Annotated in this window: 53 protein-coding genes, 1 pseudogene and 1 riboswitch; of the genes and pseudogenes, 27 read left to right on the top strand and 27 right to left on the bottom strand. The window is 74.7% G+C overall.

Features of this window, described 5'->3' with window-relative positions; genetic code table 11:
• Positions 1-219: pseudogene (locus ACWDD9_RS25680) on the bottom strand (N-acetylglucosamine-6-phosphate deacetylase); the annotation flags it as partial.
• The gene (locus ACWDD9_RS25685; RefSeq protein ID WP_449812774.1) at positions 216-1,163 is read right to left on the bottom strand and encodes an ROK family protein; all 948 of its coding nucleotides are present in this window, start codon (positions 1,161-1,163) and stop codon (positions 216-218) included. The pseudogene ACWDD9_RS25680 and the gene ACWDD9_RS25685, both read right to left, overlap by 4 nt.
• Positions 1,164-1,500: 337 nt before the next feature.
• Here ACWDD9_RS25685 and ACWDD9_RS25690 point away from each other — a divergent pair, with 337 nt between their 5' ends.
• A complete protein-coding gene (locus tag ACWDD9_RS25690; RefSeq protein WP_387977172.1) occupies positions 1,501-2,781 on the top strand; it encodes an extracellular solute-binding protein in 1,281 nt (426 codons plus the stop codon).
• Between the two features lie 46 nt (positions 2,782-2,827).
• Here the strand turns inward: ACWDD9_RS25690 and ACWDD9_RS25695 are convergent, their stop codons facing one another.
• Positions 2,828-3,178, bottom strand: a complete 351-nt coding sequence (locus tag ACWDD9_RS25695) for a cupin domain-containing protein (protein ID WP_049655188.1) — start codon at positions 3,176-3,178, stop codon at positions 2,828-2,830.
• A gap of 102 nt (positions 3,179-3,280) precedes the next feature.
• On the opposite strand from ACWDD9_RS25695, the gene ACWDD9_RS25700 reads away from it, so the two are divergent.
• Both ACWDD9_RS25700 and otsB read left to right on the top strand, forming a co-directional pair.
• Entirely contained in the window at positions 3,281-3,508 is a 228-nt protein-coding gene (locus tag ACWDD9_RS25700) for a DUF3263 domain-containing protein (RefSeq protein ID WP_449812775.1), read from the top strand.
• A gap of 329 nt (positions 3,509-3,837) precedes the next feature.
• Positions 3,838-4,662 carry a trehalose-phosphatase gene (otsB, locus tag ACWDD9_RS25705; protein WP_449812845.1) on the top strand — a complete coding sequence of 275 codons (825 nt, stop codon included), beginning with the start codon at positions 3,838-3,840 and terminating at the stop codon, positions 4,660-4,662.
• Here the strand turns inward: otsB and ACWDD9_RS25710 are convergent.
• Together ACWDD9_RS25710 and ACWDD9_RS25715 are read right to left on the bottom strand one after the other, a co-directional pair.
• Positions 4,649-6,115 carry an alpha,alpha-trehalose-phosphate synthase (UDP-forming) gene (locus ACWDD9_RS25710; protein ID WP_449812776.1) on the bottom strand — a complete coding sequence of 489 codons (1,467 nt, stop codon included), beginning with the start codon at positions 6,113-6,115 and terminating at the stop codon, positions 4,649-4,651. The genes otsB and ACWDD9_RS25710 overlap by 14 nt on opposite strands.
• A 116-nt stretch (positions 6,116-6,231) precedes the next feature.
• A complete protein-coding gene (locus ACWDD9_RS25715) occupies positions 6,232-7,269 on the bottom strand; it encodes a glucosyl-3-phosphoglycerate synthase (RefSeq protein WP_449812777.1) in 1,038 nt (345 codons plus the stop codon).
• 111 nt (positions 7,270-7,380) lie between these two features.
• Positions 7,381-7,517, top strand: a riboswitch (SAM riboswitch).
• A gap of 16 nt (positions 7,518-7,533) precedes the next feature.
• On the opposite strand from ACWDD9_RS25715, the gene thrC reads away from it, so the two are divergent.
• From thrC to ACWDD9_RS25745, 6 genes are all read left to right on the top strand, one after another.
• Positions 7,534-8,814 (top strand): threonine synthase, encoded by a 1,281-nt coding sequence (gene thrC, locus ACWDD9_RS25720; RefSeq protein ID WP_074005446.1) that lies wholly within the window; start codon positions 7,534-7,536, stop codon positions 8,812-8,814.
• Between the two features lie 35 nt (positions 8,815-8,849).
• Positions 8,850-9,128: a MoaD/ThiS family protein gene (locus tag ACWDD9_RS25725; RefSeq protein ID WP_049652344.1), complete on the top strand. Its 279-nt coding sequence runs from the start codon at positions 8,850-8,852 to the stop codon at positions 9,126-9,128.
• 538 nt (positions 9,129-9,666) lie between these two features.
• A complete protein-coding gene (locus ACWDD9_RS25730) occupies positions 9,667-9,870 on the top strand; it encodes a cold-shock protein (protein WP_030289665.1) in 204 nt (67 codons plus the stop codon).
• Positions 9,871-10,206: 336 nt separating this feature from the next.
• On the top strand, positions 10,207-11,829 hold the full coding sequence (groL, locus tag ACWDD9_RS25735) for a chaperonin GroEL (RefSeq protein WP_049652341.1): 1,623 nt from the start codon (positions 10,207-10,209) through the stop codon (positions 11,827-11,829).
• Between the two features lie 160 nt (positions 11,830-11,989).
• A complete protein-coding gene (locus ACWDD9_RS25740; RefSeq protein WP_049652339.1) occupies positions 11,990-12,346 on the top strand; it encodes a hypothetical protein in 357 nt (118 codons plus the stop codon).
• Between the two features lie 63 nt (positions 12,347-12,409).
• Complete coding sequence (locus tag ACWDD9_RS25745; RefSeq protein ID WP_449812778.1) at positions 12,410-12,583, top strand: hypothetical protein; 174 nt, start codon at positions 12,410-12,412, stop codon at positions 12,581-12,583.
• Positions 12,584-12,589: 6 nt separating this feature from the next.
• Here the strand turns inward: ACWDD9_RS25745 and ACWDD9_RS25750 are convergent, their stop codons facing one another.
• On the bottom strand, positions 12,590-13,300 hold the full coding sequence (locus ACWDD9_RS25750; RefSeq protein ID WP_449812779.1) for an HD domain-containing protein: 711 nt from the start codon (positions 13,298-13,300) through the stop codon (positions 12,590-12,592).
• 78 nt (positions 13,301-13,378) lie between these two features.
• Here ACWDD9_RS25750 and ACWDD9_RS25755 point away from each other — a divergent pair, with 78 nt between their 5' ends.
• From ACWDD9_RS25755 to ACWDD9_RS25765, 3 genes are all read left to right on the top strand, one after another.
• Positions 13,379-13,762, top strand: coding sequence for a PadR family transcriptional regulator (locus tag ACWDD9_RS25755; protein WP_449812780.1), 384 nt, complete (start codon positions 13,379-13,381; stop codon positions 13,760-13,762).
• Positions 13,759-14,733, top strand: a complete 975-nt coding sequence (locus ACWDD9_RS25760; RefSeq protein ID WP_449812781.1) for a hypothetical protein — start codon at positions 13,759-13,761, stop codon at positions 14,731-14,733. The genes ACWDD9_RS25755 and ACWDD9_RS25760 overlap by 4 nt, the downstream gene beginning before the upstream one ends.
• Before the next feature lie 87 nt (positions 14,734-14,820).
• Positions 14,821-15,507, top strand: coding sequence for a copper homeostasis protein CutC (locus ACWDD9_RS25765; RefSeq protein ID WP_049652332.1), 687 nt, complete (start codon positions 14,821-14,823; stop codon positions 15,505-15,507).
• A gap of 65 nt (positions 15,508-15,572) precedes the next feature.
• On the opposite strand, the gene ACWDD9_RS25770 is transcribed toward ACWDD9_RS25765, so the two are convergent.
• A complete protein-coding gene (locus ACWDD9_RS25770) occupies positions 15,573-17,594 on the bottom strand; it encodes a HelD family protein (RefSeq protein ID WP_449812846.1) in 2,022 nt (673 codons plus the stop codon).
• Between the two features lie 415 nt (positions 17,595-18,009).
• On the opposite strand from ACWDD9_RS25770, the gene ACWDD9_RS25775 reads away from it, so the two are divergent.
• Positions 18,010-18,171 (top strand): hypothetical protein, encoded by a 162-nt coding sequence (locus ACWDD9_RS25775; protein WP_158077777.1) that lies wholly within the window; start codon positions 18,010-18,012, stop codon positions 18,169-18,171.
• Positions 18,172-18,229: 58 nt separating this feature from the next.
• Here the strand turns inward: ACWDD9_RS25775 and ACWDD9_RS25780 are convergent, their stop codons facing one another.
• Positions 18,230-19,867, bottom strand: a complete 1,638-nt coding sequence (locus tag ACWDD9_RS25780; RefSeq protein WP_049652330.1) for a DNA repair helicase XPB — start codon at positions 19,865-19,867, stop codon at positions 18,230-18,232.
• Between the two features lie 124 nt (positions 19,868-19,991).
• Here ACWDD9_RS25780 and ACWDD9_RS25785 point away from each other — a divergent pair, with 124 nt between their 5' ends.
• A complete protein-coding gene (locus ACWDD9_RS25785) occupies positions 19,992-20,246 on the top strand; it encodes a hypothetical protein (protein WP_049652328.1) in 255 nt (84 codons plus the stop codon).
• A 21-nt stretch (positions 20,247-20,267) separates the two neighbouring features.
• Here ACWDD9_RS25785 and ACWDD9_RS25790 read toward each other — a convergent pair whose 3' ends face one another.
• Positions 20,268-22,769, bottom strand: coding sequence for a helicase-associated domain-containing protein (locus ACWDD9_RS25790; RefSeq protein WP_449812782.1), 2,502 nt, complete (start codon positions 22,767-22,769; stop codon positions 20,268-20,270).
• Between the two features lie 171 nt (positions 22,770-22,940).
• On the opposite strand from ACWDD9_RS25790, the gene ACWDD9_RS25795 reads away from it, so the two are divergent.
• Positions 22,941-23,921, top strand: coding sequence for a hypothetical protein (locus ACWDD9_RS25795; RefSeq protein ID WP_449812783.1), 981 nt, complete (start codon positions 22,941-22,943; stop codon positions 23,919-23,921).
• 126 nt (positions 23,922-24,047) lie between these two features.
• Here ACWDD9_RS25795 and ACWDD9_RS25800 read toward each other — a convergent pair whose 3' ends face one another.
• Positions 24,048-24,686: an NAD(P)-dependent oxidoreductase gene (locus tag ACWDD9_RS25800; RefSeq protein ID WP_063780391.1), complete on the bottom strand. Its 639-nt coding sequence runs from the start codon at positions 24,684-24,686 to the stop codon at positions 24,048-24,050.
• A gap of 134 nt (positions 24,687-24,820) precedes the next feature.
• On the opposite strand from ACWDD9_RS25800, the gene ACWDD9_RS25805 reads away from it, so the two are divergent.
• Together ACWDD9_RS25805 and ACWDD9_RS25810 are read left to right on the top strand one after the other, a co-directional pair.
• The gene (locus ACWDD9_RS25805) at positions 24,821-25,594 is read left to right on the top strand and encodes an SDR family NAD(P)-dependent oxidoreductase (RefSeq protein ID WP_449812784.1); all 774 of its coding nucleotides are present in this window, start codon (positions 24,821-24,823) and stop codon (positions 25,592-25,594) included.
• 97 nt (positions 25,595-25,691) lie between these two features.
• The gene (locus tag ACWDD9_RS25810) at positions 25,692-26,312 is read left to right on the top strand and encodes a TetR/AcrR family transcriptional regulator (RefSeq protein WP_449812785.1); all 621 of its coding nucleotides are present in this window, start codon (positions 25,692-25,694) and stop codon (positions 26,310-26,312) included.
• An 8-nt stretch (positions 26,313-26,320) separates the two neighbouring features.
• On the opposite strand, the gene ACWDD9_RS25815 is transcribed toward ACWDD9_RS25810, so the two are convergent.
• Complete coding sequence (locus ACWDD9_RS25815) at positions 26,321-27,193, bottom strand: alpha/beta fold hydrolase (protein WP_449812786.1); 873 nt, start codon at positions 27,191-27,193, stop codon at positions 26,321-26,323.
• 68 nt (positions 27,194-27,261) lie between these two features.
• Between ACWDD9_RS25815 and ACWDD9_RS25820 the strand changes: the two genes are divergently transcribed.
• From ACWDD9_RS25820 to ACWDD9_RS25830, 3 genes are all read left to right on the top strand, one after another.
• A complete protein-coding gene (locus ACWDD9_RS25820) occupies positions 27,262-27,867 on the top strand; it encodes a TetR/AcrR family transcriptional regulator (RefSeq protein WP_074005456.1) in 606 nt (201 codons plus the stop codon).
• 163 nt (positions 27,868-28,030) lie between these two features.
• Entirely contained in the window at positions 28,031-29,089 is a 1,059-nt protein-coding gene (locus ACWDD9_RS25825) for a fatty acid desaturase family protein (RefSeq protein WP_449812787.1), read from the top strand.
• 134 nt (positions 29,090-29,223) lie between these two features.
• Positions 29,224-30,024 carry a hypothetical protein gene (locus tag ACWDD9_RS25830; protein ID WP_117489084.1) on the top strand — a complete coding sequence of 267 codons (801 nt, stop codon included), beginning with the start codon at positions 29,224-29,226 and terminating at the stop codon, positions 30,022-30,024.
• A 22-nt stretch (positions 30,025-30,046) separates the two neighbouring features.
• On the opposite strand, the gene ACWDD9_RS25835 is transcribed toward ACWDD9_RS25830, so the two are convergent.
• The 3 genes from ACWDD9_RS25835 to ACWDD9_RS25845 all read right to left on the bottom strand — a co-directional run bounded on the left by ACWDD9_RS25835 (position 30,047) and on the right by ACWDD9_RS25845 (position 32,310).
• Entirely contained in the window at positions 30,047-31,261 is a 1,215-nt protein-coding gene (locus ACWDD9_RS25835) for a sensor histidine kinase (RefSeq protein ID WP_449812788.1), read from the bottom strand.
• On the bottom strand, positions 31,258-31,797 hold the full coding sequence (locus tag ACWDD9_RS25840; protein WP_449812789.1) for a hypothetical protein: 540 nt from the start codon (positions 31,795-31,797) through the stop codon (positions 31,258-31,260). Before ACWDD9_RS25840 ends, ACWDD9_RS25835 begins: the two co-directional genes overlap by 4 nt.
• Before the next feature lie 150 nt (positions 31,798-31,947).
• Positions 31,948-32,310 (bottom strand): nuclear transport factor 2 family protein, encoded by a 363-nt coding sequence (locus tag ACWDD9_RS25845; protein ID WP_049657787.1) that lies wholly within the window; start codon positions 32,308-32,310, stop codon positions 31,948-31,950.
• A gap of 107 nt (positions 32,311-32,417) precedes the next feature.
• Between ACWDD9_RS25845 and ACWDD9_RS25850 the strand changes: the two genes are divergently transcribed.
• On the top strand, positions 32,418-33,293 hold the full coding sequence (locus ACWDD9_RS25850) for a LysR family transcriptional regulator (RefSeq protein ID WP_449812790.1): 876 nt from the start codon (positions 32,418-32,420) through the stop codon (positions 33,291-33,293).
• A gap of 103 nt (positions 33,294-33,396) precedes the next feature.
• Here the strand turns inward: ACWDD9_RS25850 and ACWDD9_RS25855 are convergent, their stop codons facing one another.
• Positions 33,397-33,984 carry a TIGR03086 family metal-binding protein gene (locus ACWDD9_RS25855; RefSeq protein ID WP_449812791.1) on the bottom strand — a complete coding sequence of 196 codons (588 nt, stop codon included), beginning with the start codon at positions 33,982-33,984 and terminating at the stop codon, positions 33,397-33,399.
• A 65-nt stretch (positions 33,985-34,049) separates the two neighbouring features.
• On the opposite strand from ACWDD9_RS25855, the gene ACWDD9_RS25860 reads away from it, so the two are divergent.
• The gene (locus tag ACWDD9_RS25860; RefSeq protein WP_449812792.1) at positions 34,050-34,916 is read left to right on the top strand and encodes an AraC family transcriptional regulator; all 867 of its coding nucleotides are present in this window, start codon (positions 34,050-34,052) and stop codon (positions 34,914-34,916) included.
• On the opposite strand, the gene ACWDD9_RS25865 is transcribed toward ACWDD9_RS25860, so the two are convergent.
• The 4 genes from ACWDD9_RS25865 to ACWDD9_RS25880 all read right to left on the bottom strand — a co-directional run bounded on the left by ACWDD9_RS25865 (position 34,877) and on the right by ACWDD9_RS25880 (position 38,904).
• Positions 34,877-35,866 (bottom strand): ABC transporter substrate-binding protein, encoded by a 990-nt coding sequence (locus ACWDD9_RS25865; protein WP_117489096.1) that lies wholly within the window; start codon positions 35,864-35,866, stop codon positions 34,877-34,879. The two genes, ACWDD9_RS25860 and ACWDD9_RS25865, sit on opposite strands and share 40 nt — an antisense overlap.
• A gap of 85 nt (positions 35,867-35,951) precedes the next feature.
• Entirely contained in the window at positions 35,952-36,770 is an 819-nt protein-coding gene (locus ACWDD9_RS25870) for an ABC transporter ATP-binding protein (protein WP_449812793.1), read from the bottom strand.
• Complete coding sequence (locus ACWDD9_RS25875; RefSeq protein ID WP_375876448.1) at positions 36,770-37,864, bottom strand: FecCD family ABC transporter permease; 1,095 nt, start codon at positions 37,862-37,864, stop codon at positions 36,770-36,772. Before ACWDD9_RS25875 ends, ACWDD9_RS25870 begins: the two co-directional genes overlap by 1 nt.
• Positions 37,861-38,904, bottom strand: coding sequence for a FecCD family ABC transporter permease (locus ACWDD9_RS25880; RefSeq protein WP_380776378.1), 1,044 nt, complete (start codon positions 38,902-38,904; stop codon positions 37,861-37,863). The genes ACWDD9_RS25875 and ACWDD9_RS25880 overlap by 4 nt, the downstream gene beginning before the upstream one ends.
• A gap of 99 nt (positions 38,905-39,003) precedes the next feature.
• Here ACWDD9_RS25880 and ACWDD9_RS25885 point away from each other — a divergent pair, with 99 nt between their 5' ends.
• Positions 39,004-39,633 (top strand): HAD family hydrolase, encoded by a 630-nt coding sequence (locus ACWDD9_RS25885; RefSeq protein WP_049658472.1) that lies wholly within the window; start codon positions 39,004-39,006, stop codon positions 39,631-39,633.
• 45 nt (positions 39,634-39,678) lie between these two features.
• Here ACWDD9_RS25885 and ACWDD9_RS25890 read toward each other — a convergent pair whose 3' ends face one another.
• Positions 39,679-39,918: a hypothetical protein gene (locus ACWDD9_RS25890; RefSeq protein WP_049658468.1), complete on the bottom strand. Its 240-nt coding sequence runs from the start codon at positions 39,916-39,918 to the stop codon at positions 39,679-39,681.
• 470 nt (positions 39,919-40,388) lie between these two features.
• Here ACWDD9_RS25890 and ACWDD9_RS25895 point away from each other — a divergent pair, with 470 nt between their 5' ends.
• Positions 40,389-40,772, top strand: coding sequence for a cold-shock protein (locus ACWDD9_RS25895; protein WP_049658465.1), 384 nt, complete (start codon positions 40,389-40,391; stop codon positions 40,770-40,772).
• A 49-nt stretch (positions 40,773-40,821) separates the two neighbouring features.
• Here ACWDD9_RS25895 and ACWDD9_RS25900 read toward each other — a convergent pair whose 3' ends face one another.
• The 4 genes from ACWDD9_RS25900 to ACWDD9_RS25915 form a co-directional block, all read right to left on the bottom strand.
• Entirely contained in the window at positions 40,822-41,673 is an 852-nt protein-coding gene (locus tag ACWDD9_RS25900) for a 1,4-dihydroxy-6-naphthoate synthase (protein ID WP_079272738.1), read from the bottom strand.
• Positions 41,674-41,684: 11 nt separating this feature from the next.
• On the bottom strand, positions 41,685-42,434 hold the full coding sequence (locus tag ACWDD9_RS25905) for a futalosine hydrolase (RefSeq protein ID WP_449812794.1): 750 nt from the start codon (positions 42,432-42,434) through the stop codon (positions 41,685-41,687).
• A 10-nt stretch (positions 42,435-42,444) separates the two neighbouring features.
• Entirely contained in the window at positions 42,445-42,975 is a 531-nt protein-coding gene (locus tag ACWDD9_RS25910; protein WP_049659504.1) for a hypothetical protein, read from the bottom strand.
• Between the two features lie 73 nt (positions 42,976-43,048).
• A complete protein-coding gene (locus ACWDD9_RS25915; RefSeq protein ID WP_049659510.1) occupies positions 43,049-44,401 on the bottom strand; it encodes an MFS transporter in 1,353 nt (450 codons plus the stop codon).
• A gap of 572 nt (positions 44,402-44,973) precedes the next feature.
• On the opposite strand from ACWDD9_RS25915, the gene ACWDD9_RS25920 reads away from it, so the two are divergent.
• Together ACWDD9_RS25920 and ACWDD9_RS25925 are read left to right on the top strand one after the other, a co-directional pair.
• Complete coding sequence (locus ACWDD9_RS25920; protein WP_049659506.1) at positions 44,974-45,855, top strand: DUF3027 domain-containing protein; 882 nt, start codon at positions 44,974-44,976, stop codon at positions 45,853-45,855.
• A gap of 224 nt (positions 45,856-46,079) precedes the next feature.
• Entirely contained in the window at positions 46,080-49,376 is a 3,297-nt protein-coding gene (locus ACWDD9_RS25925) for a sacsin N-terminal ATP-binding-like domain-containing protein (RefSeq protein ID WP_380740368.1), read from the top strand.
• On the opposite strand, the gene ACWDD9_RS25930 is transcribed toward ACWDD9_RS25925, so the two are convergent.
• The 3 genes from ACWDD9_RS25930 to ACWDD9_RS25940 all read right to left on the bottom strand — a co-directional run bounded on the left by ACWDD9_RS25930 (position 49,340) and on the right by ACWDD9_RS25940 (position 52,524).
• The gene (locus ACWDD9_RS25930) at positions 49,340-49,609 is read right to left on the bottom strand and encodes a hypothetical protein (protein WP_049655012.1); all 270 of its coding nucleotides are present in this window, start codon (positions 49,607-49,609) and stop codon (positions 49,340-49,342) included. The two genes, ACWDD9_RS25925 and ACWDD9_RS25930, sit on opposite strands and share 37 nt — an antisense overlap.
• Before the next feature lie 79 nt (positions 49,610-49,688).
• Positions 49,689-52,148, bottom strand: coding sequence for an HAD-IC family P-type ATPase (locus ACWDD9_RS25935; RefSeq protein WP_049655015.1), 2,460 nt, complete (start codon positions 52,146-52,148; stop codon positions 49,689-49,691).
• Between the two features lie 52 nt (positions 52,149-52,200).
• A complete protein-coding gene (locus tag ACWDD9_RS25940; protein WP_074005466.1) occupies positions 52,201-52,524 on the bottom strand; it encodes a DUF2530 domain-containing protein in 324 nt (107 codons plus the stop codon).
• Positions 52,525-52,700: 176 nt separating this feature from the next.
• On the opposite strand from ACWDD9_RS25940, the gene ACWDD9_RS25945 reads away from it, so the two are divergent.
• Positions 52,701-54,161 carry an NCS2 family permease gene (locus tag ACWDD9_RS25945; protein WP_049655021.1) on the top strand — a complete coding sequence of 487 codons (1,461 nt, stop codon included), beginning with the start codon at positions 52,701-52,703 and terminating at the stop codon, positions 54,159-54,161.
• The last annotated feature ends 62 nt before the right edge of the window (positions 54,162-54,223 follow it).

Here is a 54,223-nt window from a genome sequence, read left to right on the forward strand (position 1 = left end):
GGAGGCGTACGAGGCACCGCCGCCGCCGTGGACGTGCAGGTCGACGAAGCCGGGGACGACGGTGTACCCGGTCAGGTCGAGGTCGCCGGGCTCGGAGTCGCCGCCGAGGCCGGCGATGCGCTCGCCCTCGACGGCGAGGCGGTCGCCCTCGACGACGCCGCCGGGCAGGACCAGCCGGGCACCGGCCAGGGCAGTACGGTCACGGTCCGCGGTGGTCACGCGGTCACCTCCATGGAGAGCAGATCCCAGGCGAGCAGGCCCGCGCCCAGGGACGCGGCGGTGTCTTTGAGCATGGCGGGTACGACCTTCGGGGGCATCTGGAAGGTCAGTCGCCCGGTGACCGCCGCGCGCAGCGGAGTGAAGAGCGTGTCGCCGGCCTCGGCCAGCCCGCCGCCGACGATCACGGTGGACGGGTCGAGCAGGCTCTGGGCCAGCACGATGCCGTCCGCCAGGGCGTCGATGGCGCGCTGCCAGACCGCGAGGGCGCGGTCGTCCCCGGCGTCCACCGCGGCGGCGCAGGATGCCGCGTCGGCGTCGGGGTCGCCGCTGGTCTCGGCCCAGGCGCGGGAGACGGCGGAGGCGGAGGCCAGCGTCTCCAGGCAGCCGCGGGCGCCGCAGCCGCACTGCGGTCCGCCCGGGCGGACCACGACGTGGCCGATCTCGCCGCCGTAGCCGTGCGCGCCGGCCTCGATCCGGCCGTCGATGCCGATGGCGCCGGCGATGCCGGTGCCGAGGGCGATGAACAGGAAGCGGTCGACGCCGCGGCCGGCTCCGAGCCGGCCCTCGGCCAGGCCGCCGGAGCGCACGTCGTGGCCGAGGGCCACCGGCATCGCGCCGCCGTCCGGTCCGGCCAGGCGCTCGCCGAGGAGCTTGCGCAGCGGGAGCTCGCGCCAGCCGAGGTTGGCGGAGAAGACCGCGATGCCGTTCTTCTCGTCGATCGTGCCCGGGACGGCGACACCGGCCGCGAGCGGGGCGACGCCGAAACGGCTGCGGCCCTCGTCCGCCAGGTCGGTGGCGAAGTCGAGGATGGCGGCGACGACGGCGTCCGTGCCGTGCTCCCGCCCGGTCGGTCGGCGTGCCTCGAACAGCACGGAGCCGTCCTGGGCGAGCAGCGCGGCCTTCATGCCGGTGCCGCCTACATCGAGTGCGATGACGTGCTTCACGGAGGACAGTTTCCCTTGGGCGGGTAGAAGAGGTCTAGTCCAGTTGTCGGATTGGTCTGGTCCATACTGGGTGAGCTTTGTCGCAGCTGCGGGGGTGTGCGCGGCTTTGCGCCGGGGTGCGGGGCGGGCGCGGACCGGGGTGAGTGGGGGTTTTGTTGCGCATTGTGCAATGACGCCGAGCACTTCGATAACTACTGGGGCGGCGCCGGGCGGTGGTGTGGACCGGTGGTCGACGGGTTTGGGAGTGTTGCGCGTCCCCCTGCCGGATTCCCCCGTTCCGGCTGCGTTCACCCCCCGTTCCATCCCCCGTTCCATCCCCCCGAAGGCGGTACCCGCGTTGAACAGGCGCGTCCACGTTCCCACCCGTGTGCTCGGCGGTGCGCTGGCCGGAGCACTGGTCCTCACCGCGGTCAGTGCCTGCGGCGGGCAGGACGACGGGCCGGTCACCCTCAGACTGGTCGCCGCCGACTACGGGGAGAGCCCCGAGACCAGCTCCCAGCACTACTGGGACGCGGTCGCCAGGGACTTCGAGGCGGCCAACCCCGGGATCAGGGTCAGCGTCGAGGTGGACAGCTGGACCGAGATCGGCAAGAAGGTCGAGGACATGATCGCCGCCGGCAAGTCGCCGGACCTGCTCCAGACCGGCGGCTTCGCGGACCAGGTCGCGGCGGACCGGCTGTACCCGGCCTCCGACGTGCTCTCGGTGGACACCCAGGCCAGGTTCCTGGACACCTTCGCGCACGCCGGGCAGGTGGTCGGGACGCAGTACGGGATCCCGTTCGTCTCCTCCTCGCGGGTGCTCTTCTACAACAAGGCGGTCTTCCGGCAGGCCGGGATCACCCAGCCGCCGGCCACCTGGAACGAGCTGCGGCAGGACGCCGAGAAGATCAAGGCCAAGGTGCCGGGGGTGACCCCGTACGGGCTGCCGCTGGGGCCGGAGGAGGCACCGGCCGAGTCGATGCTGTGGACGCTGAGCGGCGGCGGCAGCATCTCCGACGACGTCGGCAACTACACCATCGACAGCGCCCAGAACCAGGCCACCTTCGGCTGGCTGAAGAGCAACCTGGTGGCCACCGGGCTGACGTACCCGGACCCGGGCAAGATGAACCGCACCCCGGTGTTCCAGGACTTCGCCGCCGGGAAGGTCGCGATGCTGAACGGGCACCCGACCCTGCTGCGGATGGCGACCGCCGGGAAGATCGAGTTCGGCACGGCGCCGATCCCGAAGAAGGACGGCGTCGGACGGACCGGGAGCCTCGGGGTCGCGGACTGGATGATGGCGCTGAAGGCGAACGGGCACAAGAACGAGATCAAGAAGTTCCTGGCGTTCGTCTACGGCAAGGACAACCAGCTGAAGTTCGACGAGCAGTACAACCTCCTGCCGGTCACCCAGGACGCGTTCGCCCAGATGTCGTCCGACCCCAAGCACGAGGACCTCAAGCAGTTCGCGGTCGGGCTCAGCAACGCGAGCTTCTACCCGTTCGGGGACCCGGCCTGGGGCGAGGTCAGCAACCGGATCAAGGCCGGGATCGGGCAGGCCGTGACGGGGGACCCGAAGCAGGTGCTCGAAGGACTGCAGGACGCGGCGGTGAAGGAAGCGGTGAAGGTCCGCAAGTAGCAGGCCGTCGGGGCCGGGGCGTGGTTCGCCCCGGCCCCGACGGGGCTCAGGGCAGCGTGATGGCGTAGGCCTTGCGGAGGGTCTCGTGGACCGTCCAGGTGGTGCGGTCGCCCTCGCGCAGCACCGCGCAGTCGCCCGGGCCGACCTCCAGGGTCGGGCCGCCCTCGACCTCGATCGTGGCCCGGCCGCTGAGCACCACGAACATCTCGTCCGCCTCGACGTCCGTGACCACGCCGGGGGTGATCTGCCAGAGACCGCGCAGGTGACGGCCGTCGGCGGACTCGGAGAGCACCCGGCCGGTGACCTCGGGGGTGCCCGAGACGATCTGGGACGGGTCGAGCGGGTCGGGGTCGAGGTCGGCGGTCGGGATGTGCAGGGCGAAGCTCGGCGTGGTCATGGGGGTGACGGTAGCCGGGCACGGGGAGCGGTGGGGCGAGCAGTGTGTGTCCGGGTCGCGCGCGAGAATGACACTCCGTAGCGGTGGACGGAGGTGTCGGCGGTGGGCGAGCTGAGCGAGCGGGACCGGGCGGTGCTGGCGCTGGAGGGGCGGCAGTGGCGGACGGCGGGGGCCAAGGAGCGGACGATCCGGGAGGAGCTGGGGCTCTCCCCGACGCGGTACTACCAGGTGCTGAACGCGCTGCTGGACCAGGAGGAGGCGCTGGCGCACGCGCCGGTGCTGGTGAACCGGCTGCGGCGGGTGCGGGAGGCTCGGCGGGGGGCCCGTTGACGGGTGGGGGGGTTCGGGCTCTCGGGAGGGTGGGGGGGCCGGGGGCGGCTCCGGGGGTGGTCGCTCCGGGGGCTGGATGATTTTCAGACTGCCAACCCTGGAGGTGGGGCGTTCAGACCGTTGGCAGTCTGAAAATCACCCGTCACGCCCCTCTCCGCGGCCACCCCCTGCGCCACCCCCTCCCGCAGCGCGTCCCTCTCGCTAGAGGGGAGGGGCGGGTGGGTGGGGGTGGGGGAGGTGGCCCTGGTGGGGGAGGTGGGGGGCTCCGGGGAGGCCGGGGTGCGGAGTGGGGGGCTCCGGGGTAGGGCTTCGGTATGGGCTTTGAAGAGATGTTCGTGCCGGGGACCGGGGTTGGGCGGGACGGGGTGCGGGCGGTGCTGGGCGCGCCCGGGGATGCCGTGATCGGGTTGGACTTCGACGGGACGCTGGCGCCGATCGTGGCGGATCCGGGGCGGGCGCGGGCGCATCCGGGGGTGGTGGGGGTGTTGCGGCGGCTGGCGCCGGTGGTGGGGGGCGTCGTGGTGGTGACGGGGCGGCCGGCCGGGGTGGCGGTGGAGTACGGGGGGTTCGCGGACCTGCCGGGGGTGGTGGTGCTGGGGCACTACGGGGCCGAGCGGTGGGAGGGCGGGGAGCTCTCGGCGCCGGAGGTGCATCCGGGGGTGGCGCGGGTGCGGGCGGTGCTGCCGGGGGTGCTGGAGCGGGTGGGGGCGCCCGAGGGGACGTGGGTGGAGGACAAGGGGCGGTCGGTGGCCGTGCACACCCGGCGGACGGCGGCGCCGGAGGAGGCGTTGGAGCTGCTGCGGGCGCCGGTGGGGGAGCTGGCGGCCGGGCACGGGCTGGTGGTGGAGCCCGGGCGGCTGGTGCTGGAGCTGCGGCCGCCGGGGGTGGACAAGGGGGCGGCGCTGACCGGGTTCCTGCGCGAGCGGGGGGCGCGGTCGGTGCTCTACGCGGGGGACGACCTGGGGGACGTGGCGGCCTTCGCCGCGGTGGAGGAGCTGCGCGGCGAGGGCGTGGCCGGGGTGCTGGTCTGCGCCGGTGCGGTGGGGGACGCGCCGGTGCGGGAGCTGGCCGACCGGGCGGACCTGGTGGTCGCCGGGCCGGAGGGCGTGGTGGAGCTGTTGGGGGCCTTGGCGGACGCGCTCACAGCGCGTTGAGCTGGTCCAGGAACCACTGCTGCGGGGGGAGCGCGGTGGCCGCCGCCGCCAGGCGCTTGGTGCGGTCGGCGCGCTCCTCCGGGCTCATGGTGAGGCCGGCGTGGAGGGCCTCGGCGGTGGCGATGACGTCGTAGGGGTTGACGGTGAGGGCGTCGTCCTTGAGTTCGGCGTGGGCGCCGGCCTCGCGGGAGAGGACGAGGGCGCAGCCGTGGTCGGAGACCACCGGGACCTCCTTGGCGACCAGGTTCATGCCGTCGCGGATGGGGTTGACCAGGGCGACGTCGGCCAGCCGGTAGGCGGCGAGGGAGCGCGGGAAGTCGTCGTCGACGTGGAGGATCAGGGGCCGCCAGGCGGGGGTGGCGAACTCGGCGTCGATCTCCTCGGCCAGCCGCTGGACGGCGGCCGTGTAGGCGCGGTACTCGGCGAGGTCGGTGCGGGACGGGTAGGCGAAGGCGATGTGCACCACCCGGTCGTGCCACTCGGGGCGGGTGCGGAGCAGGTGCCGGTAGGCCTGGAGGCCGCGGACGATGTTCTTGCTCAGCTCGGTGCGGTCGACCCGGACGATGGTGCGGCGGTCGCCGACGGCCGCGCGGAGGGCGGCGAGGCGTTCGTCGACGTCGGGGCGGTGGGCGCGCTCGCGCAGGAAGTCGGCGTCGGCGCCGAGGGCGTGGACGCCGAGGCGCGTGGTGCGGCCGTCGACGGTGACGGTGAGCGCGTCGTGGTCGACGGTCGCGCCGAGGAGGTCCTCGCAGCAGGCGGCGAAGGCGCGGGCCCAGCGCTGGGTCAGGAAGCCGGCCCGGTCGGCGCCGAGGATGCCGGTGAGGACGGCCCGGGCGACGTCGTCGGGCAGCATCCGGTAGTACTCGGGCGGGGCCCAGGGGGTGTGCGAGAAGTGGCCGATCCGCAGGTCGGGGCGGGCTTCGCGGAGCAGGGCCGGGACCAGGGAGAGGTGGTAGTCCTGGACGAGGACGGCGGCGTTCGGGGCGGCCTCGGCGGCGAGGGCTTCGGCGAAGGCCTCGTTGTAGGCCCGGTAGGCGGCCCACTCGGTGCGGAAGGCGGCGTCGAAGGAGGGGGCGGTGGGGGTCGCGTAGAGCAGGTGGTGGACGAACCAGAGGGTGGAGTTGGCGACGCCGTTGTAGGCGCGGGCGAAGGTCAGCGGGTCGATGTCCAGCATCCGTACGGCCTGGCCGCCGACCTCGTGGCCGGCCAGGTCGAGGCGGCCGTGGGGTGCCTCGGCGGCGGCCCTGCGGTCGGAGTCGTCGAGGGCGGCGCAGACCCAGACGGCGTTCGGGTCGTCGATGGCGGAGAGGCCGGAGACCAGGCCGCCGCCGCCGCGGCGCAGGGTCAGCGTGCCGTCGTCGGCGGTGCTGAAGGACACCGGTCCCCGGTTGGACGCCACCAGGACGGGGGCGGTGCCGGTCACGCTCGAACGGTTGGTCGTGAGATCGCCCATGGTTGGCATGTTGCCGTGGGGTCGGCGTGGCAAACCCGTGCGGCCCGTCGAAGAGAGGGCCCAGGGCCTCTCTTTCGGATCACGTCGCGCGCCTGGCATGATCCGAAAGAGAGGCCCTAATGGCGGGCGGCGTACTCGGGGAGGGTGTGGATCGGGGGGCGTTCGAGGGCGGTCACCGGGTGGGTGTGGGCGGTGAAGGCGCGGGTTTCCGGGTCGCGGGTGAACTGGGTGAGGTGGGGGTGGACGAGGTCGGCGGAGGCCTTGAGGCGGTGGGTGCGGTCGAGGCGTTCCAGGGCGGTCCGGTAGATGGTGGCGGCCATCCGGCCGAGGGCCTGGCCGTCCTGGTGGCGGTGGTGCCGGACGCCGACGTCCACCTGGGCGAGGGCGTCCAGGCCGGCCAGCTCCAGGGCGTCGACCAGCAGGCCGAGTTCGACGCCGTAGCCGGTGGGGAAGGGCAGCCGTTCGAGCAGTGAGCGGCGGGCCGCGTACTCGCCGCCGAGCGGCTGGACGAAACCGGCGAGTTCCGGCCAGTGGAGGTTGAGCAGGGGGCGGGCGACGAGTTCGGTGACCCGGCCGCCGCCGGCTGGCAGGACGGCGCCCTCCGACTCCAGCGGGCGGTCGTACATGGCCTTGACCAGCTGGATGGACTCGTCGGTGAGCAGCGGGCCGATGATGCCGGAGACGAAGGCCGGGTCGAACTCGCGCAGGTCGGCGTCGACGAAGCAGACGATGTCGCCGTGGGTGACCAGCAGCGAGCGCCAGAGCACCTCGCCCTTGCCGGGGACGGTGGGCAGCCGGGGCAGGACGGCGTCGCGGTGCTCGACCCGGGCGCCGGCCTCGGCGGCGACGGCGGCGGTGGCGTCGGTGGAGCCGGAGTCGACGACGACGAGTTCGTCGACGAGCGGGAGGCGTTCCATCAGCTCGCGGCGGATGGTGCGGACGATGTCGCCGACGGTGGCCTCCTCGTCCAGGGCGGGGAGGACCACGCTGACCGTGCGACCGGTGCGCTCCTTGGCGTCGAGCAGGGTGCGGACCGGCCGGTCGGCCGCGCTCCAGGAGCGGCGGCGCAGCCAGGACGCCGCCTGCGGGAGGAGCGCGGGAGTCGGTTCGGCGGGCACGGAGATCTCCTCGGCGAGGTCGGTGGGACGGGTCATCTCGCTTGGCGGACGGTCCCGTTCAGGTTTGACGCCTTCGGATACAGTCTTCGTACAGCGGTCGGACCTTTGCACGCCGGGGTCTCCGTTGAGCACCACCACAATTTCACAAGCTCATCCAGAGGGACTGAGGGAACGGCCCGTTGACGTCCCGGCAACCTTCTCGCGCGGCTGTCTGTCGACAGGCCCCGGCGGGACAGGTGCCAATTCCGTCCCGTGTCGCGACCGCGCCACGGGGAAGATGAGGAGAGAGGCCTCGCCATCATGGCTATCGACACTGCCGCACCCGTTTCCGTCGACCTCGGCCCGGCCGCCGCGCTGTCCTGTCGCGAGTGCGGCACCCGCTTCCCGCTCGGCCCCAGCTTCGCGTGCCTGGAGTGCTTCGGCCCGCTGGAGATCGCCTACGAGTTCGGCAGCGAGGGCGCCGAGGAGCTGCGCAAGCGGATCGAGGCCGGTCCGGCCTCCATCTGGCGGTACGCGCCGCTGCTGCCGGTGCCGGCCGACGTGGCGTCCAAGCCGAACCTGAACCCGGGGTGGACCCCGCTGGTGAAGGCGGACAACCTGGGCCGGGAGCTCGGTTTCACCGCCCAGCTGCACGTCAAGGACGACTCCGGGAACCCGACGCACTCGTTCAAGGACCGGGTGGTCGCGTGCGCGATCGAGGCGGCCCGGGCGTTCGGCTACACCACGCTGTCCTGCTCCTCCACCGGCAACCTGGCCGGCGCGGTGGGTGCGGCGGCGGCCCGGGCCGGGTTCCGGTCCTGCGTGTTCATCCCGCACGACCTGGAGCAGGGCAAGGTCGTCATGGCCGGGGTGTACGGCGGCGAGCTGGTCGGCATCGAGGGCAACTACGACGACGTGAACCGCTTCTGCTCGGAGCTGATCGGCGACCCGGCCGGCGAGGGCTGGGGCTTCGTCAACGTGAACCTGCGGCCGTACTACGGCGAGGGCTCCAAGACGCTGGCGTACGAGATCTGCGAGCAGCTCGGCTGGCGGCTGCCGGAGCAGATCGTGATCCCGATCGCCTCGGGCTCGCAGCTGACGAAGATCGACAAGGGGCTCCAGGAGCTGATCAGGCTCGGCCTGGTCGAGGACCGGCCGTACAAGGTCTTCGGCGCCCAGGCGGAGGGCTGCTCGCCGGTGTCGGCCGCGTTCAAGGCCGGCCGGGACGTGATCAAGCCGGTGAAGCCGGACACCATCGCCAAGTCGCTGGCGATCGGCAACCCGGCCGACGGCCCGTACGTGCTGGACATCGCCCGCCGTACCGGTGGCGCGGTGGAGGACGTCACGGACGCCGAGGTCGTGGCGGCGATCCGGCTGCTGGCGCGGACCGAGGGGATCTTCGCCGAGACCGCGGGCGGGGTGACCGTCGGCGTGCTGAAGAAGCTGGTCGAGACCGGGCAGCTGGACCCGGCCAAGGAGACCGTCGCGATCAACACCGGCGACGGGCTGAAGACCCTGGACGCCGTCTCCGATTCCGGGATGACCGCCGTCATCCGCCCGACGCTGGACTCGTTCCGCGCCGCCGGCCTCGTGTCCGCCTGAACCACCCGATAGGCCCCGCCCCCGCTAGGAGAGTCATGAGCGCCACCGTCCGCATCCCCACCATCCTGCGCACCTACACCGACGGCGCCGCCGAGGTGACCGCCGAGGGTGCCACCCTGGCCGAGGTCGTCGCCGACCTGGAGAAGAACCACGCGGGCATCGCGGCCCGCATCCTGGACGACACGGGCAAGCTGCGCCGCTTCGTGAACGTCTACGTGAACGACGACGACGTGCGCTTCGCCGAGGGTCTGGCGACCGAGATCAAGGACGGCGCCAGCGTCTCGATCATCCCGGCGGTGGCCGGCGGCTGCTGAGCCGACAAAGCAGAACCCGCGGTCGCCCGCGCGTACGGAAATCCGTTCTCCGTATGCGCGGGCGACCGCTCGCATTCCGGCGGGAATATTTCCGGGTCGAGTCGGAGTAGAGTGTGGCTCGGCTGGGAACAGGGTTTCCCTTTCGGCCCCCGCAGTGCTCGGCCCGGGGGCGTCCGGCCGCCGGGGGCGGACCGTGAAACATGTCAGGCAGATGTCAGAATTCGCGCGGGCATTTGAGTAATTCGTCCGCTATGTCCGGCGTGGAATGCCGAGATTATTCCGATTCGATCCGTCCTGTCCCTTGACGCCTTGGCGGAATTACCGGCGGTTGGCCCTGTTGCAGAGGGCGTCGATCCGGATACATTCAGCGGCGGTCGACGCAATCACCCGCTCACCGGAGGCCGCCCGGCGTTCCGCGCGGATGGTTGCGGCGTGCACGGCTGCGCCCAGGGGGGGTTCCCCGGGCCGGCCTTCAACCAATCCGGGCCCGCGACCTGCGGGCACGTGAAGGGCCAGCACAGCACTAGGGGAGTTCGGAATGGCTCAGGGCACCGTCAAGTGGTTCAACGCGGAGAAGGGCTACGGCTTCATCGCGGTCGACGGTGGTGCGGACGTCTTCGTCCACTACAGCGCGATCCAGATGGACGGCTACCGCACCCTCGAGGAGGGCCAGCGGGTCGAGTTCGAGATCTCCCAGGGACAGAAGGGCCCGCAGGCGGACATGGTCCGCGCGGCGGTCTGACCCCTTCCGACTCCAGGAGCTCGGCGCGGCCCTACGGCTGGTGACCACTCGCTTCTCGACGGGCCCGTGCGACGCGTGTCGTACGGGCCCGTCGGCGTTCCCCGACGCGGCTCCGCCGGGGCTCCGGCGACGGCTCGCGGATCGTCGATTGGGCTTGCACTCGACCACCCGGAGTGCTAATCATTGGCGTTAGCACTCACAGCGTGAGAGTGACAGCGGACCGGGTCGGTGAGGCCCCCGGGAGCGGTAGGGGAATGGACCCCCGCACACCAGGGCCGTCCGTCGCGGGCACCCCTTGGTCCGAGCAGTCGACCGTGTCCCGGAGGACCACTTCAGATGGCCAAGATCATCGCCTTTGATGAGGAAGCTCGCCGCGGCCTTGAGCGTGGCATGAACCAGCTCGCCGACGCCGTGAAGGTCACGCTCGGCCCCAAGGGCCGCAACGTCGTGCTGGAGAAGAAGTGGGGCGCCCCCACGATCACCAACGACGGTGTCTCCATCGCCAAGGAGATCGAGCTCGAGGACCCGTACGAGAAGATCGGTGCGGAGCTCGTCAAGGAGGTCGCCAAGAAGACGGACGACGTCGCGGGTGACGGCACCACCACCGCCACCGTGCTCGCCCAGGCCCTGGTTCGCGAGGGTCTGCGCAACGTCGCCGCCGGCGCCAACCCGATGGCCCTGAAGCGCGGCATCGAGAAGGCCGTCGCGGCCGTCTCCGACCAGCTGCTGGCCCAGGCCAAGGACGTGGAGACCAAGGAGCAGATCGCCTCCACCGCCTCCATCTCCGCCGCTGACACCCAGATCGGCGAGCTCATCGCCGAGGCCATGGACAAGGTCGGCAAGGAAGGCGTCATCACCGTCGAGGAGAGCAACACCTTCGGTCTGGAGCTCGAGCTCACCGAGGGCATGCGCTTCGACAAGGGCTACATCTCCGCCTACTTCGCCACCGACCTGGAGCGGATGGAGGCGACGTTCGAGGACCCGTACATCCTCATCGCCAACTCCAAGATCGGCTCGGTCAAGGACCTGCTCCCGCTGCTGGAGAAGGTCATGCAGAGCGGCAAGCCGCTGGTCATCATCGCCGAGGACGTCGAGGGCGAGGCCCTGTCGACCCTGGTCGTGAACAAGATCCGTGGCACCTTCAAGTCCGTCGCCGTCAAGGCCCCGGGCTTCGGTGACCGCCGCAAGGCCATGCTCGGCGACATCGCCATCCTCACCGGTGGCACCGTGATCTCCGAGGAGGTCGGCCTCAAGCTGGAGAACGCCGGCATCGACCTGCTGGGCACCGCCCGCAAGGTGGTCATCACCAAGGACGAGACCACCATCGTCGACGGTGGCGGCGACAGCGAGCAGGTCGCGGGCCGCGTGAACCAGATCCGCGCCGAGATCGAGAACAGCGACTCGGACTACGACCGCGAGAAGCTCCAGGAGCGCCTCGCCAAGCTGGCCGGCGGCGTGGCCGTCATCAAGGCCGGCGCGGCCACCGAGGTGGAGCTCAAGGAGCGCAAGCACCGCATCGAGGACGCCGTCCGCAACGCCAAGGCCGCCGTCGAGGAGGGCATCGTCGCCGGTGGTGGCGTCGCCCTGCTGCAGGCCGGTGTCGCCTTCGACAAGCTGGAGCTGGAGGGCGACGAGGCCACCGGTGCCAACATCGTCAAGGTCGCGCTGGAGGCCCCGATCAAGCAGATCGCGACCAACGCCGGCCTGGAGGGTGGCGTCGTGGTGGAGAAGGTGCGCAACCTCCCCGCCGGTCACGGCCTGAACGCGGCCACCAACACCTACGTCGACCTGATCGCCGAGGGCATCATCGACCCGGCCAAGGTGACCCGCTCCGCGCTGCAGAACGCCGCCTCCATCGCGGCGCTGTTCCTCACCACCGAGGCCGTCATCGCCGACAAGCCGGAGAAGGCCGCCGCGGCCGCCGGCGGCGGCATGCCGGGCGGTGACATGGACTTCTGATCCTGATCGCTCCGATCGGATCGGCTGGTTCCTCGTCCGTGTGGGCGGCTCCCTTCGGGGGGCCGCCCACACGGCGTTTCGGCGTCCGGAAGCTCCGGGGCCCGGGCGTTCGGACGTCCGGGCGTTTCGGCGTTCGGGCCGGTGGACGGAGAATGGACGGATGGCTTCCGACGACATCGAGACCGCCCTGCACAACGCGCGGGCACTGATCCTGGCCGACCTCACCGCGCGGGACGTGGCGGACGCCGCCGTCGTCTCGCTGGTGGAGCAGGCCGTGACGCACCGCCGCTGGTGGCTGGAGCAGTGGCCGGACGGCACCGAGTACGTGCTCGGGCTGGTCGCCCAGGACGTCCAGGACGCGCTGCTGGAGGCGTACGGGCGCTGGCCGCTGTGCACCGGGTGCGCGGCCGACGGGGACCCGCACGCGCTGAGCGTGGAGCCCGAGCTGGGGCCGGAGCCGCACTGGGTGTGCGGCAAGCAGGGCGCGGTGGTGGCGCCGGTGGGGAAGCTCGCCTAGCCCGGCCGGCTCGGGGCCGGGGGTGCCTTCCGGGGGTGGTGCGCGGGTGGGTACGGTGCGCGCATGAGGCGCTGGGTGTGGGGTGTGGCGGGCGGGTGCTGCGGGCTCGGGCTGTGGTGGGCCGTGCTGGAGGCGGTGGGGGCCGGCCACGACGCGTGGTGGGCCGTGGCCGGGCGGGTCCTGGCCGTGACGGGGGGCGTGGCCGCCGCGGACCGGGTGCGCGGGCGGTGGGGCTGACGGGCCTCAGAGGGTGTCGAGCTCCGAGGTCAGGTTGGCGCGGGCGGCCGCGGTGAAGCGCTCGCGGGCGGCCGGGGTGCGGTAGAGGTCCGGCAGAGCGAGCAGGTGGCGCAGGACGGCGGCCCGGCCGGCCGCGAAGTCCGGCGCGGGGACGAAGCCGTACTCCTCGCGGACCGCGGCCGCGTACGCCGCGTACGCCCCGGGGGAGCCGCCGAGGACGGCGAGGTCCGCGTCGCAGAGCACCTCGCCGTCACGGTCGTCGGGGGCGGGGTCGTGGCCGACGGTGAGCAGCACGAGGCGCTCGACCTCGGCGACCCGCTCGGCGGGCAGCCCGGCGGCGGTCAGCGCGCGGACGGCCAGGGCGGCGCTGCGCTCCTCGTTCTCGGTGCGGTCGGGGCGGTAGACGGCGTCGTGGAACCAGGCCGCGAGGCGGACGGCCTCCGGGTCGGCGGCGTGCCCGGCCAGCTCGTCGACCAGGCCCAGCACCGCGCGCAGGTGCGCGGCGGTGTGGTAGCGGCGTTGCGGCTCCGACCAGCGGCGCAGCAGCTCCCGGCCGTACGGCTCGGGGTCGACGGCGGCCCCGCAGCGGTGCAGCAGGGCGGTCCAGGCGGTGAGCAGGTCGTCGGTGGGCGGGTCGGCGAGCGGGCCCTCGGCGGGCGCGTCGGCGAGCGGTTCCTCGGCGGGCGGGGCGTCCTCGGTGGTCGGCATGGCGACCATTGTGGCGGCCCGGTCGGGTGCCGGACCCGGGGGAGTGGGCGCTGGACCTATAGGTAGGTTGACGATATATGTAGTCGTATGACAGAACGCTCCATGCAGGAGCCCACGCTGCTGCTGCTCACCGCGCTGGCCGACGCCCCGCGGCACGGCTACGCGCTCATCCAGGAGATCGCCGCGATCTCCGACGGCCGGGTCAAGATGCGCACCGGCACGCTCTACGGGGCGCTCGACCGGCTGCTGGGCCAGGGCCTGATCGAGGTCGCCGCCGAGGAGGTGGTGGACGGCCGGGCCCGGCGCAGCTACGCGCTGACCGCCGCCGGCCGCGAGGCGCTGGCCGCCGAGGCGGAGCGGCTGCGGGCGGTCGCCACCGAGGCCGAGCGCCGGCTGACCAGGCTCCGGTCGATGCTGCCGGGCAAGACCGGGCCGCAGGGGCGGCCCGCGACGGGGGGAGGCCTCTCATGACCACACCGGTGATCGGCGCCGGGCCCTCGATGGTGCTGCGGGCCGCGCTCCAGCTCTACCCGGAGACGTACCGCCGCGAGCGCGGCGAGGAGCTGGCCGAGGTGTTCGCCGATACGACGGCGGCGGGCGGCCGGCTCGCGGTCGCCCGGGAGGTCCTCGGCCTGGCGGTGTACGGGCTGCGGGTGCGGCTCGGGCTGACCGGCGCCACGGCGGCCGGGCGGCTGCTGGCGGTGGTCGCGCCGATGCTCGCCGGGGCGGTGGCCGGCGCCACGCTGGTGGCCTGGCTGACCACCGCGCACCGGATCGCCAACCTGCTCTCCTGGGACGACTCGTACGGCGCCTACTTCTCGTCGTTCTGCCCGCCGGTGGCCGCCGTGCTGCTCCTGGTGGCGGGGCTGCTGGGGCGCTGGACGGCGGTGCGGGGCAGCGCGCTGGTCCTGGGGGCGGTGGGGCTCTACAACCTGGCGGACGCCGTCTGGTCCTCCTCCTTCGACCTGTGGTGGAGCGGCTACATCGCGATGGCCACGCTGCCGCTGGTGCTGGCCGCGCTGCTGTTGGCGGCGGCGCCGACGGACCTGCTGCCCCGGCCGGGCCTGCGCGCGGCCGGCCTGGTGCTGGCCTCGGGGGCCGTGGGCGGGCTGCTGGAGGCGGCCCAGAGCTGGGACGACACCACCTTCCCGCTGGACCTGGTGTGGTTCGTGGTGATGCTGGTCGTCCCGCTGCTGCTGACCTTCGCCGGGCTGCGCGGGCGGGTGGCGCCGACGGCGGCGGGGGTGGCGGCGCTGGTGCTGGCCGGGCCGGGCTGCCTGTTCAACATCTGGCGCGGGTCCGGCGGGGTCTCGCAGCTGCTGCCGGCGGTGGGGCCGTCGGTGGCCGCGCTGGTGCTGGTGGCGGTGGCGGTGCACCGGTTCGGCCGGTCGGAGGCGGCCGGGGCGTCCGGTGCGATCGGGGCGGTCCACGGTCCGGCGTGACCGGGAGGTTCGGGGGGCCGTTCCGGCGTGACCGGAACGGCCCCCTGGGAGTTTCCGGGGGCGGTCCGATGTGGCAGGCTGTCGAATATGTCTAGACCAATTTTCGAAGTCATCGCGCTGACGCCCCAGGACGCCCAGGCCGCCGAGTCGGGCGGCGCCGACCGGCTCGAACTGGTCACCGACATGGCCGCCGACGGGCTCACCCCGTCCGTCGAGGACTTCGGCCGGATCCGGGCCGCCGTCGGCATCCCGCTGCGGGTCATGCTGCGGATCCGGGACGGCTTCGCCCCCGGCGACGTGGACGGGCTGTGCGCCCGGGCCGCCGCGCTGCGCGCCGAGGGGGCCGAGGAGTTCGTGCTCGGCTTCCTCGACGCCGACGGCGCCGTCGACCTGGCCGCCACCACGGCCGTCGCCGAGGCGATCGCCGGCTGCCGCTGGACCTTCCACCGGGCGATCGACCACAGCGCCGACCGGGCCGCCCTGCGGGCCGCCGTCGGCGGGCTGCCCGGCCTGGACACCTTCCTCACCTCCGGCGCGGCCGCCGGGGTGGACGCCGGGCGCGAGGTGCTGTCGGCCGAGCTGGCCCGGGCCGGCGAGCCCGGGTACCGGCAGCGGATCCTGATCGGCGGCGGCCTGCGGGCCGAGCACCTGAAGGAGCTGCGGGCGGAGGGCTTCGACGCCTTCCACGTCGGCGGCGCGGTGCGGGTCGACGGCTGGCGGACGCCGGTGGACGCGGCCAAGGTCGCCGAGTGGCGGGCGCTGATCGACGCCTGAGCGCGGGTGCGCCGGTGCGGGCGTTCGTACGGAAGGGCCGGTCCGCGGACCGGCCCTTCCGCGCACTACCGCAGCTGCTCCGGCAGCGGCTCGCGGTGCAGCACCGTCAGCCCGGAGACGGCACGGGTCAGCGCCACGTACAGCCGCCGCAGGCCGGTCCGCTCGTCCGGCTCCCCGGCGACCACCGCGGCCGGCTCGTCCAGCACCACGTAGTCGTACTCCAGACCCTTGGCCAGCGAGGCCGGGACGAGGGTGAGCCGGGCCTCCGCGCTGGTCTCGTCGCCGGGGGAGAGGTACGGCAGGCCGGCCGCGGTCAGTGCCTCGGCGAGCCGCGGGACGCGGGCGTCGGCGGCGATCAGGCCGGTCGAGCCCTCGTGCTCCAGCGCTTCCCGGCAGGCGGCCAGGACCGCCTCCGTGCCGGTCGCGTCGCCGGTCGTGCCGCCGTCCGTGTCCGTGTCGCCCTCTGCGGCGCCGTCCGCGATCCGGCGGATCGTCAGCGAACCGGGCGCCTCACGGACCGAGGAGGCCGGGGCCAGGCCGGGGGCGATCGCCGGGAGCAGCCGGGAGGCGTACGCGATGACCTCCTCCGGCACCCGGAAGCCCTTGGTCAGCTCCTCGATGTGCGCCTGCGGCTTGCCCAGGTGGCGCAGCGCCTCCGGCCAACTCGCCGTCGCCCACGGGGTGGTGCCCTGGGCGAGGTCGCCGAGGACGGTCGCCGAGCCGGTGGTGCAGCGGCGGCCGACCGCGCGGTACTGCATCGGGGAGAGGTCCTGGGCCTCGTCCAGCACCACGTGCCCGAGCGAGGGGGTGCGCTGCACCAGGTCGGTGGCCTCGTCGACCAGGACGGCGTCGGCCGCCGTCCAGCGGGCGGTCTTCACCGAGCGGCCGGGCTTGGGCCACAGCACCGCCCGCTGCTCCTCGGGCGTCAGCACGCCCTCGGCACAGGCGGCCAGGAACTCCGGCTCGGAGAGCAGCCGCAGGACCAGCTTCGCAGGGTCGACGGCCGGCCAGCACTCCTTGACCACCGCCTTGACGGCGCTGTTGCGGGCCACCGCGTCCTGCACCCGGTCGTCCGGGGCCTCGCCGCCCTGCTCCATCTTCAGCAGCACGGCGTGCGCGATGCGCTGCGGCAGGGCGTCCCTGGCCGCGCCGTAGCGGGTCTCGCGGCCCTTCAACTCCTCGATGATCTCGACCAGTTCGTACACCGGTACGCGCCAGCGGCGGGAGCCGCGGACCACCACGCAGGGCTCGGTGGGCAGCGCGATGCCCGACCGCACCGCCCGGCGCAGCACCTCGGCCATCCGGGCGTCGCCCTTCAGCCGGGCCGCCTCCGGGTCGTCCTCGCCCCTCACCTCGACGTGCCCGACCAGCTGCTGCACGGTGGCCTGGGCGACCTCCAGCTCGCCGAGGGCCGGGAGCACCTGCTCGATGTAGGAGAGGAAGGCGTTGTTCGGCCCGATCACCAGGGTGCCGGTCCGGGCCAGGCGCTCGCGGTGGGCGTACAGCAGGTACGCGACGCGGTGCAGGCCGACGGCGGTCTTCCCGGTGCCGGGCGCCCCCTGGACGCAGATGGTGCCCGTGATGTCCGAGCGGACGATCTCGTCCTGCTCGGGCTGGATGGTGGCGACGATGTCGCGCATCGGGCCGACGCGGGGCTTCTCGATCTCGGCGGCCAGCAGCGCGGAGGCGGAATCGGTCTCGGCCGGGTCGCTGAGGTGCTCGTCCTCGTAGGCGGTGAGCTCGCCGCCGGTGTAGCCGAAGCGGCGGCGGCGGTCGACGTCCATCGGGTCGGTGCGGCTGGCCCGGTAGAACGGCTGGGAGACCGGCGCGCGCCAGTCGATCACCATCGGGTCGCCGTCGGCGTCGTGGACGTGCCGGCGGCCGATGTAGAAGCTCTCGCCGCCGCTGCCCTCGCTCAGCTCCTCGCTGATCGCGTGCAGGTAGTCGAGGCGGCCGAAGAACAGCGGGGTGTGCGAGAGGTCGGCCAGGGCGGCGATCCTGGCCTCGATCTGGTTCTGGAGCACGAGGGCGGTGACCCAGGTGCCGGTCACGTCGCGGATGTCGAGCGACTCGACGTCCTCGCGCATCGCGCGCAGCGCGGCCCGGGAGGCGGCCAGGTGGTCGCGTTCGCGCTGGAGGGGGTCGGTGGTGGAGGTGGCGGGCACAGCGAACCTTCCCGGCTGCCCCCGGTGGCGGGCGCAGCGGATCGTAGGAGCTCACGGTGGGTACGGCCGACCGGTTGCCGAACGGTCGGTACCTCCCCCGGCTGCCTGCGGGACTTCAGCAGGTACCACGGTTCGGGAGGGGGCAGACGGACGATCTTAGACCCGTCCGCCCCTGGGGGCCAGCCGCGCGGGTCCCGGGGTTCCGGCCGTACCGGCCTCGGGGTTCGCCCTACCCCGGCCTCGGGGGCCGCCGTACACCCGGCGGACGAGCCGCGCACCTGCGGATACGGCCTTTGGAGTGATGCCGACCGCCGGTCGGGTGCCTACCGTTGAAGACATGAGCACCACGAACCGAACCCCCCGACCCGGCCCGTCCGGCGCCACCGCCGTCTCCGGGCGCCACCGCAACCCGCTGAGCACCGCCGTCCGCAACGTCGGCATCGCCCTGGACACCGCCGCGCGCGTGATCTTCCTCGGGCGCGACGGTGTCCGGTACTGAAGGCGCCGTCCGGTCCTGAGCACCGTGTCCGTTCCCGGGACGGCCTACCGCCCGTGCGTCACAGCACGTCGTCCGCGTCCATGATCCGGTACGCGTAGCCCTGCTCGGCCAGGAAGCGCTGCCGGTGGGCGGCGAAGTCCTGGTCCACGGTGTCCCGGGCGACCACCGAGTAGAAGTGGGCCGAGTGGCCGTCCGCCTTGGGGCGCAGCACCCGGCCGAGGCGCTGGGCCTCCTCCTGGCGGGAGCCGAAGGTCCCGGAGACCTGGATGGCCACGGTGGCCTCGGGCAGGTCGATCGAGAAGTTCGCGACCTTGGAGACCACCAGGACGCCGATCTCCTTGTTCCGGAAGGCCTCGAAGAGCTTCTCGCGCTGGGCGTTGCTGGTCTCGCCCTTGATCACCGGGGCGTCCAGGGCCTCGCCGAGCTCGTCCAGCTGGTCGATGTACTGGCCGATGATCAGCGTCTGGTCCTTCTCGTGCTTCCTGACCAGCGCCTCCACCACCCGCCGCTTGGTCGCCGTGGTGGCGCAGTAGCGGTAGCGCTCCTCCGGCTCGGCGGTCGCGTAGGCGAGCCGCTCGGAGTCGGTCAGGGTGACCCGCACCTCGCAGCAGTCGGCGGGCGCGATGTAGCCCTGCGCCTCGATCTCCTTCCACGGCGCGTCGAAGCGCTTGGGGCCGATCAGGCTGAACACGTCGCCCTCGCGGCCGTCCTCGCGCACCAGCGTCGCGGTCAGGCCGAGCCGGCGGCGGGCCTGGAGGTCGGCGGTGAACTTGAACACCGGTGCGGGCAGCAGGTGCACCTCGTCGTAGACCACCAGGCCCCAGTTGCGGGCGTCGAACAGCTCCAGGTGGGCGTAGACGCCCTTCCGCTTGGTCGTCATCACCTGGTAGGTGGCGATGGTGACCGGGCGGATCTCCTTCTTCGTCCCGCTGTACTCGCCGATCTCGTCCTCGGTGAGCGAGGTGCGCTTGACCAGTTCGTGCTTCCACTGGCGGGCCGAGACGGTGTTGGTGACCAGGATCAGCGTGGTCGACTTGGCGTGCGCCATCGCGGCCGCGCCGACCAGCGTCTTGCCGGCGCCGCAGGGCAGCACGACCACGCCCGAGCCGCCGTGCCAGAAGCCCTCGACGGCCTGCGCCTGGTACGGGCGCAGCTGCCAGCCGTCCTCGTCCAGGTCGATCGGGTGCGCCTCGCCGTCCACGTACCCGGCGAAGTCCTCGGCGGGCCAGCCGAGTTTGAGCAGCACCTGCTTGATCTGCCCGCGCTCGGAGGGGTGCACCACCACGGTGTCCGGGTCGACCCGGGCGCCGACCAGCGGGACGACCTTCTTGGAGCGCAGCACCTCCTCCAGCACCGGCCGGTCGGTGGTGGTGAGCACCAGCCCGTGGGTCGGGTGCTTGAGCAGCTGGAGCCGCCCGTACCGACCCATGGTGTCCGCCACGTCCACCAGCAGCGCGTGCGGCACCGGGTAGCGCGAGTACGTCACCAGGGCGTCCACCACCTGCTCGGCGTCGTGCCCGGCCGCCCGCGCGTTCCACAGCCCGAGCGGCGTCACCCGGTACGTGTGCACGTGCTCGGGCGCCCGCTCCAGCTCGGCGAACGGCGCGATGGCGCGACGGCAGTCGGAGGCCCTGGGGTGGTCGATCTCCAGGAGAAGAGTTTTGTCGCTCTGGACGATGAGCGGTCCGTCGTTCACGCGGGGGAGCCCTCCACTGGCTGACAGGGTGGATTGACGCAGACCCTCCAGTGTCGCGCATCCCGGGCGGTGCGCGGGAGCCGCCCGGAGTGACCACCGTCCGTACTCGCTCGTTGAGCTGGTCATGAAGAAGTCGAAGCGTGTTCTCACCGCCCTCGCCCTGATGGGCTCGGCCTTCGCGGCCACCGCCTCCTCGGCCGGCTCGGCCCACGCCCTCGCGGGCATCGGCGAGGGGCCCGGCGGCCTGCTCGCGGCGCCCGGGTTCCTGCTGGCGGACACCGTCACCGGGGGGTCGATGCCGGTCGGGCAGGGGCAGATCGGCAGCCTGGCGGACAAGGCCGTCCAGGACAAGATGAAGGAGGCGCAGCAGGGGCACTGAAGGCCCCCGGCCTCCCCGGGGTCACTCGTCGAGTTCCGCGACGCCGGTGATGCGGTGCAGGGCGAAGGTGCGGAGTTCGTCGGCGTGGTGGTCGAAGGCGGTGACGAAGCCGCCTTCGACCTTGACCGGGTCGATGATGCGCTGGCTGGCGATGCCCTCGGCGTTGAGGTAGCCGATCCACATGCGCTCGCCGAGCAGGACGGCCGTCTGGAGGGCGGCCAGGGTCTCGGCGGCGGCGGTGCGGGGGAGCCGGCGCGGGTCGGGGGCGGGGTCGCGGCGGGTGGCGGTGGCGGCGCGGTCGCCGGCCCGGATGGCCTTGATGGCGGCCGCGAGCAGGGTGTCGTCGGGGGCGGGCGGTCCGTCGGGGACGGGCACGGGGGCCGGCCGGGGCGGGGTGCGGCGGCTGTCCGGGCGGGTGATCAGCACGTCTCCCTCGGCGGACTCGGCGGCCGGGGCGTAGCCCATGGTGCGCAGGGCGGCGAGCAGGACGTCCGGGGCGGCCTGGGAGGCGAGGACGGTGGGGGCGAGCAGCCGCAGCCGCAGGTCGGCGGAGCGCCGGTCGGCGAGGACCTCGCCGAGCAGCGACGGGTCGTCGCAGCGCAGGTAGGAGGAGGCGGCGCCGACCCGCAGGACGCCGTGTCGGCGGGCGACGTCGTCGACCAGGTACGCGAGCGGCTGCGGGACGGGCGTACGGCTGTGCTGCTCCAGGAAGGCCCGCAGGTCGGTGGCGGTGCGGCCGGCGTCGAGGGCGCGGCGCACCGAGGCCGGGGTGAAGCGGTAGACGGTGGCGCCGCCCTTGGACTCGATGTCGGCGCACAGGGCGAGGGCCTGGGCGAGCGGGGTGAGCAGCGGGCCGGGGGCGATCGCGGTGAGGTCCGGCTGGAGGATCACGTGGTCCAGCGGCTGCGGGAGCAGCGGGGCGAGCACCTCGGCCGGGTCGGACTCGGCGGTGAGCAGGGCGCGGGCGGGGGCGGCCAGGGCGCCGCGGCCGGTGATGCCGAGGAGTTCGGCCTCGTCGAGGGTCCAGGCGGTGAGTTCGTCGCGCAGGTCGCGGCCGTCCGGGCCGACGGGGCCGCCGCGCAGCGGGCGCTGCCAGCGCAGGGCGGGGAGCAGCTCCTCGGCGGTGGCCGGGGTGCCGGGCGGCAGTTCGGCGAGCAGGGCGAGGGTGGCGCGGCGGACGGACGGGGCGAGGGTGCGGTCGAGTTCGGGGCCGAGGGCGGCGCGCGGCTTGCCCCGGCCGTCCGGGGTGCCGGTGAGGGCGGGGACGCGGGTGGCGGCGAGCCAGGCGCCGGCCAGGACGGACCAGCGCTCGGCGGTGTCCAGGTGCAGCCAGGTGTCGTACCCCGGGGTGGGGGCCCAGCGTTCGTCCACCTCGCCGTCGGGGGCCAGCAGGCCTGCGGTGTAGGCGAGTTCGAGCCAGAAGGCGGTCTGCTGCTCGGTGTTCTCCAGGGCCTGGGCGGTGCGCTTGAGGTCGCGGACACCGAGGCCGCCGGCGCGCAGGGTCAGCGGCGGGGTGAGGCCCCAGCCGTCCAGCAGCTCCTCGACGGTCTTGACGGCGGTGTGCGCCTGGCCGGCCGCGGCGGCGTCCACGGCCTGCGGGTCGCGCGGGGCGGTGGCGGGCGCGGGCTCGGGCTGGACCGGCTCGACGGTGCGGTGGGTGCGGCCGCCGCGCAGGTGCAGGGCGAGCTCGCGGGGCAGCACGACGCTGCCGGGGCTGCTGGGCAGCAGCAGGCCGCGGGCGAGCAGCCACTCGACGGGGCTCTGCGCGTCCTCGGCGGTGACCGGGCGGGTGGCGTCCGGGACGGTGCCGGTGGGCGGGCCCCAGACCAGCCGCTCCAGCAGCCGCAGCGCGGCCTCGGGCGCGGTGTCGAGCAGTGCGGCGCAGCGGGCGCGGTCGGTGAGCAGCGCGGTGAGCGCGGCGACGGCGCTGACCGGGTCCGGGGTGCCGGGCTCCCCGGCCGAGGCGAGCAGCTGCTGCAGCCGGGCCGGGGACATGCCGACGGTGGCGTCGGCGAGGGTGGGGCCGAGGCCGGTGCGGCCCGGGTTGACGGCGGTCGGGGCGAGCGCCTCGCGGACGGCGAGGACCAGCCGCAGCCCGTTGTCCGGGCCCCAGAGCAGCGCCCGGTCGCGCAGGGTGGCGAGCGCGCGCGGCAGGGCGGTGGCGACGGCGGACCGGTCGGCGGGGGTGAGCGGGGTGGCGCCGGGGTGCGGCTTGACCTTCGCCGGGCCGGTCAGCAGGGTGCGGACGGTGCTCAGCGAGGTGCCGTCCGGGGCGGTGGCCAGGGCCTCGGCGACCTGGAGGGTGAAGCGGTCGAGCCGCTCCAGGGCGCGCAGCGCGGAGGCGCGCGAGGAGAGCCGGGCGGACAGCTGGGTGAGGTCGCCGGGGACGGGGTTCAGCAGGTCGGGGCGGGAGCGGAGCAGGGCGGCGAGCGCGTCGTCGGGACGGGCGCGCAACTCCTCGGCGAGGGTGCGCGGGCCGGTGGCGGACCTGCCCCGGCGTTGAGGGCCCTGCTGTGTGGTCATTCGACCTAGGTTAGTCGGGCGCGGGGACGACGGGGTGTCCGTCGTCCGGGCGCACCTCCGGCGCTCCGCCGTACCGGCGGACGGACTCGCGCGGGCGGGGGCGGGGTGGGTAGCGTCACGCCGAGGGCGGTTCGGTGGGCGGCCGGTACGGGCGAGGCGGGGTGGTCGGTGATGACGGACGGCGAGTGGTGGCGCAAGAGCGGGCCGTGGAGCGAGCGTTCGGTCGGCGGCCCGGACGCGGGCCCGGACGCCGCTTCGGACGCCGGCTCGGGTTCGGGCTCGGGCGCCGGTTCGGGTGAGGCCGCGTCCGGCGGCGCTCCGGAGGCTCCGTCCGCCCCCGTTCCCGCTCCGGACTTCGACCCCGACAGCGTGTACGACCCGCCGGCGCCGAGCGCGGGCGGCATCCCGTCCGTGCCGCTGCACCTGCCGGAGACCGTCGCCGGGGACCGGCCGGACGGGCCCCCGCCGACGACGGTGTCGAGCACCGGCCCGTGGACGATGACGCTCTTCGACTTCTCGGACGGGCCGCGGCCCGCGCCGAAGCCGATCCCCGGGCAGCGCACCGCCGAGGAGGCCGCCGAGCAGGCGGCGGCGGAGGCGGCGGAGACGGCGGCGGCGCCCGCCGCGGACCTGACGAAGAAGCCGCGCAGGGGCTGGCTCAGGCCGGCCCCCGCCGCCCCTCCCGCGCCGCCCGAGGCCCCGGCCGGGAAGGCCGGGGGCAAGGCCAAGGCGAGAGGGAAGGGGAAGGCCAAGGGGAAGGGCCAGGAGGCGGAGAAGGAGGCGCCCGCCCGCAAGCCCTCCCCGCTGATCCTGCTCTCCTGCGCCCTGCTGGTCGGCGGGGCGGTCTCCGGCTTCCTCCCGGCCATGCTGGCCGGCTGGGGCCTCGGCTACCTGTCCCGCCAGATCTCCGACCTGATGCGGAAGTTCGTGATCCTCGGCATCCCGCTGGTCACGATGAGCGTGTCCACCTTCTACTCCATGCAGCAGGCCAAGCAGGCCGGCGGACAGGGCGGCGGCCTCCAGTCGGGCTCGCCGCTGGGCGCGATCAGCTGGTCGTCCGCCCCGAACGTGCTGCGGCTGTCCGCCGTGCTGTCGGCGGTGGTCCTGCTGCTGCTCGCCCTGCGCCGCCGCCCGCCGCAGCAGCAGGGCTGAGCGCGGGGGCCGGTCCGGTCCGGCCCCCGCCGGGCAGGGCTACTTGCGGACGAAGCAGCCGGAGCCGTCCACGACGGCGTGGGTGCCGCCGTTGTGTGACGGTGGCGCCGGGGCGCGGGCGGGGCGTCAGTCGTCGGCGAGGTGGACGAGTCGGCGGAAGGTCGTCGGGTCGCCGAGGTGGTCGACGATCCAGTGGGCGACGGTGGCGCGGGTGGCGGTGCCGGCCCGGGGGAGCGGTCGGTCGTACGAGACCTGCGGGCCCGGGGACGGCGGGCCGTCCTTGAGCATCGGCACGCGGACGACCGTCCAGGCGGTGTCGGAGCCGGCGAGCACCGCCTCCATCCGGGCCAGGTCGTGGTGGACCTCCCGGTACAGCCGGTCGACCACCAGCCTGGCCACCACCCGTTGGGCGCGCGGGAGCCGGCTGGTGTCCAGCCCCGCCGAGCTCATCGTGACCAGGTGCCGGGCGCCGCCGTCCCGCAGTGCCGCGGTCAACTCCCGGGCGCCGTCGGAGAAGACGGTGGTGGCGGTCCGGCGGCCGGTGGTGCCGAGGGTGGCGACGACGGCGTCCTGGTCGCTCAGCGGCCCCCGTAGGGAGCCCGGCCGGCCGACGTCGGCCCGGGCGGTGAGCGGGGTGCCGTGCGCGTACTCCGGCAGCCGGGCGGGGTCGCGGGCGACGGCGGTGACGGTGTGTCCGGCGGCCAGTGCGAGGTCGACCACCAGACGGCCGGTGCGTCCGGTGGCACCCACGACTGCGATCCTCATCGGTTCCCTCCTCGGGATGGTTCGGGATGGTTCGGTCTCGGATGGCGCCTTGTCATTCATTCAGACGGACTGTATGAATGAAATCAAGTGAACCACGGCGCACCGCGCGTGCGAACCCGAAGGAGCGATGGAACATGGGAGTTCGGCAGGATCGGTACCCCGACCTGGACGGCCGGGTGGTCGTGGTCGCCGGCGGCAGCCGCGGCATCGGCGCGGAGACCGCCCGCGCCTTCGCCCGGCAGGGCGCGGCCGTCGCCGTCCTCGGGCGCGACGCGCAGGCGCTGGCGGAGGTGGCGGACGGCCTGCAGGCGGAGGGGGTCCGGGCGCTCGGACTGGTCGCCGACTGCACGGACGCGGCGGCACTCGGCTCCGCCGCCGCCCGGATCGAGCGGGACCTCGGCCCCGTCGACACCCTGGCCGCCTTCGCCGGCGGCGGAGGCTACCCGGTGCCGACCGTCCGCGAGACCGAGGAGCACTGGCGGGCCGTGCTCGACGGCAACCTCACCGCCACCTTCCTCACCGTCCAGGCCTTCCTGCCCGGCCTGCTGGCCCGCCGCGGCGGTTCGATCGTCACCATGGCCTCCACGGCCGGCCGGCTGGCCGGCGGCGCCTCCGCGGCGTACGCCACGGCCAAGGCGGGGGTGCTGATGTTCACCCGGCACCTCGCGCTGGAGGTCGCCGGTGAGGGCGTGCGGGTCAACGCCATCGCGCCGGGCGCCGTCCGCACCGAGCGGACCGCCGCGCAGATGCCGCCCGAGGTGCAGGCCGCGGTCGCCGCCGCGCACCCGCTGGGCCGCCTCGGCGAGCCGGCGGACGTCGCCTCGGCCACGCTCTTCCTGGCCTCCGACGCGTCCTCCTGGATCACCGGGCAGACCCTGGACGTCAGCGGCGGGCGGGTCATGCTCTGAGCGCCGGGCCCGCTCCGCCGGGCGCCGGGCCTTCCCCGCCCGGGTGAACCGATCGGCGATACTGCCAGTTCACACGGAACGAGTGGAGGCGAGCGGGATGAGCCCCCGGTCCTACCGGATGGGACAGCGGCAGGCGGAGGTCGACGAGACCCGCGCCCGGATCGTCGCGGCCGCCCGCGCGCACCTGGCCGAGACCGGCGGGGTCTCGCTGGACGCGGTCGCCCGCCGCGCGGACGTCGCCCGGGCGACCGTCTACTACCAGTTCGGCTCCAAGGCGGGCCTGCTGGAGGCGGTCTGCGACGCCCTCGCCGAGCAGGGCGGCATGGCCCGGCTCGCCGAGGCCTTCACCCAGGCCGACCCCTGGGCGGCGGTGGACCGCTTCGTCGAGGTGATGGGCGGCTTCTGGGCGGTCGACCGGGTCTGCACCCGCCGCCTGCGCGCCCTCGCCGCGCTCGACGAGGAGGTCGGCCGGGTCATCGCCGACCGCGACGCCCGCCGCCGGGAGGGCGCCGGGGTGCTGGCCGGCCGGCTGCCCGACGCCCCGGCGGACGCGGGGCGCCTGCTGTTCGTGCTCACCGCCTTCGAGACCTACGACGCGCTGGCGGCGGAGGCGGAGGCGGCGGGAGCCGTGGGCGGCGGGGCCGACCTGGCCCTCGCCACCCCGGCGGTCACCCGCCTGGTCCGCGCCGCTCTCGGCGGGCCGGCCGACGGGTCGTAGGGCCCCGGTCAGCCCGCCTGCCGCGCGGCCGTGCCGAGGATGCCGGCGGTGACGGCCGCCAGGTCGTCGGTGGGCAGTGCGTGGCCGGCGCCGGGGACGATCTCGACCCGGGCGGTGGGTACCAGCCGGTGCAGGCGGTCGGCGACGGCCCGGGCGTCGTGCAGGGCGCTGCGTTCGCCGAGGAGGAAGAGGGCGGGGGCGGTGAGCCGGCCGAGTTCCCGGTCGGTGAGGGTGGCGGCCGGGGGCAGGCGGCGGCGGAAGCCCATCGAGGCGCGGACCAGCGCCATCAGTTCGGTCTCCAGGACGGCGCTGTTGCCGACCAGCCGGGCCAGCCGGGGGCGCAGCGGGCGCGGGGCCGTCGCGGCGAGGCCGCCGAGGACGAGCCAGGTGTAGAAGCGGCGGTCCAGGTCGGCGAGGCCCGCCGTTTCGACCAGGGTGAGGGCGGCGGTCCGTCCGGGGTGGTGGATCTGGTGGTTGAGGGCGATCCAGCCGCCGTAGGAGCAGCCGACCAGGTGGGCGGAGGGCAGGTCGAGGGCGGTGAGCAGCTCCTCCAGCCAGGCGGCGGCGTCGCGGCCGTCGGTGACGGGGGCGCTCTGCACGCTGGCGCCCGGTTCGCCGACGGTGTCCACGGCGATCACGGGGTGCTGTGCGGCGAGGGCGTCGAGGTGGGCGTGCCACATCAGCGCGTTGCCGCCGGAGCCGGGCAGCAGCACGATCGGCCGGCCCTCGGCGCGGCCGGTGCGGTACACCCGGGTGGTGCCGTAGCCGGTGGGGACGTCGAGCGGTGTCCAGGGCCCCGGCCGGAGTTCGGTCAGCGCGCGCTCGTAGGCGGCGCGGAAGCGGGCTTCGGCCTTGCCGTTCTTGAACTCGCTGATTCGCATGGTACATGTGTATCACATGCATGATACGGGTGTACCAAGTGAAGCGGGACGAACAGACGGAGGCCGGAATGACCGCGAAGGTCGACCACGAGGAACGCCGCCGGCAGATCGCCGAGGCCCTGCTGCGCATCGCCGACACCCAGGGCCTGCAGTCCGCCAGCATGCGGGCCGTCGCCACTGAGGCCGGGGTCTCGCTGCGGCTCGTCCAGTACTACTTCACGACCAAGGAGGGACTGCTGCTGGACGCCCTAGCCAGGCTCGGCACCCAGCTCCAGGCCCGGATGGAACGGTGGATCGGCCAGGCCCGCGCCCCCCGGGAGGTGGTGACGGCGATCCTGTCCTGCATCCTGCCGACGGACGCCGAGAGCCGCCGGATCACCAGGACGTACGCGGCGTACTACGCGCTGGTGCTCGGCGACCCCGAGGTGCTGGCGAAGCAGGCCGCGCAGCCGCCGGTCGTCCTGGAGGGCTTCCTCGCCAAGCAGCTCCGGGCGGCGCAGCAGGCCGGGGGGATCGGGCCGGAGCGGGATGTCGAGGCGGTCGCGGCCGGGCTGCTGGCGATGGTCAACGGGCTCGGCTCCAGCGTGCTGGGCGGCCAGCGCACCGGTGAGCAGGCGCTCGCGGTCCTCGCGTACCACCTGGACGAGCTGTTCGGGCGGCCGGAAGCGGGCTGACGGCCGGTGCCGTCGACCGCCGCGACGGTCCTCCGGTCCGCCGGTCCGGCCCGCCGATCGTCGCGGCAGGCGGGCACCCCTCGCGGCAAGGGGGCTAACACCCGTACGGGGCGGGTGCTTTCCCCGTTCCGCTGGAGGGCCTGTCACTGACAGACTCCGGGGTATGTCCGCGCAGCCCGTGATGACGACCGAAGCGCCCGAAGCCCCCTCCTCCCGGTCCGGGAGCGGCGGCAGCGACTTCGCCCAGTTGACCCGCCGAATAGTCGACGAGGGCCTGCTCGACCGGCGCCCCGGCTACTACGCCGCCCGCATGGCCCTGGTGTTCGCCGCCTTCCTCGGCGGCTGGTACGCCCTGTTCGCGCTGGGCGACACCTGGTGGCAGCTCGGCCTGGCGGCGGCGATGTCCGTCGTCTTCGCCCAGATCGGCCTGCTCTCCCACGACCTGGCGCATCGTCAGGTCTTCGACCGGCGGGTGCCGAGCGAGATCGGCGGCCGGATCGCCGCCAACCTGCTGATGGGCATGAGCTACGGCTGGTGGATGAACAAGCACACCCGCCACCACGCCAACCCGAACCACGAGGAGCGGGACCCGGACGTCGCCCCCGAACTCCTGGTGTGGTCCCAGCGGCAGGCCCGGAAGGCGAGCGGCGTCGCCCGGTTCATCGGCCGCCGGCAGGCGTACCTGTTCGTGCCGCTGCTCCTGCTGGAGGGCCTCAACCTCAGCTTCAACAGCTTCCGCGCGCTGCGCGGGCCCGTGGTGAAGCGCCCGGTGCTGGAGGGCGTGCTGCTGGTGGTCCACTTCCTCGCCTACTTCGGCCTGGTGTTCGCCGCGCTCCCGGCCGGCAAGGCCGTCGCCTTCATCGCCGTGCACCAGGCGCTGTTCGGCGTCTACCTGGGCAGCGTCTTCGCCCCGAACCACAAGGGCATGCTGATGGTGACCCCGGAGATGAAGCTCGACTTCCTGCGCCGCCAGGTGCTCACCTCGCGCAACGTCCGCGGCGGGCTGCTCATCGACGCGGTGATGGGCGGCCTCAACTACCAGGTGGAGCACCACCTGTTCCCCAGCATGCCGACTCCGGCGCTCGGGCGGGCCGCCCGGATCACCCGGGAGTTCTGCGCCGAGAAGGGCGTCGCGTACTACGAGACGGGCCTGTTCCACTCCTACCGGGAGATCTTCAGCCACCTGCACCGGACGGGCGAGCCGATCCGCTCCGGCGGGTGACCGTCACGTCCGGCGGGTGACCGTCACGCCCTGGCGCCGGGATCCGTCGCCGGGACGGCCCTTCGGCGGCATCGCCCGTCCGCCGACGCGTTCGCGCCCGTACGATGCCCGAGCGGGGTGGGTGGAGACCGGGGGTGGGTGTGGTTCGGTTCTGGCTGAGGTGGGCGCTGATCGCGCTCCTGGGAGTGGCGGTCGTGTTCGGCGGCTGGGCCGGGTGGCGGTTCTACCGCGACACGGCCATTCCGGCCCCGCCGGACGTCCCGGGGCTGGCGCGGGCGCCGGAGACCGAGGAGGCCCGCCTGGCGGCCGAGCGGCGGATGGCCGACCGGATCGACCGGCTGCCCGAACTGCTGCCGTGGGCCCAGGGGTTGGGGCGGTCGACGGTCGACGTGTGCCGCACCGACTACCGCGGCGGCCTGTTCCTCCGGGGGCTGTGGCTGCCGGTGGCCTGCGAGCGGACCGTGAACGTGTACCTGGCCTTCGACGGCGGCGACGTCCGCTCCCGGCTGGCCGATCTGGACCGGTACCTGGACGCCGAGGGCTGGCGGAGCTCGCAGCGGTGGAGCGGCCTGGTCGCGGCCGACGAGTACGCCCACCAGCCGCCCGCCGACCCGACCCCGGAGGAGGTGGCGGAGGCGGCGGCCCGGCCGATCGCCCCGTCGGTGGAGTTCAGGCCGGCGACGGACGAGGCGGTGCGGACGGAGCTGGCCGTGAGCGTCTCCCGGCCGCCGGGCCCCGAACTCCTGACCTCCGGCGAGGACTACTGGTACGAGAAGTACGGCGGCCGGCGCTACCGGAACGACGAGGGGCAGCGGTCCGAGTACCTGGCCTGGCAGCCGGTGCGGCCGAGCGAGGTCACCGGGCCGGCCGAGGGCCGGTACGTGGTGGTCCTGGGCTTCACGACCAGGTACGCGGAGCAGCAGGAGGCGCCGTGAGGCCGGGAGCCGCCGTGGCCGGTCAGCCCGTCGTGCCGGGCGGCGGGGAGAGCGGCAGGGTGGCGGTGACCCGGAAGCCCGAGCGGTAGGGCGAGGCGGTCAGCTCGCCGCCGAACAGCGCGATCCGCTCGGCGAGTCCGAGCAGGCCGTGCCCGGTGGACAGTCCCCGGCGGGCCTCGGGGCGGCGGCCCGCGCCGTCGTCGACCACGTCGAGGGTCAGCACCTCGGACCAGCTGATCCGCACCGAGGCGTGGCTGCCGGCGCCGGAGTGCTTGATGATGTTGGTGACGGCCTCCTGGACCAGCCGGTAGGCCGTCAGGTCGACGCTGTCGTCGAGGTGGGCCGGGGTGCCGCGCACCTCCAGGTCGATCAGGATCCCGGCGCGTCGGGCGTCCTCCAGCAGCGGGCCCAGGTCGGCGAGCCCGTGGCGCCCGGTCCCGTCCGTCATGGGGACGTCGGCGGTGCGCAACAGCCGGAGCATGCGGCGCAGTTCGGCCATCGCGTTGCGGCCCAGTTCCTCGATGTCGCGGAGGGTGCCGGCCAGCCGGTCGGCGTCGGCGGGCGCGGTGCAGCGGGCGGTGTCGGCCTGCATGACGATGACGGCCACCGCGTTGGCCACGATGTCGTGCAACTCCCGGGCGATCTGGACGCGTTCACCGAGGACGGCCTGGCGGGCGCGCGCGAGTTCGCGCCGGCCGCGCTCGGCGGCGAGGGCGGCGGCCCGGACCCGGCGGCCGGCGCCCCAGGCGACGGCGGTGATCGGCAGGAAGTAGGCGATGCCGCTGACGAGGTACGACGTCCGACGGGAGGGAGGCACCGCCCCGTCGGCGACCGGGTACCAGATGGCCAGGGCGATCGGCAGGGCCGTCAGCACGAGGGCGGCGACGGAGGCGGGCCGGCCGCTCAGCCGGGCCGCCGTGTACAGCGCGAGCAGTACGCCGAAGAAGGGGGTGAAGGCGAAGCCGCTGTTCAGGGAGAGCAGGGCCGCGCCCACGGCGGCGGCCCAGACGACGGCGAACACCGCCTCCGGCCACCGTCGGCGGAAGGTCAGCGCGACGGCCTCCGGGACGGCGAACGCGGCCAGCAGCAGCTGGTCGCGGACGTTCGTCCCGGTCGCGAGCGGGGCCGCGTAGAAGAAGACGTCGGGGACGGTGACCGCCAGTGCCAGCGCGGCGTCCGCCGCCGTGACGGTCGGTGACCCCCGGCGGCGGACGCCGTCTGTCGCGACCTCCGTCACAACCGGAGTTCCCGGCAGCACGAGGTGTTCGAGCCGAGGCAGCACCAGTTGTCGTCGAACTCCCGGAACCCCTCCACCGGGATGTCGGACCACCACGGTTCCGGCGGGGTGGCGCGCTCCGGTGGACGGACCGGATAGCCGAGGGCGGCGTGGGCGGCCCACAGGTCGCCGTGGTACTGCCGCAGGGTGTCGTTGAGCCGGTCCCGGGTGACCTCCCCGGGGGCGGGCGCGTGCCGTGACGGCGTGAGCAGGGTCAGGAAGGCCGCCGCGGCGCGGACGTCGTCGGTGGCGAAGGCGGCCAGGCTGATGCCGGCCACGCGCAGGGCCTCGGTGCCGTCGCCCGGGTCGGGGGCGACGGTGATGCGGACGGCGAGGCTCTGCCACGGGTCGCCGACCGTGCGCGGCGGATCGGGCACCAGGAGAGTGCGGGGGCCGAGGAGGATGCCGTGGGCGAGGGCCGGACCAGCCTTCCCGTCCGACTCGACGTGGTGCACGGTGGCACCGACGGTGGGCGCGGGGATCGTCGATTCGCTCATGGTGGGGCTCCCGGAGGGGAGTGGGGGCTTTCACCCAGTGGTAGCGCGCCCCGTCCCGCGTCGCCTGCGGGGGATGACTGCTCGGGTGAGTGACCGAGCGGGGTCGGTCGCGGCCCCCCGCAGGCGTCCCGCGGGCGGCCGCGAGGCCCCTCAGCCGCCGAAGCCGGCCAGCAGCCCGCGCGGGTCGAAGGTCACCCGGATCCGGGTGATCCGCCCGTCCTCGACGTGCATCCAGTTCGCCGTCGGCGCCGGCGGGGCGATGCTGGTGCGCAGCTCGAACCAGGTGATCACCTCGTCGCCCTCGGCCACCCGGACCTTCACGTCGATCTTCTCCAGCACCTGTCCGAGCCCCTTCAGCCCGGCCAGCGCCTCCTCCACCCCGGAGGCCGTCCCCAGCGCGCCGACGAAGTCGACGTCGTCGGCCAGCAGGCCCCGGACGGTCTCGAAGTCGCCCGCCTCCCAGGCGGTGAAGTAGGTCTCGGCAAGCTCACGCGCGGTCTTCGTCGTCGTCATGCCACCATCCTCCCGAGCACCCAACCCATCCGTCCAACAGATGGATCAGATGGATTCCATCTCTTCTGGTTATGCCGCAGGGGTCCGGTCGCCTATCGTCGTCGCCCATGGAGATGCACCAGCTGCGCTACTTCGCCGCCGTGGTCGACGAGGGCACCTTCACCGCCGCGGCCGCCCGGCTGCACGTGAGCCAGTCCGGCGTCAGCACCCAAGTGGCCAAGCTGGAGCGCGAACTGGGCCAGCAGCTGCTCGACCGGACCGGCCGGCAGGTGCGCCTCACCCCGGTCGGCGAGGCGGTCCTCCCGCTGGCGAGGAACGCCCTGGCCACCCTCGACGCCATCCAGCACACCGCCGCCGAGTTCGCCGACGCCGTCCGCGGCCGGGTCCGGCTCGGCATGATCATGGGCTGCTCGATCCCGCCCTTCCTGGACACCGTCGCCGACCTCGGCCGCAGCCACCCCGGCATCGAACTCAGCCTGCACGAGGGGCACTCCGAGGACCTCCAGGCACAGGTCCTGGCCGGCTCCCTCGACCTGGCCCTGATCGGCTACACCGGCGAGGCCGTCCAGGGGCTGGAGGACACCGTCGTCGTCGACGAGCCGATCGCCGCCGTCGTCCCCGCCGGGCACCCCCTCGACCGGGCGCGGCTCCGCCTCGCCGACCTGCGCGGCGAGAAGGTCCTCTGCCTCCCCCCGGGCACCGGCCTGCGCGCCGCCTACCAGGACTCCTGCCGCCGGCTCGGCCTCGATCCGCGGGTGGACATCGAGGCCAGCTCCCCGGCCGCCCTGCTCCGGCTCGCCGAGCGCGGCGCGGGCGTCGCCGTCCTCAGCGCCTCCTCCGCCACGGGCGCCGGGCTGCGGGCCGTCCCGCTGGCCGACGCCGCCACCTGCGCCCGGCTCGGGCTGGTCGTCCGCCGCGACCAGCAGTCCCCGGCGGTACGGCTGTTGCGCGCGAAGCTCGCCGCGGCGATGCGCCCGGCCTGAGCGCCGCCCGCCACAGTGATGCGCCCGGCCTGAGCGCCGCCCGCCGCGCCGCGCCGTCCCCCCGTACCGGCGCGGGCGGGCCGGCGGGCCCGTCGACCGGAGCTCAGGCCTTCCAGCGCGGATCGCGCCCCGAGGCGGCCAGCGCGCGGTCCCACGCGGAGGCGTCCTCCGGCAGCGCCACCGACTCGGCGAAGCCCGCGTACCGGCGGTACAGCTCGGCGTTCTCCGCCACGATCTCCCCGGCCAGCAGGGCGAGTTCCTCGTCGACCCCGATGCGCCCGCCGGTCGCCCGGGCCACGTCCCAGCCGTGCAGCAGCAGCTCCAGGACCAGCATCCGGGCGATCCCGACCGCCGGTACCGGGGCGCCGCCGAGGTCGACGTCCCCCTCCCAGACGGCCGGATCCGCCCAGGCCGCGACCGCGCGCTCCAGCTGGGCCGCGTAGCCGGAGCGCCAGTCGGCGTCGACGGTGAAGTCCCGCGCGCCGAGCTCCTCGGGCAGTTCGACCCGCCGGGCCCGGTGCTCCAGGCCGTGCGAGGTGTAGAGCACCCAGTGGTTGATCAGCGCACGGGTGTCGAACTCCGTGCAGGGCGTCGGCGCGTCCAGGGGCTGGTCGGCCGGGACGGCGGTGGCGACAGCGGCGGCGGCGGAGGCGGCGCGGGCCAGGAGCGGGTGCATCGGGTGGGCGGTCATGGCGCCGATTCTGCGCGGGGCCGTACCGGCCGGTCTTGAAGAAACGCGACGGCTAGCCTGGCGGCATGGGCACGGACCCGCTGGACCCCCTGGACCCCTTGGAACCCCCGGACGCTCCCGGCCTCGGCCGCGGCGTGCTCCACCCCGCCCGGGCGGCGGAGCTGATCACCGTGGACCGGCTCGTCCCCGACCCGGCCGTGGCCCGGTTCGTCGAGTACTACTGGCTGGTCCGCTGGGACCTGCGCGGCCTGCCGCCGTACGAGCAGAAGGTGCTCGCCCACCCCAACGTCCACCTGGTCTTCGAGGCCCCGCGGGCGCGCGTGTACGGGGTGGACCGCTCGCTCTTCGTCCGCCGCCTGGAGGGCGCGGGGCACGTGCTGGGCGCGCGGTTCCGGGCCGGCGCCTTCCGGGCCCTCGCCGGGCACCCGGTGAGCGGGCTGGCCGACCGGTCGGTGCCCGCCGCCGAGTACTTCGGGCCCGGGGCCGACCGGTTCAACGCGGAGGTCCTCGGGGCGTCCGGCAGCCCCGCGGCCCTCGCCGACGCCTTCCTCCGCCCCCGGCTGCCCGAGCCCGACCCGGTCGCCGCCGAGGTCGCCGCGATGGTGGACCGGATCACCGGCAGGCCGGACCTGTGCCGGGTGGACGCGCTGGCCGCCGAGCTGGGCCTGACGGTCCGCCGCCTCCAGCGCCTGTTCGCCGAGTACGTCGGCGCCTCCCCGAAGTGGGTGCTGCGCCGGGCCCGCCTCCACGAGGCCGCCGAACGTGCCGGGACGGACGGCGGGTTGGACCTGGCCGCGCTCGCCGCCGAGCTGGGGTACGCGGACCAGGCGCACCTCACCCGGGACTTCGCCGCCGCCGTCGGCGTCCCCCCGGCCCGCTACGCGGGGGCGGGTCAGGCCCCGAGGAAGCGCTGCAGCTCGTCCAGGACGTAGTTGGCCCCGGTGTACCCGATCCCCTGGAACCACAGCTGGTCGTCCACCGGGAACGCCCGGTGCCCCTTGACCGCCCCCAGCGCCTGCCAACCCGGGCTCGCCAGGGCGGCGTTGGCCCCGGACAGCTCCGGATCGCCGTACGTCGCGTAGAGCAGCAGGTCGCCGTCGGCCCTGGCGAGCTGGTCCGGCGGGATCTCGGTGTCGGACTGGTCGACGTTCTGCGCGTCCGGCCGGCCGACCTGGGCGTCGGCGAGCACCGTGCCGGGGAAGCTCTGCCGGCCGAACAGCCGGATGCCGCCGCCCTCCACGAACCGCACCAGGCTCACCTTGCGCCCGGACAGCTTCGCCGCCGCCAGCGCCTGGGCCACCTGCCCGGCGTGCTTCTGGTACGCGCCGGCGAAGGCCGCCGCGGCCGCCTCCCGGTTGAGCGCCTGGGCGTGCAGCTGGAAGTCGGCCTTCCACGGCGCCCCGGCGGTCTGGGTGAGCACGGTCGGGGCGATCTCGCGCAGCTGCTCGTAGCGGTCGCCGTCGCGGGTCTGGTTGGAGAGGATCAGGTCCGGCCGCAGCGCCCGTACGGTCGGCAGGTCGGGCGAGCCGGCCGGGCCGACCAGCCGGATCCCGGCCGTCCGGGAGGTCGGCCAGTACTCGGGGTAGCGGGTGTCGCGGGCCGGGAGCGCGGCGCCGACCGGGGTGATGCCGAGGGTCAGCGCGGAGTCGAGCACGTCGGTGTCCAGCACGACCACCCGCATCGGCGCGCCCGGCACCACGACGGGGCCGGTGGCGGCGTTCACCGTCACTGGCGGCACCGGGGTCGGGGACGGCGAGGCGCCGCCGGCGGGGCCGTCCGCGGTCGCCGGGGCCGGCCGCCGGGCGGCGGTGCAGCCGGTGGCCGCCGCGAGCGCGCCCGCGCCGAGGCCGGTGAGGAGGGTGCGGCGGGAGATCCGGGGCATCGGCGGTCCTCTGGCGGCGCGGTGGGGTCGGGGCGCCGTCGATTATGTCCGAAATGGCACTTAAAGTGCCGTTAAGCGCGGGCCGTCAGGCGCGAGTGGCGTCCGGGGCGAGCGCCGCCCACGGGGCGCCCGGCACGACCAGCGGCGTGCCGGTCACCGGGTCCGGCACCACCACCGAGTCCAGTCCGAACACCTCCCGCACCAGCTCGGCCGTCACCACGTCCCCGGGCGCGCCCTGCGCCACCACCCGGCCGTCCCGCATCGCCACCAGGTGGTCGGCGTACCGGGCGGCCTGGTTGAGGTCGTGCAGCACCGCGACGACCGTCCGGCCGCGCTCGACGTTCAGCCGGCGGACCAGGTCCAGCACCTCCACCTGGTGCGCGATGTCCAGGTAGGTGGTCGGCTCGTCCAGCAGCAGGATGTCGGTGCCCTGGGCGAGCGCCATCGCGATCCAGGCGCGCTGGCGCTGGCCGCCGGACAGCTCGTCCATGCTCCGCTCGGCCAGCTCGGCGGTGGAGGTGCGCTCCAGCGCCTCCGCGACCGCCGCCTCGTCCTCCGGCGACCACTGCTGCCACCAGCTCTGGTGCGGCTGGCGGCCGCGCGCGACCAGGTCCGCCACCGAGATGCCCTCGGGGGCGGACGGCGACTGCGGCAGCAGGCCGAGCCGCTGGGCGATCCGCTTGGTCGGGATCCGCGCCAGCTCCTCGCCGTCCAGCAGCACCGCGCCCCGGACCGGCTTCAGCAGCCGGCCGAGGGCCCGCAGCAGGGTCGACTTGCCGCACGCGTTCGGGCCGACGATCACCGTCACCTGCCCGTCCGGGACGGCCACGTCCAGGTCCTCGACGACCGTGCGCGCCTCGTAGGCCAGGGTGAGGCCCCGGGCCTCCAGGCGGTGTTCGGACATCAGGAACCTCCACGGCGGGATCGGATCAGCAGCCACATCAGGTACGGCGCGCCGACCAGGCCGGTCACCACGCCCACCGGCAGCTCCGTCGGAGCCAGCAGCCGTCGGGCGACCAGGTCGGCGAGGACCACCACCAGCGCGCCGGTCAGCGCCGAGCAGAACAGCGGGATCTGCGCCGAGCGGGCCAGCCGCAGCGCGATCTGCGGGGCCATCAGCGCGACGAAGTCGACCGGCCCGGCGGCCCCGGCCGCGCACGAGGCCAGCACGATGCCGAGCAGCGCCATGCCGAGGCGGATCCGGTCCAGGCGCAGGCCGAGGCCGACGGCGGTGGCGTCGTCGAAGGAGATCGACCGCTGGGCGCGGGCGGCCCACAGCGCGACCGGCACGGCGGCGAGCAGCACCCAGGCGAGCCAGTCGGCCTGGTCGTAGCCGGCGCCGTTCAGACTGCCGGTCATCCAGACCTTGGCGGCCTGGGCCTGGAAGCCGTCGCCCTTGGTGAGGAAGACGGAGGTGAGCGAGGACAGCGCGACACTGATGCCGATGCCGATCAGCACGAAGCGCTGCGCGTGCAGGCCGCGCCGCCAGGCCAGCGCGTACACCAGCAGCCCGGCCACCAGGCCGCCGGCCACCGCCGCGTACGGGGCCTGGCCGGTCGAGCCGACCACGCCGTACGCCATCAGACCGACCACGGTCGCGGTCGCGCCCCAGGTCACGCCCACCACGTCGGGGCTGGCCAGCGGATTGCGGGCGACGGTCTGGATCAGCGCCCCGGCCAGCCCGAGCGCCAGGCCGACCAGCAGCCCGACCACCACCCGGGGCAGCCGGAACTCGCCGACCACCAGCTCGTGCGGGCTCGGCCGGCCGAGCACCACCTTGACCACCTCGGACGGCGCGACGGTGGACTCGCCCAGGCAGAGCGAGGCCACCACGGTCGCCGCCAGCGCCACCAGCAGCCCGACGGTGACGGCCAGCGAGCGCCGGTGCACCAGGAACGACGCCCGCCCGGCCCGGACGACGGTGTAGCCGCGCAGCGAGACCTTGCGGGAGACGGATGCCGTGCCGGGGACGGAGCTCGTACCGGGGACGGAAGTCATGCCGCCACCACCTTGCGGCGGCGGACCAGGGCCACCAGCACCGGGACGCCGACCAGCGCCGTCATCACGCCCGCCGGGACCTCGGACGGCGGGAACAGGACCCGGCCGAGGGTGTCGGCGAGCAGCAGCAGCGCCGGGCCGAGGACGGCGGAGAAGGCGAGGATCCAGCGGTGGTCGGCGCCGGCCAGCGCGCGGGCCGCGTGCGGGACGGCGAGGCCGACGAAGGCGATCGGGCCGGCCGCCGCGACCGCCGAACCGGTCAGGACGGTCGCGCCGAGCGCACCGACCGCCCGGACCAGGCCGGTCTTGGCGCCCAGCCCCTTCGCGGTGTCGTCGCCGAGCGCCAGCGCGTCCAGTCCGCGCGCCACCGCGACCACCAGCACCGTGCCGACGGCCAGGAACGGCAGCAGCTGCCAGGCCACGTCCGAGGTCCGCCCGGAGAGCGAGCCGACGTGCCAGAAGCGGAACTGGTCCATGGTGGCCGCGTCGGTGGTCAGCACCAGGGTGTTGAGCGAGGCGATGAAGGCGGACGTCGCCGAGCCGGCCAGCGCCAGCTTGATCGGCGTGGCCCCGCCCCGGCCGCGCCCGGCGAGCCCGTACACCAGCACGGTGGCGATCACCGCGCCGGCGAAGCCGAACCAGACGTACCCGGTGAGGGTGGAGACGCCGAAGCCGGAGATGGCGACCACCACGCCGGCCGCCGCGCCCTGGGAGACGCCGAGGATGCCGGGGTCGGCGATCGGGTTGCGGGTCAGGCCCTGCATGACGGCCCCGGCCAGGCCGAGCGCCGCGCCGACGGCCAGTCCGACGACGGTGCGCGGCACCCGCAGCTCGCGGACCACCACGGCGTTCGCGGTGTCGCCGCCGTGCAGCAGGGCGTCCAGCGTGTCGCCGAACGGGATGGTCCGGCTGCCGACCGCCAGGCTCAGCAGCACCGCGGCGGCCAGCACGACGAGTGCGGCGGCCAGCCACAGTATTCGGCGCCGCGGCGCGCGGTACGGCGCGCCGGGCGCACCGGGCGGTGCGCTGGTGTCGGTCATGGGCCCTCTCCGCTGACAACTCAGGCAAACCTAAGTTCCGCCGTGAAGCCCGGGCAAATCGCCTCGTGGCCCGGGGCACCCGTTGGGTAGCCTGGCGGCATGCCCGCGACCTCACCCGCCCCGCTCACCGTCGGCTTCGACCTCGACATGACGCTGCTGGACACCCGGCCGGGTATCCGCGCCACCTACCTGGCGCTCTCCGCCGAGACCGGCACCCCCATCGACGCCGACCTGGTGGTCACCCGGCTCGGCCCGCCGCTGCTGGACGAGATCCGCAACTGGTTCCCGGAGCACGAGGTGGAGCGGGCCGTCACCCGCTACCGCGAGCTCTACCGCGACCACGCCTTCGCCCCGACCGTGGCCCTGCCCGGCGCCCACGCCGCCGTCGAGGCGGTCCGCGCCCACGGCGGCCGGGTCGCGGTGATCACCGGCAAGTACGAGCCGAACGCCCGCCTCCACCTGGAGCACGCCGGGCTGGCCGCGGACACCGTGATCGGCGACCTGTGGGCGGAGACCAAGGGCGACGCGCTGCGCGAGCACGGCGCGAGCGTCTACGTCGGCGACCACCTCGGCGACATCCGCGGGGCCCGGCACGCCGACGCCCTCGCGGTCTGCGTGCCCACCGGCCCGTACAGCGCGCGGGAACTCCACGAGGCGGGCGCGGACGTGGTGCTGGACGACCTCACCGGCTTCCCGGACTGGCTCGCCGGGCACCTGGCCGACCGCTAGGGCGGGCGCCGGAGCAGGCCCGCGGGCCTCAGGAGGCGGAGGGCCTCAGGACTCGACCGGCTCGATCCGGCGGCGCTGGGCCCGCGCGTTCAGCAGCAGTCCGGTCAGCGCGGCCAGGAAGCCGGCCGGCATCAGCATGCTCAGCCAGTACGCGGCCGTCGGCAGCGGCGTCAGGTGCAGGAACAGCGGGACGAAGGTGACCAGGGTGGCGAGCGCGCCGAGACCGAAGACGATCACCCCGGCCTTGACGTACACGTCGCCGGGGTCGGCGCTCTGGCTGCTCACGTCTGCTCACTCCTACGGGCCGGTCGGAACTGCCCCCAGTCTGGCAGAGCGGCCGCCGGGGAGGCCCACCGGAGCGGGCCGGTCACGTTGCGCAGTTTCCCGGCAGCTGAACGTTTTGATCCCTGTTGAGCGGGGGTATGCACGGGGTGCCGAGGGGCGCTACAGGTGCGCCCCGCGTCCTCAGACCCGGGGGTGTGAGCCGATGGACCGCGCGGAGCCGCGCCCCGGCCGTGCCAGTGCCGGGTCGCCCGTGACCGCGAGATCCCGTTCCCGCCGCCCCCACCGGGCCTCGGAACGCGGGTCCCTCGCGGAACGCGGATGAGGCAGTGACGGACGGTTAGTCTGCTCCTGACCGCGTGCCGGCCACGAGCGCCCACGGGCGCCGAGCCGAGGTCGGCCGCCTTTCCCCACCACCCAGTGATCCCCGGCCAGGGCCGGGATCCCTCACACCCATTCGAGGACTGTTCGAGATGCCCACCGGCCAGGTCAAGTGGTTCAACGAGACGAAGGGCTTCGGCTTCCTGTCGCGCGACGACGGCGGGGACGTCTTCGTCCACACCAAGGCGCTGCCCGACGGTGTCACGTCGCTGAAGCCGGGTCAGCGGGTCGAGTTCGGCGTGGTCGCCGGCCACCGCGGGGACCAGGCGATGGCCGTGCAGCTGCTGGACGCACTGCCCTCGGTGGCCGCCGCCCAGCGGCGGAGCGCCGACGACATGGCGCCGATCGTCCAGGACCTGATCACCACGCTGGACGCGGTGCTGCCCGGCCTCCAGCGCGGGCGCTACCCCGCCAAGCCGACCGGCCAGAAGCTGGCCGGCCTGCTGCGCGCGGTGGCCGACAACTTCGACGTCTGACGGGGAGCCGGACAGCCCTGGAGCCGGAACGCGCTGAAGTCGGAACGCTCTAGAACGCCAGCGCACCCGGGTCGAGCGGGGGCACCAGCCCCTCCGCGGCGGCCCGGGTGAGCAGCGCGCGGACGGCCGCGTAGCCCTCCTCGCCGAGGTCCTCGGTGAACTCGGTGACGTACAGCCCGATGTGCTGCTCGGCGACGTCCAGGTCCATCTCCTGGGCGTGCGCCAGCACGTACCCGCGGCTCGCGGCCGGGTCCGCCCAGGCCTGCCGGACGGAGGAGCGGATCGCGTCGGCGATCTCCCGCAGCCGCTCGGCGCCGAGCGAGCGCCGGGCGACGATCGCGCCCAGCGGGATCGGCAGGCCGGTCTCCCGCTCCCAGGCCTCGCCCATGTCGGCCAGGCTGTGCAGGCCGTACTGCTGGTACGTGAAGCGGGCCTCGTGGATGACCAGGCCGGCGTCCACCCGGCCGTCCCGGACGGCGGGCATGATCTCGTGGAACGGCAGGACGACGATCTCGCCGAAGCCGCCCGGCACCGCCTTCGCCGCCCAGAGCCGGAACAGCAGGTAGGCGGTGGAGCGCTCGGAGGGCACCGCGACGGTCTTCCCGGCCAGGTCGGCGGGGGAGTCCACGCCCGGCAGGGTGAGCACCAGCGGGCCGCAGCCGCGGCCCAGCGCGCCGCCGCAGGGCAGCAGGGCGTACTGCTCCAGGACCCAGGGCAGCGCGCCGTAGCTGATCTTCAGCACGTCCAGCTCGCCGCGCTCGGCCTGCCCGTTGGTGATGTCGATGTCGGCGAAGGTCACCTCGGGGGCGTCCGCCCCGGGCACCAGGCCGTGCGCCCAGGCGTGGAAGACGAAGGTGTCGTTCGGGCAGGGCGAGTACGCGATGCTCAGCCGTTCAGCCACGGCCGGCCTCCTCAATCGGTTCGTGGAGCGGATGCCAGCTCGTGGACGGGCAGGGCGGCGAAGGCCCGTTCCAGCGCGCCCAGCGCCTCGCCGATCCGCCAGGCGGCCCGGTCGCGCGGGCCCACCGGGTTGGACACGGTGCGCAGTTCGAGGGCCGGCACGCCGTACCGGGCGGCGGCCTCGGCCACGCCGAAGCCCTCCATCGCCTCGGCGACGGCGCCCGGGTGGCGGGCGGCCAGCGCGGCGGCGCGCTCGGCGCTGCCGGTGACGGTGGAGACGGTCAGCACCGGGCCGGTCACGGCGTCCAGCGCCCGCGCGGCCAGCGCGACGGCGGCCGGCGGCGGGGTGTGCCGGACGGTGCCGAAGCCCAGCTCGGTGACGTCGGCGAAGCCCTCGGGGGTCTCGGCGCCGAGGTCCGCGGCCACGATCGCGTCGGCCAGCACGGTGGCGCCGACCGGGGCGAGCGGGGCGAAGCCGCCGGCGATCCCGGCCGAGACGGCCAGGGCGTACGGGTGGGCCGCCAGCGCGGTGGCGGCGGCGGCTGCGGCGGCGGCCGGGCCGACCCCGGCGGCCAGCACGTCCACCGGCACCGCCAGGGCCCGGTGCAGCGTGCCGCCGGGCAGCGGCAGCGCGGCGGACCCGCCGGGCAGGCCGCGCAGCACCGCCTCGGCCTCGGCGGCGACCGCGACGACGACGAGCAGCCGGGCCCCCGCGGGGTCCGACCGCTCGCCCCGGCCGTCGGCGACGGCGTGCGCGGTCATCGCGGGACCGTCAGCTGTCCTGGGTGTTCAGCTGGAAGTACCAGACGGCGATCGGGGCCTCCTGGTTCGGGTCGCCCTCGACCACGGTCACCACGGTCTTGCCGCTGGAGTTCAGCAGCTTGCCCGCGGCCTGGGCGCCGGACCAGGTCTGGCCCTTGGCGGCCGAGAACAGGCTGTAGCGCCCGCCCTGGTTGGCCGAGCCGCCGTTGGTGAAGGCCCACCAGCCCGTGTCGGCCACGTTCGGCGAGACGCCGACGCCGACCCGGTCGCTGCCCACGACGTCCGAGGAGGGCAGCGAGCCGTCCTTCAGCGCCTTGGTCGCGTCCTCCTGGCACTGCTGCTGCTGGTCCTCGGTGAGCGGGCTGCCGCCGTTCCAGCACAGCGGCTGCGCGACGACCGAGGAGTTGCCCACCGTGAGCGTGGCCTGGTGGGAGATGTGCTCGGTCTGGCCGGCGGCGATGGCGACGGAGGTGCCCACCGTGGCGGCGCCGACCACGACGACGGCGCCGAGGGCGGCGATGGCACGGGAATTGAGGCTCATGCGTCAGAATCTACCGGGCCGGGCCGATCACGCGACGCGGGGGTAGGCACCGCGTGTTGCCGCACCGCCCCGTTCAGGCCACCCGGGGGGTCGCCGGGTGCCGCCGCAGGCCCACCCGGAAGAGCGAGCGGAGCGTCCACAGCAGCGCCAGGCCGACCACCCCGGCGGCGATCGACAGGCCCAGCTCACCGTTCAGCGGCAGCAGGATGCCGACCGCGCCGCCGGCCACCCAGGACACCTGCATCAGGGTCTCCGACCGGGCGAACGCCGAGGTCCGCACCGCCTCCGGGACGTCCCGCTGGATCAGCGCGTCCAGCGCCAGCTTGCCCAGCGAGGCCGCCATCCCGGCCACCCCGGCGACCAGAACCACCGTCACCACGCCGTACCAGAGCGCGGCCGCCGCCGTCACGCAGGTCGCCAGCAGCAGCATCGCGGCGACCGTCGCCTCCGGGCCCCGGGTGCGCAGCCAGGAGCCGAGCACCGAGCCCAGCGCGTTGCCCGTCCCGGCCGCCAGCGCCACCAGGCCCAGCGCCACCGTCGGCCGCAGCCCGCCGATCGGCTCCTCCCGCAGCAGGAAGGCCAGGAACATCACCAGGAAGCCGACCAGCCACTTCATCGCCGACATCGCCCGCAGCGCCAGGATCACCGAGGGGCCGACCGTGCGCAGCGAGGCCTTGACCGGCGGCGGCCGGTGGTGGATCAGGTGCGAGCCCTCGCCGTGCACCTCGGCGTGCAGGACGGCCCGCTGCTCGCCCTTGGCGGAGTCCACCGTGGGCGGCAGGTGGAAGGCCATCAGGGTGCCGACGACGAACACCAGGAAGGCGCCGCGCAGCGGCCAGCCGGGCCCGATCAGGTGCAGCAGCCCGCCCACCGCGGCGGCCACGCCGGTGGCCAGCAGCCCGGCCAGGGTGACCCGGGAGTTCGCCTTCACCAGGGACAGCCGGCTCGGCAGCAGCCGGGGCACCACCACGCTGCGCACCACCCCGTACGCCTTGGACGCGACCAGCACGCCGAGCGCCTCCGGGTAGAGCGCGATGCCGCCGCCGGCGATCACCCCGGCCATCGTCCAGGCCAGCACGGCGCGGGCCAGCATGGCCATCGCCATGGCCGCCCGGCGGCCGTGCGGGAGGCGGTCCAGCAGCGGGCCGACCACCGGGGCCAGGAGGGCGAACGGGGCCATCGTGATCAGCAGGTAGAGCGCGACCCGGCCGCGGGCCTCGCCGGTGGGCACCGAGAAGAAGATGGTGGACGCCAGCGCGATGGTGATCAGCATGTCGCCGAAGGAGTTGAGCGCGTGCAGCTCGATCAGTTTGGCGAGGCCGGACTCGCCCGCGCCCTCGGCGGCGGTGGCCCGGCGGATCCGCCGGCCGGTGCCGTGCACCACCTTGCCGGTGCGGGAGCCGGCGGCGGAGGCGGTGCGGACCAGGAAGTGCCGGCGGGGCTCGGGGACCTCGTCCCCGAACTCGTCCTCGTCCCCGTGCCCGTCCGGCTGCCGCGCGGTCCGGTCGGGGGCTCCTGGCGTCTCCGGGGCCTCGTTCCCGGGCCGGTCCGGGGGGCCGGCGGGCGCCTCGGGGCCGTCCGCCGGCTGCGGTTCGTCCGCGCCGGGGACCGGGGGCTGCTGTCGCGGCACGGCGTCCGCCTGGTCGGGGCTGCCGGCCTGCGGGGCGCGCAGTGCGTGCTGCGACGGGTCGTGGTCCGCCACAAGCCCATCCTGCCCCAGAAACGCCGAGCCGACGCGGGACCGGACTCCGCTCGGCGCGGCCCCGGAGCGGCCGTGTCCGCCCCGGACTGTGCCGGGGCACCGGCCGACGGGTAGCCTGCCCAAGGTCGACCCGCCGGAGCGCCGGGGCGCCGGCAGGCCGGTCGAGCGGCGCGGCCGGTACCCGAGGGGGCTCCCGGTCGCGCAGAATGGACGAGGGACACCGAGCCGCGACGGAACAGGCAACACGCCGTGGGCGACAGAAGAACTGGGAGAGAATCGACGCCGTGAGTGCTGCGATGCGAAGCCGTACCCCCGACCGGCTCTGTGCCGAGGCCGTCGAACTCGCCCGCCAGGCCGCCGAGGAGGCCGTCGGTGCGGAGGCCGTCGGGCCGCACCTGGGCGTCCAGGCCGACGCCGACCGCGTCGTCACCCACACCTTCGAGTGCCTGGACGCGGCCTACCGCGGCTGGCACTGGGCGGTCACCGTCGCCCGCGCCCCGCGCGCCAAGAACGTGACCCTGGACGAGGTCGTGCTGCTGCCGGGCGCCGACGCGGTGCTCGCCCCCGAGTGGGTGCCGTGGAGCGACCGGCTGCGCCCCGGCGACATGGGCCCGGGCGACCTGCTGCCCACCGGCGCCGACGACCTGCGGCTGGAGCCCGGCTGGACCGGCGAGGACGAGCCGGCGCCGAACTCCGCGGTCGCCCTGGTGGACGACGAGGACCTGGTCGTCACCGACCCGCACGTCCAGCCCGCCCCGGCCCGCGCCCGGATCAACGCCGTCGCCGAGGAGCTGGGCCTCGGCCGCAGCCGGGTGCTCTCCCGGCTCGGCCTGCACCTGGCCGCCGAGCGCTGGGAGAAGTCCCACGGCCCGCAGACCCCGATGGCGCAGGCCGCCCCGGCCTCGTGCGCGAGCTGCGGCTTCCTGGTGCCGATCGGCGGCTCGCTCGGGCAGGCCTTCGGCGTGTGCGGCAACGAGTTCGGCCCGGCCGACGGCCAGATCGTCTCCTTCGCGTACGGCTGCGGCGGGCACTCCGAGGCGGCCGTCATCCCGGCTCCGCCGGCGCCGTCCGAGCTGATCCTGGACGAGCTGGTGGTCGAGCCGCTGCCGCTGCACCCGGACCGTGCCTCCGGTTCCGTCGAGCCCGACGGCCCGGCCGAGGAGCTCGGCCACTCCTGAGCCCCGGGCCTTCCCTCGGGTCTGTCTTCCGCGGCCCGCACTGGTCACCGACCGGTGCGGGCCGCGGTGCTGTCCGGACGGTTCCGCGCGGCTCCGGGCGGGCGGCGGGGGCGCCATCGGCGCCGTCCCGGGGCCGACGCCGGCGGGGTCCGTGGTCGGGAGCAGTCGGTGGGGCAGGGAAGAATGCCCTACGACGAACAGGGCAGCGGAAGGTGGCAGGTCCAGTGGAACCTCGGATCATCGGCAGCGGCACGGACGAGCACCTCGCGGACCCCTTCGGGAGCGCCGCGCTGCGCCGGCGGGTGCTGGACGCCTGGGCCGCCTCGCCGTCCCGGTTCCGGGAGGACGCCAACGCCGAGGAGGAGCTGGCGCTTGGCGGCTACCGGGACCGCCTGGTGGTCGAGTTGGCGCAGAACGCGGCCGACGCCGCGGTCCGGGCCGGCCACGGCCCCGGCCGGCTGCGGCTGACCCTCGCCGACGGCGTGCTCGCCGCCGCCAACACCGGCGCCCCGCTGGACGCGGCCGCCGTCGAGTCGCTGTCCACCCTGCGCGCCTCCTCCAAGCGCGGCGAGGCGCCCGCCGTGGGCCGATTCGGGGTCGGCTTCGCCGCCGTCCTCGCGGTCACCGACGAGCCCGCCGTGCTGGGCGCCGGCGGCGGGGTGCGCTGGTCGCTCGGCGAGGCCCGGTCGCTGGCCGGGGCCCAGCCCGAGCTGGCCGAGGAGCTGCGCCGCCGGGACGGCCACGTGCCGCTGCTGCGGCTGCCGTTCGCGGCCGAGGGCACCGCCCCGGAGGGCTACGACACGGTGGTCGTGCTGCCGCTGCGGGACGCCGCCGCCGAGGACCTGACCCGCCGTCTGCTGGCCGGGATCGACGACGCGCTGCTGCTCACCCTGCCCGGCCTGCGCGAGGTCGTGGTGGAGACCCCGGACGGCGTCCGGACGCTCACCCGGGACGCCGCCGAGACCCGCCCGGACGGGGTCACCGAGGTCACCGTCACCGACGACGCGGACGGCCGGCCGCGGCGGACGGTCTGGCAGACCGCCGGCGCCTCCGGCACGCTCGCCGCCGAGCTGCTGGCCGACCGGCCCACCGAGGAGCGCGCCCGCCCGTACTGGACGGTGACCTGGGCCGTGCCGGTCGGCGAGGACGGCGCCCCGCAGCGGCCCCGGATCGCCTCCGTGCTGCACGCGCCCACCCCCAGCGACGAGCCGGTCGGCCTGCCCGCGCTGCTGATCGCCTCCTACCCGCTGGACTCCACCCGCCGGCACGTCGCCCCCGGCCCGCTGGCCGACTTCCTCACCGAGCGGGCCGCCGACAGCTACGCCGAGCTGCTGCGCGCCCGTGGCGCCGACCTCGGCTCGCTCGGCCTCGTCCCGGCCCCGCTCGGCCAGGGCGCGCTGGACAACGCGCTGCGCGCCGGGGTGCTCTCCCGGCTGCCCGACACGCCGTTCCTGCCGCACCCGGCGCCGGTCGAGGAGGGCACGCCCGCGCTGCGGCCCCGGGACGCGACGCTGCTGGAGGGCGCGGACGGCTCGGTGGTCGAGGCGCTCTCGCCGATCTTCCCCGGGCTGCTGCCGGCCGGCCTGGAGCGCCGTACCGAGCTGCGGGTGCTGAACGTGCGCCGGGTGCCGCTGGCCGAGGTGGTGGACCAGCTCGGCGGCCTGGACCGCGAGCCCGCGTGGTGGCGCAACCTGTACGCGGCGCTCGGCGCGGCCGACCCGGAGGCGCTCGGCGCGCTGCCCGTCCCGCTCGCCGACGGGCGGACGGTCACCGGGCCGCGGCGCGTCCTGCTGCCCTCCGAGGACGCCGACTGGGCGGCCTTCCCCGGCTACCCCGGGTCGCTCGCGGGCGCGCTCGCGGCGCTCGACCTGCGGCTGGCCCACCCCGAGGCCGCCCACCCGCTGCTGGCCAGGCTCGGCGCCGGCACCGCCACCCCGGCCGGGGTGCTGGACACCCCCGAGGCGCGGGCCGCCGTCGCCCGCTCCTACGAGCTGGCCGAGGACGACCTCGACGCGGCGCTCGAACTCGCCGACGCCGTCCTGGCGTTGGTGAAGGCCGCCGCCCCGGAGCCGGGCGCCCACCCCTGGCTGGCCCGGCTGGCGCTGCTCGACGACGAGGGCGAGCCCGCCCGGGCCGGCGAACTCGTGCTGCCCGGAAGCCCGTTCGCCGCGCTCGCCCGCGAGGAGGACGCCGGCTGGGTGGACGACGAGCTGCTGGAGCGCTGGGGGTCCGAGGTGCTCGCCGCGGTCGGCGTGCTGGCCGACTTCGTGCTGGTGCGCGCCGAGGACGTGGTGCTCGACCCGGACGACCTGGAGCGGCTCGACCCGACCGTCCCCGCCGACCGCGCGGCCGGCGGCCACCCCACCGGCCTGCTGGACGAGGCGCCGGACGGGCTCGCCGAGTGGGCCGAGGACGCGCTGGAGGCGCTGCAGGCCGACGAGGCGGTCGGCGTCCCGCCGGTCGCCGCCGAGCTGCTGGCCGTGCGCGACCTCGACCTGGTGGACGACGACGCCTGGCCGGAGGCGCTCGCCGCGCTGGCCCGCCCGCCGTACCGGGAGGCCGTGGTCGGCCCGGTGCGCACCCTGCTGCCGGACGGCTCGTACGCCGACCTGCCGCCGTACACCGCCTGGTGGCTGCGCGACCACCCGGTGCTGGCGGGCCGTGAGCCGGCCGGCCTGCGCGCCGCCGGGGCCGACCCGCTGCTGCGCGGCCTGTACGACGAGGCCCGCACCACCCTGGACGAGCAGTTCCTGCACGCGCTCGGGGTGCGCACCACGCTGGCCGCGCTGCTCGCCGAGCCGCACGGGCCGGACGAGGTGCTGGACCGGATGACCGACCCGGACGCCGAGGTCGGCCACCGCCAGCTGCACGGCATCCACACCGCGCTGGCCCGGGTGGACCGCGAGCGGATCGAGCCGCTGGACGTGGTGCGGGCGCTGCCGCCGATGGACCCGGACACCGGGCGCCGGCCGGCCCACACCGTGGTGGTGGACGCCACCGAGGCGGTCGTCGCCGACGCCCCCGACCTGGTCCAGCTGCTGCACCCGTACCCGCTGCTGCCGGTCGCCCCGGCGCTGGCCGCCGACCTCGCCGAGCGGCTGCACGTGTCGCTGGCCAGCGAGGTGGCGGGCGGCCGGGTGCTGTCCGAGGGCGTGCTGCACCGGGTCCCGGCGGTGGTGCGGGAGCTGCTGCCCGGCTGCCCGGTCGCCTACGAGGAGCACGAGGAGCTGCTGGTCGTCGGGCCGGACGGCGGCGAGGCGGCGGTGGACTGGCGCTGGGACACCGGGGCGGACACCCCGGAGCCGCCGTACGACCCGGAGCTGGCCGAGGCCGGCGACGAGGACGACGAGTTCGAGGTCCCGCCGGTGCCCGGCCTGCTGCACGCGGCCACCCCGGAGGGCCTCGCCGCCGGGCTGGCCTGGTCGGTCGGGCAGTGGCACCGCCGCTTCGAGGTGCTGGCCGCGCTCAGCGAGCCCGACCGCGCCTACGAGCTCTCGGCCGCCCGGGACTTCGAGGGCTGAGCCCCGCGGCGCGCACCGGTCGGCCGGTCGGTGCGCGCCCGCAGCCGCCGGTAGACGGCGGTGGTGGCGGTCAGCCAGACCGCGCCGAGCGTCACCAGCGCGGCGGTCCGCAGCGCGGGCGTGGGCCGGACGGTCAGCCCGACGCCCGCCATCGCCAGGGCGGCCAGTCCGGCCGCCGCCAAGCCGCCCAGGAAGGCGATGAACGCCTCCAGGTCCCCACCCCTGCGTGCCATTCGGCACCCCCTTCCGGGGTCATCATCGGGTGTGCGCGGGGGGCTTGTCACGCGGTGGCGCGGCCGGCCGGCGGCTCCGTCACTCCATGCCGCGGCGCTTCATCACGCGCCAGGCGATCTCCAGGGCGATGCCGCAGACCACCGCGACGGCGACGCCCGTCAGCGGGTCGCGGTAGCCGACCAGGGAGAGGTCGAAGAACGACTTCAGCGGGGGCACCAGCAGGACCAGGGCGAACGCGCCGCCCATGGCGCCGATCAGCAGCAGCCGCCACCAGTTGTACGGGCGGGCGACGATGGCGAGGACCCAGATGGCGATCAGGAAGAGCGTCAGGGTGGCCACGCTGGTGTCGGCCTTGAGGTCGGTCGCGTGGTCGGTGCGGGCGAGCGTGTAGGCGACGAAGGTGCCGGTGCCGGCGATGGCGCCGCCGGGGACCGCCAGCCGCAGCACGCGCTTCACGAAGCCGGTGCGGGCCCGCTCGTTGTTGGGGGCGAGGGCGAGGAAGAAGGCCGGGATGCCGATGGTCAGCGAGGACAGCACGGTGGAGTGCCGGGGCAGGAACGGGTACGGCGAGTGGGTGAAGATCACCAGGAGCGCCAGCAGGACCGAGTAGACGGTCTTCACCAGGAAGAGTGAGGCGACCCGCTCGATGTTGCCGATCACCCGGCGGCCCTCGGCCACCACCGACGGCAGCGAGGCGAAGGAGTCGTTCAGCAGCACGATCTGGGCGACCGCCTTGGTGGCGTCGGAGCCGGTGCCCATCGCCACGCCGATGTCGGCGTCCTTGAGCGCGAGCACGTCGTTGACGCCGTCTCCGGTCATCGCCACGGTGTGGCCGCGGGACTGCAGCGCCCCGACCAGCTGGCGCTTCTGCTGGGGGGTGACCCGGCCGAAGACGCTGGTCCGGTCGGCGGTCTCGGCGAGCTGCTCCGGGTCGGTGGGCAGGGAGCGGGCGTCCAGCGGGTGGTCGGCGCCGGGCAGGCCCAGGTGGCCGGCCACCGCGCCGACCGAGACCGCCGAGTCGCCGGAGATGACCTTGGCCCGGACCCGCTGGCCCTCGAAGTAGCGCAGGGTCTCGGCGGCGTCCGAGCGCAGCCGCTGCTGGAGCACCACCAGGGCGAGCGGGGTGAGGCCGGCCGCCGGGTCGGGGGAGTCCAGCGGGACGGGGGTGCGGCCCAGCAGCAGCACCCGCAGGCCCTGGGCGCCCAGTTCGTCCACCTCGGCCAGGGCCGGGTGCCCGGCGGGCAGCAGCACGTCGGGCGCGCCGAGCAGCCAGCTGGCCTCGCCGCCCTGCGGCTCCAGCAGCTGCACGCCGCTCCACTTGCGGGCGGAGGAGAAGGGCATCGCCTCGATCACCCGCCAGCCGTTCCGGCCGGAGGCGGCGCCGTCGTCGCCGCGCCCGTACGCGTCGATGACCGCCTGCATGGACGGGTTGGGGCGGGCGTCGGCGCCGGCCATCACGGCCAGCGCGTGTTGGACGGTGTCCTTGTCGACGGCGGCGGGCTCCCCGTCGGAGAGCACCCGCAGGTCGACCACGTCCATGCCGCCCTCGGTGAGGGTGCCGGTCTTGTCCAGGCAGACGGTGTCCACCCGGGCCAGGCCCTCGATCGCCGGGAGCTCCTGGACCAGGCACTGCTTGCGGCCGAGCCGGACCACGCCGATCGCGAAGGCGACCGAGGTCAGCAGCACCAGGCCCTCGGGGACCATCGGCACGATGCCGGCCACCATGCGCCGGACGGCCTCGCGCCAGTCCCGGCCCTCGACGGCCAGCTGGCTGATGATCAGGCCGAGGGCGGTGGGGATCAACAGGTAGGTGATGATCCGCAGGATGCTGTCGATGCCGGTGCGCAGCTCCGACTTCACCAGGGTGAACTTGCTGGCCTCCTCGGCGAGCTGGGCCGCGTAGGCCTCGCGGCCGACCTTGGTGGCGGTGAACGCGCCGGCGCCGGCCACCACGAAGCTGCCGGACATCACCTGGTCGCCGGGCTGCTTGAGGACCGGGTCGGGTTCGCCGGTGAGCAGCGACTCGTCGATCTCCAGGCCGTCCGCCTCGGTGACCTCGCCGTCCACGATCACCTTGTCGCCGATGCCGAGCAGCACGGTGTCGTCGAGGACGATCTCGGAGACGCCGACCTGCCGGGCGGTGCCGTCCCGGCGGACCTGCGGGCGGGCCTCGCCGATCAGGGCCAGGCTGTCCAGGGTCTTCTTGGCGCGCAGCTCCTGGATGATGCCGATCGCCGTGTTGGCCACGATGACCAGGCCGAACAGGCCGTCCTGGATCGGACCGACGATCAGGATGATTCCGAACATCACGCCGATGATCGCGTTGAAGCGGGTGAAGACGTTGGCGCGGACGATCTCCCGGGTGGACCGGCTGGACCGTACGGGGACGTCGTTGACCTGGCCCCGGGCGACCCGTTCGGCGACCTCGGCGGTGGTCAGGCCGCCGCGTCGGCCGGGCAGCAGGCCGAGGGGGTGGGCTCCGTCCGGGCGGTCTCCGTCGGCCGGCTGCTCTTCCGCCGGCTGGGCAGGCTGCGTCATGGCACCGACTCTACGGGCGCCTTATGTCCGGTGCGTGCTACTAAAGGACTATTCAGTCCGACCGGGTGGCCGGGTCCTGGCCGTCGTCGCCGGTCGTCCGTTCGGCCGTGTGCGCGGCCGCCTCGGCGGCTTCGGCGGCGCGGCCGCGGGCGATCGCGTCCCGCCGGGCGCGGCAGTACCAGAGGCCGATCAGGCCGAGCAGGCCGCCGGAGAGGCAGATCCAGGGCCAGGTGCCGTGGCCGTGCGCCGAGAGGCTGCCCTGGAAGGGGAGCAGGGCGAGGAAGGCGATGAACCACAGCACCGTGCCGCCGCCGACGATGGCGACGTCGTTGGCCTCCAGCGGAGGGGGCGAGGGGTGCAGTGGCGTCTTGGGCATGGGGCCTAGCGTACGGTGCGGTGGGGCGGCTGCGCGGGTGCCGTGACCCCGCGCGGGCTCTACGCGCGAAGATAGCGCGTGTGCGATCGGGAAACGATACTTGAGGCCCTGCGCCCGGCCACCGTCGCCCCGGGCGTTCCCACCCCCTCCTCAGCTCCCCCACAGAGGACGCACGCATGCCTGTGGTCCAGCCGACCACCGAGTCGCCCGAACCCGCCGACGCCGCGCCGCAGCCCCCCACGAGCGCCGTCGACCGCTTCTTCCGGATCAGCGAGCGGGGCTCCACCCTGCCGCGCGAGATCCGCGGCGGTGTCGCCACCTTCTTCACCATGGCGTACATCCTGGTGCTGAACCCGATCATCCTGGCCAGCGGCACGGACGTCACCGGGGCTCACCTGAACAGCGCCCAGCTGGTCACCGCCACCGCCCTCACCGCGGGTCTCACCACCCTGTTGATGGGCGTCATCGGCAACGTCCCGATCGGCCTGGCCGCCGGACTCGGCGTCAACACGATCGTGGCGCTCCAGCTCGCCCCCAAGATGACCTGGCCGGACGCCATGGGCATGGTCGTGCTGGCCGGTTTCGCGATCATGCTGCTGGTCGCCACCGGGCTGCGCGAGCGGGTCATGAACGCCGTCCCGCTCGGCCTGCGCAAGGCCATCGCGATCGGTATCGGCCTGTTCATCAGCCTGGTCGGCCTGGTCGACTCCGGCTTCGTCAGCCGCATCCCGGACGCCGCCCACACCACCGTCCCGCTCCAGCTCGGCGGCAACGGGCACCTGCTCGGCTTCCCGGTGCTGATCTTCGTGATCGGCCTGGTGCTCACCCTGGTCCTGCTGATCCGCAAGGTGCCCGGCGCCATCCTGATCAGCATCGCGGTCTCCACCGCGCTCGCCGCGGTCATCGACAAGGTGGCCGACGTCCCGGCGCTCAAGTGGGGCCTCACCGTCCCGACCTGGCCGGGCAACCCGGTCTCCGCGCCGGACTTCGGCCTGGTCGGCAAGGTCAGCCTGTTCGGCGGCTTCGAGAAGGTCGGCGTGCTGACCGGCCTGCTGTTCGTCTTCACCGTGCTGATGTCCTGCTTCTTCGACGCGATGGGCACCATCCTCGGCGTGGCCGACGAGGCCCACCTGCTGGACGAGAAGGGCGACCTGCCCGGCATCAACAAGGTCCTGATGGTCGACGGCATCGCCACCGCGGCCGGCGGCGCCACCTCGGCCTCCGCCAACACCTGCTTCGTCGAGTCCACCGCCGGCGTCGGCGAGGGCGCCCGGACCGGCTTCGCCTCGATCGTCACCGGCCTGCTCTTCGTGGTGGCGCTCTTCCTCACCCCGCTCGCCACCATGGTCCCGGCCCAGGCCGCCACCCCGGCCCTGATCACCGTCGGCTTCCTGATCCTGGCCAACTCGATCAAGGAGATCGACTGGGCCGACTACACGATCGCGATCCCGGCCTTCCTGACCATCGTGATGATGCCGTTCACCTACAGCATCACCAACGGCATCGGCATGGGCTTCATCGCCTTCTGCGTGCTGCGCCTGGCCGCCGGCCGCGGCCGCGAGGTCCCCGTCCCCATGTACGCGGTGGCGTCGGTCTTCGCCTTCTACTACCTGATGCCGGCCTTCGGCCTGCTCTGACGGCCCCCGCCGGTTCTCCGACGGCCCCGTCCTCCCGCTCGGGAGGGCGGGGCCGTCGGCAT

It is taken from the genome of Kitasatospora sp. NPDC001119, assembly GCF_053598475.1.

Coding starts and splice junctions, on each gene's coding strand:
- ACWDD9_RS25865 (WP_117489096.1), bottom strand. CDS start 35,866: ATGCCCCGGATCTCCCGCCGCACCCTCCTCACCGGCCTCGGCGCGGGC.
- ACWDD9_RS25855 (WP_449812791.1), bottom strand. CDS start 33,984: ATGACCGCCCACCCGATGCACCCGCTCCTGGCCCGCGCCGCCTCCGCC.
- ACWDD9_RS25710 (WP_449812776.1), bottom strand. CDS start 6,115: ATGGGCGATCTCACGACCAACCGTTCGAGCGTGACCGGCACCGCCCCC.
- ACWDD9_RS25740 (WP_049652339.1), top strand. CDS start 11,990: ATGGCTTCCGACGACATCGAGACCGCCCTGCACAACGCGCGGGCACTG.
- ACWDD9_RS25770 (WP_449812846.1), bottom strand. CDS start 17,594: ATGCGCGAGGACGTCGAGTCGCTCGACATCCGCGACGTGACCGGCACC.
- ACWDD9_RS25725 (WP_049652344.1), top strand. CDS start 8,850: ATGAGCGCCACCGTCCGCATCCCCACCATCCTGCGCACCTACACCGAC.
- ACWDD9_RS25905 (WP_449812794.1), bottom strand. CDS start 42,434: ATGACCGCGCACGCCGTCGCCGACGGCCGGGGCGAGCGGTCGGACCCC.
- ACWDD9_RS25935 (WP_049655015.1), bottom strand. CDS start 52,148: ATGACGCAGCCTGCCCAGCCGGCGGAAGAGCAGCCGGCCGACGGAGAC.
- ACWDD9_RS25790 (WP_449812782.1), bottom strand. CDS start 22,769: ATGACCACACAGCAGGGCCCTCAACGCCGGGGCAGGTCCGCCACCGGC.
- ACWDD9_RS25795 (WP_449812783.1), top strand. CDS start 22,941: ATGACGGACGGCGAGTGGTGGCGCAAGAGCGGGCCGTGGAGCGAGCGT.
- ACWDD9_RS25880 (WP_380776378.1), bottom strand. CDS start 38,904: ATGACCGACACCAGCGCACCGCCCGGTGCGCCCGGCGCGCCGTACCGC.
- groL (WP_049652341.1), top strand. CDS start 10,207: ATGGCCAAGATCATCGCCTTTGATGAGGAAGCTCGCCGCGGCCTTGAG.
- ACWDD9_RS25940 (WP_074005466.1), bottom strand. CDS start 52,524: ATGCCCAAGACGCCACTGCACCCCTCGCCCCCTCCGCTGGAGGCCAAC.
- ACWDD9_RS25820 (WP_074005456.1), top strand. CDS start 27,262: ATGACCGCGAAGGTCGACCACGAGGAACGCCGCCGGCAGATCGCCGAG.
- ACWDD9_RS25920 (WP_049659506.1), top strand. CDS start 44,974: ATGCGAAGCCGTACCCCCGACCGGCTCTGTGCCGAGGCCGTCGAACTC.
- ACWDD9_RS25760 (WP_449812781.1), top strand. CDS start 13,759: ATGACCACACCGGTGATCGGCGCCGGGCCCTCGATGGTGCTGCGGGCC.
- ACWDD9_RS25755 (WP_449812780.1), top strand. CDS start 13,379: ATGACAGAACGCTCCATGCAGGAGCCCACGCTGCTGCTGCTCACCGCG.
- ACWDD9_RS25785 (WP_049652328.1), top strand. CDS start 19,992: ATGAAGAAGTCGAAGCGTGTTCTCACCGCCCTCGCCCTGATGGGCTCG.
- ACWDD9_RS25750 (WP_449812779.1), bottom strand. CDS start 13,300: ATGGTCGCCATGCCGACCACCGAGGACGCCCCGCCCGCCGAGGAACCG.
- ACWDD9_RS25765 (WP_049652332.1), top strand. CDS start 14,821: ATGTCTAGACCAATTTTCGAAGTCATCGCGCTGACGCCCCAGGACGCC.
- ACWDD9_RS25875 (WP_375876448.1), bottom strand. CDS start 37,864: ATGACTTCCGTCCCCGGTACGAGCTCCGTCCCCGGCACGGCATCCGTC.
- ACWDD9_RS25825 (WP_449812787.1), top strand. CDS start 28,031: ATGTCCGCGCAGCCCGTGATGACGACCGAAGCGCCCGAAGCCCCCTCC.
- ACWDD9_RS25930 (WP_049655012.1), bottom strand. CDS start 49,609: ATGGCACGCAGGGGTGGGGACCTGGAGGCGTTCATCGCCTTCCTGGGC.
- ACWDD9_RS25850 (WP_449812790.1), top strand. CDS start 32,418: ATGGAGATGCACCAGCTGCGCTACTTCGCCGCCGTGGTCGACGAGGGC.
- ACWDD9_RS25840 (WP_449812789.1), bottom strand. CDS start 31,797: ATGAGCGAATCGACGATCCCCGCGCCCACCGTCGGTGCCACCGTGCAC.
- ACWDD9_RS25945 (WP_049655021.1), top strand. CDS start 52,701: ATGCCTGTGGTCCAGCCGACCACCGAGTCGCCCGAACCCGCCGACGCC.
- ACWDD9_RS25745 (WP_449812778.1), top strand. CDS start 12,410: ATGAGGCGCTGGGTGTGGGGTGTGGCGGGCGGGTGCTGCGGGCTCGGG.
- ACWDD9_RS25715 (WP_449812777.1), bottom strand. CDS start 7,269: ATGACCCGTCCCACCGACCTCGCCGAGGAGATCTCCGTGCCCGCCGAA.
- ACWDD9_RS25800 (WP_063780391.1), bottom strand. CDS start 24,686: ATGAGGATCGCAGTCGTGGGTGCCACCGGACGCACCGGCCGTCTGGTG.
- ACWDD9_RS25885 (WP_049658472.1), top strand. CDS start 39,004: ATGCCCGCGACCTCACCCGCCCCGCTCACCGTCGGCTTCGACCTCGAC.
- ACWDD9_RS25845 (WP_049657787.1), bottom strand. CDS start 32,310: ATGACGACGACGAAGACCGCGCGTGAGCTTGCCGAGACCTACTTCACC.
- ACWDD9_RS25895 (WP_049658465.1), top strand. CDS start 40,389: ATGCCCACCGGCCAGGTCAAGTGGTTCAACGAGACGAAGGGCTTCGGC.
- ACWDD9_RS25730 (WP_030289665.1), top strand. CDS start 9,667: ATGGCTCAGGGCACCGTCAAGTGGTTCAACGCGGAGAAGGGCTACGGC.
- ACWDD9_RS25695 (WP_049655188.1), bottom strand. CDS start 3,178: ATGACCACGCCGAGCTTCGCCCTGCACATCCCGACCGCCGACCTCGAC.
- thrC (WP_074005446.1), top strand. CDS start 7,534: ATGGCTATCGACACTGCCGCACCCGTTTCCGTCGACCTCGGCCCGGCC.
- ACWDD9_RS25775 (WP_158077777.1), top strand. CDS start 18,010: ATGAGCACCACGAACCGAACCCCCCGACCCGGCCCGTCCGGCGCCACC.
- ACWDD9_RS25810 (WP_449812785.1), top strand. CDS start 25,692: ATGAGCCCCCGGTCCTACCGGATGGGACAGCGGCAGGCGGAGGTCGAC.
- ACWDD9_RS25860 (WP_449812792.1), top strand. CDS start 34,050: ATGGGCACGGACCCGCTGGACCCCCTGGACCCCTTGGAACCCCCGGAC.
- ACWDD9_RS25870 (WP_449812793.1), bottom strand. CDS start 36,770: ATGTCCGAACACCGCCTGGAGGCCCGGGGCCTCACCCTGGCCTACGAG.
- ACWDD9_RS25815 (WP_449812786.1), bottom strand. CDS start 27,193: ATGCGAATCAGCGAGTTCAAGAACGGCAAGGCCGAAGCCCGCTTCCGC.
- otsB (WP_449812845.1), top strand. CDS start 3,838: ATGTTCGTGCCGGGGACCGGGGTTGGGCGGGACGGGGTGCGGGCGGTG.
- ACWDD9_RS25910 (WP_049659504.1), bottom strand. CDS start 42,975: ATGAGCCTCAATTCCCGTGCCATCGCCGCCCTCGGCGCCGTCGTCGTG.
- ACWDD9_RS25805 (WP_449812784.1), top strand. CDS start 24,821: ATGGGAGTTCGGCAGGATCGGTACCCCGACCTGGACGGCCGGGTGGTC.